The organism is Streptomyces sp. GQ60 (assembly GCF_059758875.1).
In genome coordinates this window covers 1,019,596-1,075,946 of the sequence record NZ_JCAXEG010000001.1, presented here as the reverse complement: position 1 = coordinate 1,075,946, position 56,351 = coordinate 1,019,596, and the positions used below count along the sequence as shown (strand labels likewise).

The window sequence follows — 56,351 nt, the reverse complement described above, 5'->3', positions numbered from 1 at the left end:
AACTGCTGCGCTTCGTGCACCGGCCGGGCGTCGTGGGCGTACGGGAGCATTTCGAGGGGCCGCCGATCCACCGGCCCGGGGAGTCCTCGACGCTGACCGGACGGGCCCTGGTCCTGGTCATGAACCACGTCGACGGACTCGACCTGCGCGACTGGCGTGCCGAGCGGACCCTCGCCACGGCCGCCGAGCGGCGCGAAGTGATGCGCACGCTGGAGCAGCTGGCCGACGTGCTGGACTGGCTGCACTCGGGGAAGGCCACCCCCTCCGGGCGTCAGGTGATCCACGGCGACCTGTCCCCCGGCAACGTCATGGTCGACGCGCACGGGCAGGCCACCCTGGTGGACTTCGGCCTCAGCAAGCTGACCGCCGACCACCAGACGGCGGAGGTGTGGTTCACCCAGGGCTACGCGGCGCCGGAGGTCTTCGAGGGGAAGCGGACCCCGGGCGCGGACCGGTACGCCTTCGGGGCCCTCGCGTACTTCCTGCTGAGCGGGGAATCCCCGCCCTCGACGCCCGAGCTGCTGTCCCAAGCCCTCCTACGGCTCCCGCAGTTCGCCGTGCTGGACGCGGAGCAGCGGGCGCGCATCGCCTCCATCTACGCGGCCGACCCGCTGAAGCGTCCGGTGAACCTGGCGGGCTGGATGAAGGACATCCGCCGCGCGGTGGTGTCCACCACCACGTCCACCTCCCAGCGGGTGGTCCAGGACGCGGTGCCGGTGCCGGCACCGGCACCGCCGTCGGCTCCCCCGGCCGCGGCTCCCGACCTGGCGGCGGCCCCGCCGAAACCGGTGGCCGCGCCCCAGCAGCCCTCGCAGCCGCCGGCTGCCCCAGTGGCGGCCCCGGCCGTTCCGGCGAGTGCCCCGGCCGGTCCCCCGACCCAGCCACCGCCCACCGAGCCGGCGTACACGCCACCGCCCACCGAGCCGGCGCCGGCGTACACACCGCCTCCCGCCCAGCCCGTGTACACCCCGCCGCCCGTCCAGGCGAGCGTGCCGCAGGGCTACGGCCCTGCGGCCGCGGCCGTGTTCCCCACGGAACCGGTACCGGCCCCGGCGCCGCCCCCGCGCAAGAAGCGGCGGACCGGGCAGGTGCTCGGGGCGGCGCTGACGGTCATGGTGGTCGGGACCGCGGCGGTGGTCGGCGTCAGGCTGTTCGGGGACACGAAGGAGGAGACCGGCGGGAACACGGCGGCCGGTGGGGACAAGGCGGCCTCGTCCTCCCCGGCACCCGTGAGCCCGACCCCCACCCCGACGCCGAGCCCGTCCGAGTCCGAGTCCGAGCCCGGTTCAGGCGGCCCGACGGCTCAGCCCACGGCGACGGGTTCCCAGGCCCCGTCCGGGGTCGCGCCGGGGGTCAATGCCGCCGATCTGACCGTCATGAGCCCGGTATCCGACCTGGGCGGGTTCGAGGTCCGGCCGGCCAAGATCGACACCAAGGAGTACGGGGCGGCGTTCGTCGCCGAACGCCGCTGCAACAGCGACACGTACACCGAGTTCGACCTCAACCGTGCGTGGAACAAGCTCGACTTCATCGTGGGCATCGACGACGGCTCGACCAACGAGAAGGGGCGGATCAGCGTCTCCCTCGACGGCCGGCCCGCCGCCTTCTCCGAACTCGTGCAACTGGGCAAGCCGATCACCCACACGGTCGACGTGAGCGGCGCCCTGCGGCTGCGGATCAAGGTGGACAAGGGCTGCGACAACGGCACCGTGGTCATCGCCGCCCCCGTACTCAAGCGCTGAGACCACGAAGGCCCCGTACCGGATCCCACCGGTACGGGGCCTTCGTCCATGCGCGGGCGACGCCGTCGCCTCCTGCGCCGGCAAACTGCGTCGACTACTCCGAGACGCCCAGGCGCTCCAGGATGAGTTCCTTGACGCGAGCCGCGTCGGCCTGGCCGCGGGTGGTCTTCATGACCGCTCCGACCAGTGCGCCGACGGCGGCGATCTTGCCGCCGCGGATCTTGTCGGCGATGCCCGCGTTGCCCGCGATGGCCTCGTCGACGGCCGCGCCCAGCGCGCCCTCGTCCGAGACGACCTTCAGGCCGCGCTTCTCGACGACCTCGTCCGGGGTGCCCTCGCCGGCGAGCACGCCTTCGAGGACCTGGCGGGCCAGCTTGTCGTTGAGCTCGCCGGCCGCCACCAGGGCCGCGACGCGCGCGACCTGGACGGGGGTGATCGGCAGCTCGTCGACGACGACGCCCTGCTCGTTGGCGTTGCGCGCCAGCTCGCCCATCCACCACTTGCGGGCGGCCGCAGCGTCGGCGCCGGCCTCGATGGTGGCGACGATGGAGTCCACCGCGCCCGCGTTGAGGATCGACTGCATGTCGTGCTCGGTGACGCCCCACTCCTGGAGGAGGCGGTTGCGGCGCACGCGCGGCATCTCCGGCAGACCGGAGCGCAGCTCCTCGACCCAGGTACGGGCCGGGGCGATCGGGACGAGGTCGGGCTCCGGGAAGTACCGGTAGTCCTCGGCGTTGTCCTTGATGCGGCCGGCCGTGGTGGAGCCGTCCTCCTCGTGGAAGTGCCGGGTCTCCTGCACGATCGAGCCGCCGGAGGAGAGCACCGCCGCGTGGCGCTGGATCTCGAAGCGGGCCGCGCGCTCGACGGAGCGCAGCGAGTTGACGTTCTTCGTCTCGCTGCGGGTGCCGAACTCGGACTCGGGGGTCGGGCGCAGCGACAGGTTGACGTCGCAGCGCATCTGGCCCTTGTCCATGCGGGCCTCGGAGACGCCGAGCGCCTTGATGACCTCGCGCAGCTCGGCGACGTACGCCTTGGCCACCTCGGGGGCGCGCTCGCCGGCGCCCTCGATCGGCTTGGTGACGATCTCGATGAGGGGGATGCCGGCGCGGTTGTAGTCCAGCAGCGAGTGGGACGCGCCGTGGATGCGGCCGGTGGCGCCGCCGACGTGCAGCGACTTGCCGGTGTCCTCCTCCATGTGGGCGCGCTCGATCTCCACGCGGAAGATCTCGCCGTCCTCCAGCTGGACGTCGAGGAAGCCGTTGAAGGCGATCGGCTCGTCGTACTGGGAGGTCTGGAAGTTCTTCGGCATGTCCGGGTAGAAGTAGTTCTTCCGGGCGAAGCGGCACCACTCGGCGATCTCGCAGTTCAGCGCGAGACCGATCTTGATGGCGGACTCGATGCCGATCTCGTTGACGACCGGCAGCGCGCCGGGCAGGCCGAGACAGACCGGGCAGGTCTGCGAGTTGGGCTCGGCGCCCAGCTCGGTCGAGCAGCCGCAGAACATCTTGGTCTTCGTGCCGAGCTCGACATGGACCTCGAGGCCCATGACGGGGTCGTACGACGCGAGGGCGTCCTCGTACGACAGCAGTTCAATGGCAGTCACAGTGGAAATTCCCTCTCAGCCCAGCAGGACGTCGTCGTCGCCGAGACGCTTCAGTTCGCGGTACAGGATCGCGAGGCCGGTGACGATGGCGGCGGCGGACACGACGGCGTCGATCAGCTTCAGCGTGTCGTGCTCGGTGCGGGCCTTCCTGGCCTGCTTGACGACGCTGAGGGCACCGAAGGCGGTGGTGCCGATGGACAGGTACGTACCGGACTTGGACTTCCTGAAGCCCTTGGCCTTGGACAGCGCACTCGTATTGGAACTCACAGCGACGGAGCCTCCTCAAGCAGCGGGTGACCCCAGCGCTCGACGAAGGCGGCCTCGACTGCGGCACCCACCTTGTACAGGCGGTCGTCCTTCATCGCCGGGGCGATGATCTGGAGCCCGACCGGCAGACCGTCCTCCGGGGCCAGGCCGCAGGGCAGCGACATGGCGGAGTTGCCGGCCAGGTTGGTCGGGATGGTGCACAGGTCCGCGAGGTACATCGCCAGCGGGTCGTCGGTGCGCTCACCGATCGCGAAGGCGGTGGTGGGCGTCGTCGGGGAGACGATCACGTCGACCTGCTCGAAGGCCTTCTCGAAGTCCCGCGTGATGAGCGTGCGGACCTTCTGGGCGGAGCCGTAGTACGCGTCGTAGTAGCCGGAGCTGAGCGCGTACGTACCCAGGATGATGCGGCGCTTGACCTCGTCGCCGAAACCGGCTTCGCGGGTCAGGGCGGTGACGTCCTCGGCGGACTTGGTGCCGTCGTCGCCGACGCGCAGGCCGTAGCGCATGGCGTCGAAGCGGGCCAGGTTCGAGGAGCACTCGGACGGCGCGATGAGGTAGTACGCGGCCATCGCGAGGTCGAAGGACGGGCAGTCCAGCTCCACGATCTCGGCGCCGAGCTCCCTGAGGAGGGCGACGGACTCGGTGAACCGCTGGACGACGCCCGCCTGGTAGCCCTCACCGGCGAACTGCTTGACGACACCGACGCGCATGCCGGCGACGGAGCCGTTGCGGGCCGCCTCGACGACCGGCGGGACCGGGGCGTCGATGGAGGTCGAGTCCATCGGGTCGTGGCCGGCGATGACCTCGTGGAGGAGCGCCGCGTCCAGGACCGTACGGGCGCAGGGACCGCCCTGGTCGAGGGAGGAGGAGAAGGCCACCATGCCGTAGCGGGAGACCCCGCCGTACGTGGGCTTCACGCCGACGGTGCCCGTGAGGGCGGCGGGCTGGCGGATGGAACCGCCGGTGTCCGTGCCGATGGCCAGCGGCGCCTGGAAGGCGGCCAGCGCGGCCGCGGAGCCGCCGCCGGAGCCGCCGGGGACCCGGGTGAGGTCCCAGGGGTTGCCGGTGGGGCCGTAGGCGCTGTTCTCGGTGGAGGACCCCATGGCGAACTCGTCCATGTTGGTCTTGCCGAGGATGACGACGTCGGCTTCCTTCAGCTTGCGCGTCAGGGTGGCGTCGTACGGCGGGATCCAGCCTTCGAGGATCTTCGAACCGACGGTGGTGGGGATCCCGACGGTGGTGAAGATGTCCTTGAGGGCGAGCGGTACGCCGGCCAGCGGGCCGAGCTGCTCGCCGCGCTCGCGCTTGGCGTCGACGGCGGCCGCCTGGGCCAGTGCGCCCTCGCGGTCGACGTGCAGGAAGGCGTTGACCTTCTCGTCGGTCGCCTCGATGCGGTCCAGGTGCGCCTCGGTGACCTCGACGGCCGTGAGCTCGCCGGAGGCGATCTTCTCGGCGGTCTGCGCGGCCGTGAGCCTGATGATGTCGATGTTGATGTCAGCCATGGTGATTAGTCCTCCCCCAGGATCTGCGGCACCTTGAAACGCTGCTGCTCCTGGGCGGGAGCGCCGGAAAGCGCCTGCTCGGGGGTGAGCGACGGACGGACCTCGTCCGCGCGCATGACGTTCGTCAGCGGCAGCGGGTGGGAGGTCGGCGGGACGTCTTGGTCGGCGACCTCGGAAACGCGGGCGACCGCGCCGATGATGTCGTCGAGCTGTCCAGCGAAGTGGTCGAGCTCTTCGCTCTTCAGCTCCAGACGTGCCAGCCGAGCGAGGTGGGCGACCTCCTCGCGCGTGATGCCAGGCATGCAGCGATCCTCTGGGGGTTCGAGTGTGTAGGTTCCGGCCCCAATCCTATGGGGCCCCGCCCCCGCCCGGCGCCCCGGTTTCCCCCCGGGGCGGTACGAAGCCCCCGCGCGGGGTGATTCCGCCGCGTGGCGGGGCCGCCGATGACGCGGGCCTCAAACGCCTGCGGGACTGGAAACTGTCCTGCGGGCCCTCACTGAGTCTGGGCCGCCGCCGCGGCGGCCGTCTCCGCCGCCAGCTCCGCCGTGATGTCCGCCGGCCGCCGCCAGCCGCGCTCGCCGCGGGCCAGCAGCCAGGCCGTCGCCTCCTGCGGAGGCATGGCGGCGGCGACCAGCCAGCCCTGGACGGCGTCGCAGCCCAGGTCGCGCAGCCGCTCCCACGTCTCGTCGTCCTCGACGCCCTCCGCGACGACGAGCAGGCCGAGGGAGTGGGCGAGGTCCACCGTGCAGCGGACGATCTCCGCGTCCTGGGCGTCCACCGCGAGCCGCGCCACGAACGACCGGTCGATCTTGAGTTCGCTGACCGGCAGCCGCCGCAGGTGGACGAGGGAGGAGTAGCCCGTGCCGAAATCGTCCAGGGACATCTTCACGCCGTGGCCGGTCAGCCCGGCCATGGTGTCGGCTGCCCGCTGCGGGTCCTCCAGGAGGACGTGTTCCGTTATCTCCAGCTGGAGACCGCTCGCCGGGACCCCGTGCCGGGCCAGGCGCGCGGCCACGGCGCCCGCGAAGCCGGGGGTGTGGACGTCGCGGGGCGACACGTTGACGGCGACCGGGACCTTGAGGCCCTGGGCCCGCCACCGGGCGACCTGCGCGAGCGCGGTCTCCAGTACGTACTCCGTCAGGTGCGGCATCAGCCCGGAGGTCTCCGCGATGGCGATGAACTCGTCCGGCGACACCCGGCCGCGTTCCGGGTGCACCCAGCGCACCAGCGCTTCCAGCCCGGCCACCTTGCCGTCGAAGCGGACCTTCGGCTGGTAGTGCAGTTCCACCTCGCCCGCGTCCAGCGCCCTGCGCAGGTCGCCCAGCAGGCCGAGCCGGTCGGGGGTGTTGCTGTCGCGCTTGGACTCGTAGACCTCGACTCCCGTCCGGTCCCGCTTCGCCTGGTACATGGCGACGTCGGCGCGGCGCAGCAGTCCCTCCGCGTCCAGCGCGTGGTCGGGGAAGACGGCGAGGCCGGCGCTGGCCTCCAGGACCAGGGTCAGGCCGTCCAGGTCGAGGGGGGAGCTGAGTTCGGCGACCAGGTTGCGGGCGACCCGCTGGGCGCTGGTGGTGGAGTCGGCGATGGGGAGCAGGACGGCGAACTCGTCGCCGCCGAGCCGGGCCGCCTCGGCGTCCGGGGGCAGGGCCTGGCGCAGCCGGTCCGCGATCTGCAGGAGCAGCCGGTCGCCCGCGAGGTGGCCGAGGGTGTCGTTGACCGCGCGGAAGCGGTCCAGGTCGATCAGCACCAGCGCCGAGCGGGTGCCCAGACGCTCGGCCTGGTCGAGGGCGCTCCAGGCGCGCTCCAGCAGCCACTGCCGGTTCGGCAGTCCGGTGAGCGGGTCCCGCAACTGCTCCTCGGCGCGGGCGCGGGCGATCCACAGGGTGGAGTCCAGGGCGATCAGCGGTACGGCGAACAGCGGCAGCAGCACCGGCTGCGATTCGGCGACCACGCAGATCAGCGGGGCGATGCCGAGGAGTGCGACGGCGACCAGGACCTGGCGCAGCAGCGCGGTACGGGCGACCGTGGGCAGTCCCCCGCCGCTCGGGGCCAGGGCGAGCCAGAGCAGGACGCGGGTGACGAGCAGGTAGGCGACGGCGACCAGGATGACCTCGGGGACCGCGTCGAGCTCCCAGCCGGTGGGCCGCCACGGGTGCTCGACGGAGGGGTCCTCGCCGAACGCGGCGAGGACGAGGGCGCCCGCACCGATGCCGAGGATGTCGGTGGCCCCGTGCAGCAGGCCCTGGCGCCAGCGGTGCCTGCGGGCGGCGCCGACGAGGGAGACCACGGCGAGCGAGACCAGGCCGGCGGGGACCCATCCGTAGAGGATGAGGACGCCGAGGGTCAGGGCCGCGCCCGATCCGGTGCCGCCCCACCAGCGGTCGCGGCCGAGGGCGACGAGGTGGCCGACGATGATGCCGGTGAGCAGGGCGAGCGCCCAGCCGACCGGGCCGCCGGGGAACAGGGCGTGACGGCTGGTCAGTGCGGCGACGACGCCGACGCCGAGCACGACGGCGGCGAGGCCCACGATGACGAAGGGCAGGGCGAGGCTCCGGCCCGCCGGGCCCGTCCCCGCTCCGGTGGCGAGCGGTCGCGATCGCGGTGTCCTGGAACCCAGGACACCGAGCCGGCCCGTCCGCATGGACGGGAACACCCCGCCGAAATCTGGTGACGGGTCGGCGCTTTCGGTGGGTTTCATGCCCGTCCCTCTCACAGCCGGCGATGCCGATGCCACGCGATGGCCCCGATGTCATGCCATCACGGCTGGAATCGCGTCAAGCAGCCGTGCACGACAGGCGCACCCCTCAACAGTAGGACGCGGGAGGCACCCAGGGGCAGCGGTCGGCGGCGGTTGCCCGAATACGACCCAGCCATCCTCATCAGTACGGTATCCGCCGAACGGGTGAGTTTGGACCAGGACCCCCGGCCACCCCTCCGATGATCCGACAGGTCACGGGCCCGCGACCAGCCTTGTACCGGCCTCGCGTGGGCCCGGTACCGGCCGTTCGCCGCCGCGTGCCACCGCCGCCCGCGCCCGGCGCGCGCCCGCTCGTACGGCCGCACGCCACGCATCCGTTCGCCTTCGCTACTCCGCTCCGGCGTCGCCGTCCACCGGGAGCGCGGCCGCGCGTGCCGCATCGGGGCCCTCCTCCAGCAGGACGGCGAATCCCGCGTCGTCCAGGATCGAGAGCTTCAACTGCACGGCCTTGTCGTACTTCGAGCCCGGGTTGTCGCCGACCACGACGAAGGAGGTCTTCTTCGAGACGGACCCCGTCACCTTGGCGCCGCGGCTCTGCAGGGCCTCCTTCGCTCCGTCCCGCGTGTGGCTCTGCAAAGTTCCGGTGACGACGACGGTCAGACCCTCCAGCGGGCGCGGCCCCTCGTCCTCGCCGGAACCTTCCTCCTCCATCCGGACTCCGGCCGCCCGCCACTTGCGCAGGATCTCCTGGTGCCATTCCTCGGCGAACCACTCCTTGACCGAGGTCGCGATGATCGCGCCGACGCCGTCGGTGGCGGCCAGCTCCTCCTCGGTCGCCTGCTCGATCCGCTCGATGGAACGGAACGCGCGGGCCAGTGCCGCCGCCGCGACCGGGCCGACGTGCCGGATCGACAGCCCGTTGATGATCCGGGCCAGCGGCTGGGTCTTGGCCGCCTCGATGTTCGCGAGCATGGCCAGCGTGTTGGCCTTGGCCTCGCCCTCCTTGTTCGCGAAGAAGGTGACGACCTTCGGCTCGCCGGTCTTCGGATCGATCTTGGGCTGACCCGAGTCCTGGTCCCGTACGTACGAGGTGATGGGGAGCAGCTGCTCCAGGGTGAGCCCGAAGAGGTCGCCCTCGTTCGCCATCGGGGGGACCGAGGGTTCGAGCGGCTGGGTGAGGGCGGCCGAGGCCACGTACCCGAAGTTCTTGATGTCCAGGCAGGCACGCCCGACCAGGTAGAACAGCCGCTCGCGCAACTGGGCGGGACACGTCTGCGCGTTGGGGCAGCGCAGGTCGATGTCCCCCTCCTTCATCGGCCGTAGCGGCGTCCCGCACTCGGGGCACTCGGCGGGCATGACGAACTCCCGCTCGGTGCCGTCCCGGAGGTCGACCACCGGCCCGAGGATCTCGGGGATGACGTCGCCGGCCTTGCGCAGGACGACGGTGTCGCCGATGAGCACGCCCTTGGCCTTGACGACCTCCTGGTTGTGCAGGGTCGCGAACTCGACCTCGGAGCCCGCCACCGTCACCGGCTCCACCTGGGCGTACGGGGTCACGCGCCCGGTGCGGCCGACGCCGACCTTGATGTCGATCAGCTTGGAGTTGACCTCTTCGGGCGCGTACTTCCAGGCGATGGCCCAGCGCGGTGCGCGCGCGGTGGAACCGAGCCGGCCCTGGAGGGCGATCTCGTCGAGCTTGACGACGACGCCGTCGATCTCGTGCTCCACCGAGTGGCGGTTCTCGCCGAAGTACGCGATGAACTCGCGGACGTCGGCGAGCGTGGAGACCACCTTGTTGTGCTGGGCGGTGGGCAGGCCCCACTCGTGGAGCAGCTCGTACGCCTGCGACTGGCACTCGATCTCGAAGCCCGCGCGGGCGCCGATGCCGTGGACGACCATGTGCAGCGGCCGGCTCGCGGTGATCTTCGGGTCCTTCTGGCGCAGCGAACCGGCCGCCGCGTTGCGCGGGTTGGCGAAGGGCTTGCCCTCGGCCTCGACGAGCCGGGCGTTGAGCTCCTCGAACTTCTCCATCGGGAAGTAGACCTCGCCGCGGATCTCCACCAGGGCCGGGATCCGGTCGCCCTTGAGGCGGTCGGGGATCTCGGCGATGGTGCGGACGTTGGGCGTGATGTCCTCGCCCGTGCGGCCGTCGCCGCGGGTGGCGGCGCGGGTCAGGCGGCCGTTCTCGTAGGTGAGGTTGACGGCGAGGCCGTCCACCTTGAGTTCGCACAGGTAGTGGTAGTCGGAGGTGTTGGCGTCCCGGGCCACGCGCTCGGCCCAGGCCGCCAGTTCCTCGTCGTCGAAGGCGTTGTCGAGGGAGAGCATCCGCTCGCGGTGCTCGACGGAGGCGAAGTCGGTCTCGTACGCCCCGGCCACCTTCTGGGTGGGCGAATCGGGCGTGCGCAGCTCCGGGTACTGCTCCTCCAGCGCCTCCAGCGAGCGCAGCAGCTTGTCGAACTCGGCGTCGCTGACGACCGGCTGGTCGTTCACGTAGTACCGGAAGCGGTGCTCCTCGACCTGCTCGGCGATCAGCGCGTGCTGCTCGCGCAGTTCCGCCGGTACGGTCGATTCGCTGCCCTGCTTCTGTTCGGCTGCCATGCCGTGTCCTCCCGTGACCCGTCTCGATCCATCACTCAGGGTTGTCGGCGAGCGACCTCGCCGCCCTGACGCAGTGCGCCTGAACCGCCCGCGCGTAGGCGGGCGAAGCGCCCGCCAGACCGCACGTCGGGGTGACCACCACGGACTCCGCCAGAGTCCCCGGGGTCAGCCCCAGCCTGCGCCAGAGCTTCCTGACACCCATGACGCTACCGCCCGCGTCCGACAACGGGCCGTCGGTCCCGGGCACCACTCCGGCGAAGAGTTTCGTACCGGCTTCGACGGCCTCCCCGATGGCGTCGTCCTCGCGCTCGGTGAGCAAGGAGAAATCGAACGACACGCCCGAGACTCCGGCGCGCCGCAGCAGCCCGAAGGGCACCTCGGGGGCGCAGGAGTGGACGATCACCTCCCCGTCGTGGACGGCGAACAGCTCGCGCAGCGTCCCCTCGACGACCTGCCGGTCGACGGCGCGGTACGTGCGGTAGCCGCTGGCGGACCGCACCCGGCCGAGCAGGACCGCGGTGAGCGAGGGCTCGTCGTACTGGAGGACGATCTCGGCGCCGGGGATGCGCTTGCGTACGTCGGCCAGGTGCTCGCGCACGCCCTCCGCGAGGGAGCCGGCCAGGTCCCGGCAGGCGCCCGGGTCCTGGAGGACGGCCTCGCCGCCGTGCAGCTCCAGGGAAGCGGCCAGCGTCCACGGCCCGACGGCCTGGACCTTGAGCCGGCCCTGGTAGCCCTGGGTGAACTCCTCCAGGGCGTCCAGGTCTTCCCCGAGCCAGGAGCGGGCCCGCTTGCTGTCGCGGCCGGGCCGGTCGCTGATCCGCCAGCCGCTGGGCTCGACGTGCGCGTACATGTCCACGAGCAGCCCGAGGGAACGGCCGATCATGTCCGAGCCGGGCCCCCGGGCGGGCAGCTCCGCGAGGTACGGGAACTCCTCGAAGGAGCCGGTGACGGTCTTGGCGGCCTCCCGGGCGTCGCCCCCGGGGAGCGAGCCGATTCCGGTGGCTCCGCCGGTACGGCCCGTGCTCATCGGCCGGGCCTGACGGTGAGGTCGCTGACCACGGCGTCGCGGGGCAGGTCGACGGCCATCACGATGGTGGTCGCGACGGACTCGGCGTCGATCCAGTCGCCGGCGTCGTAGGACTCGCCCTCCTGGGAGCGGACCTTGGCCTGCATCGGGGTGGCGGTGCGGCCGGGGTAGACGGAGGTGACGCGGATCCCGTTCTCCTTCTCCTCCGCCCGGAGCGAGTCGGCGAGGGCCTTGAGCCCGTGCTTGGAGGCGGCGTACGCGCTCCAGTCGGCGTGGGCGGCGAGCCCTGCGCCGGAGTTCACGAAGACGATGGTGGCGTGCGAGGCCCGCAGGGTCGGCAGCAGCAGCCGGGTCACCTCGGCGGGGGCGATGAGGTTGACGTTGAGCTGCTGGTGCCAGGTCTTGGGGCGCAGCTCCCCCACCGGGCCGAGGTCCACGATGCCGGCGATGTGCAGGAGCGAGTCGATCCGCTCCGGGATCGCCTGCTTGGAGAAGGCCCACGAGAGCCGGTCGGGGTCGGCGAGGTCCCCGACGAGGGCGCCGGATCCGGGGTACCGGTCGGTGAGCTGACGGGCGCGGGCGGCGTCGCGGGCGAGCAGGACGAGGTCGTCGCCGCGGGCGTGCAGGCGGTCCGCGACGGCTTTGCCGATGCCGGAGCCGGCGCCGGTGATCAGATGAGTGGCCATGCCGCCATGCTCGCATCCCGCCCGCACCCGCCGGTCCCACCGGTGTGCGGGCCCGTCCCGTCGGCCGCCGGGGGCAGCACGTCCCGCAGGACCGGCGGCAGGCCGGCGGCACGTCGGCGCCCGCCGCCGAGCCGGGTCAGCGGGTCGAGGCGTGGGCTCGGGTGATGGCCTCGCGGGCCTCTTCCGTGTGGATGTCCGGGAGCGGCGGGGACAGGTCCCGGCCGACGAGCGCCCGGGGGGCCGCGGAGCGGACCGCCGCGCGGACGTCGCGCCGGGGCCCGGCCCAGCGGGCCAGGGCCGCGTCGCGGACCTCCGCCAGGACCGCCGCCCGGTGCGGCTGCGGCGGGTCGAATGCCGGAGCCCGCCGCGTGTGCTCCGCCCAGCGGTCCTCCCAGAACTCCACGGTCCACCCCGGCCAGCGCTCGCCCACCTCCGCGAGCTCCGGATGCCGGGTCGTCTGCCACCACCCCACGCGCCGCAGCAGCGGGTCCACGTGGATCCCGCCCTCGCAGTCCCCCGCGTACTGCGCGTGCGCCGGCGCCCCCGCCAGCCGTTCCAGCAGGGCCGGGCCCTCGTCCACCGGCTGGTCGCCGATCATCGCCAGCACGTGGCAGCGCCCGTCCACCGTGACGACCACCACCGGCGGGTCGGGATCGGCGAGCTCCGGATGGCCCGGCTCCAGCACCGGGCTCGCGGACGTTCGGCTCCGGTACGCGCAGGGCTCCGCGCCCACGTACGCGCGCAGGCCGCGCTGGCCGTCGTAGAGCCACTGCACGCGCCAGCCCGGCCAGGCCAGCCGCAGCAGTTCGAACGCCGCCGCCCGGGTGCGCGTGGAGGCGAAGACGCCTTCCCACGCGAACAGCAGCAGGACCTTCCGCGCGACGTCCACGAGGGCGCCGGCCTCGCACATCTCGTCGTCGTACCAGGGGCCGGTGGCTTCCGTGTGGGCTTCGGCGAACGGGACGAACGCCCGGGGTCCGGCGAGGAGGTCGAGGTCGAGGCCTACGGCGCCGAAGGATGACTGGTAGCGCCGACGGCCGATGAGGAAGGTGGCGCGCTCCGACATCGTCAGAGGCCCGCGGCTTCGCGCAGGCTTGCCGCCGTCTTCGAGGCGTCGTAGTCCGCGGGGACGCCGTCGACGAGGATGATGTCCCCCGCGATGTGGTCGGCGCGCAGCGGGATCAGGGCCTGATAGGGGGCGGACACGTACCAGGCGCGGGCCCGCTCCAGGTCCGGGAAGGAGATCATGACGATCGTGCCGGGCCAGCTGCCCTCCACGACCTCGACCTCCTTGCCGTGGACGAGGAAGCGGCCCTCGAAGGGGTCCATGGTGGCCTGGATCTCCTCGATGTAGCGGAGGATGTCCTCGTTCATCGTCTCGGGGCGTATGTGGGCGATGGCGTAGGCGGTCATCTCGGGCCTCTTCTTCCCTGCGGGATCGGCTTGTTGGTCCGATCCTGCCCGCTTGTCGCTCCGAAGGCGATTACTTCCCAGGTCATTCGCGAGCGGGGGCGGGGCCGGGGAGCGGCATCAATGGTGCGCTGGCGCAGAGGAGTTGGGCTGGAAGGTGCGCCGGTAGGCGATCGGGGAGATGCCGAGAGCGGCACGCATGTGCTGGCGGAGCGAGTTCGCGGAGCCGAAGCCGGAGCGGTGGGCGACCAGGTCGACGGGGAGGTCGCTGGACTCCAGCAACTGGCGTGCCATTTCGAGGCGTTGGCCGGTGAGCCACTGCACCGGGGTCATGCCGACCTCGTCGCGGAAGCGGCGGGTGAAGGTGCGCAGGCTCATCCGGGCGTGGGCGGCCAGTTCGGCCAGGGCGATCGGTTCGGCGAGGCGTTCCAGGGCCCAGGACCGGGTGGCGGTGGTGGTGGCGACGGTGGGCTCGGGGACGGGCCGGACGATGTACTGGGCCTGCCCGCCGTCGCGCCACGGCGGGACCACGCACAGTCGCGCGGTCAGGTTGGCGACGGCGCTGCCGTGGTCGGCGCGGACGAGGTAGAGCAGGAGGTCGATGCCGGCGGCCACCCCGGCCGAGGTGAGGATGTCGCCGTCGTCGACGAAGAGGACGTCCTCGTCGAGCCGGACGCGCGGGAAGGCGCGCCGGAACTCGGGCGCGTGGACCCAGTGGGTGGTGGCGGGCCGTCCGTCGAGCAGCCCCGCGGCGGCGAGCACCTCGGAACCGGTGCAGATCGACACGACGCGGGTGCCGGGACGGATCCGGGCGAGGGCGTCGGCGAGGGCCTGCGGCAGCGGCTCGCCGCGCAGGAGCCCGGGCATGGAGTGGGTGGGCGGAACGATCACGGTGTCGGCCGCCGCGAGGGCCTCGGGCCCGGCACTGACGCCGATGGTGAATCCCGCATCGGTCGCCACGGGCCGGCCGTCCGCCGTGCAGACGGTGACCTCGTACAGGAAGCCGCCGTCCGAGGCCCGGGCGTTCCCGAAGACCCGCGAGGGCATTCCGAGCTCGAACGGGGCGACGCCCTCGAGGGCGAGTACGGCTACACGGTGCATGGCCAGATTCTGTCACATGGTGGCCATTCGGCCACCACCACGGCTGCCCGCGCCCGGCCAAGCTGGTGCCATCGGCCGGGGGAACCGGCAGGTGACAGCAGACCGAGCACGACCGAGCACTTACCGAGCACGATCAGGGAGACATTCATGCGCGCCATCGTCGTCAGCCAGTGGGGCGGACCCGAGGTACTGACCGAGACCGAGCTGGACCGCCCGGAGCCGGGTCTCGGCGAGATCCTGGTACGGGTCCACGCCGCCGGGGTGAACCCGGTGGACTGGAAGACCCGGGCCAGCGGCGCCCTCATCCCCTGGGGCGCGGTCCCGGCCGTCGGCTGGGACGTGTCGGGCACGGTCGCGGCCGTCGGACCCGGGGTGACGCTGTTCCAGCCGGGCGACGAGGTCTTCGGCATGCCCCGCTTCCCGCACCAGGCCGGCGGCTACGCCGAGTACGTGACGGCCACGGCCCGGCACTTCGCCCGCAAGCCCGAGACGCTCGACCACGTCCAGGCGGCGGCCCTGCCGCTGGCGGCGCTCACCGCGTGGCAGGCGCTGAACGACACCGCCGGCGTGCGGCCGGGGCAGCGGGTCCTGGTGCACGCGGCCGCGGGCGGCGTGGGGCACTTCGCCGTCCAGATCGCCAAGGCGCTCGGGGCGTACGTGATCGGCACCGCCAGCGCCGCCAAGCACGAGGTGCTCCGCTCGCTCGGGGCCGACGAGCTGGTCGACTACCGGACCACGGCCTTCGAAGACGTGGTCGCGGACGTGGACGTCGTGATCGACGCCATCGGCGGCGACTACGGGGCGCGTTCCCTGAAGGTGCTGCGCCCGGGCGGGCACCTGATCACTCTGAACGGTCCGGACGACGTGCCGGCCGGCGCCGAGGGCTACCGCACCGGCTGGACCCTCGTCGAGCCGGACCCGGCGGGCCTGAAGGCCATCGCCGCGCTCGTGGCGGAGGGGAAGCTCCGCCCGGTCATCGACACCGTGCTGCCCCTCGCGGAGGCCGCGAAGGCCCACGAGATCGGCGAGCAGGGCCGGACGACCGGCAAGATCGTCCTGACGGTGGTCCAGCCCGAGCAGCCCGACCAGCCCGTCTAGACGTGCAGGACGTGCAGGACGCCTAGGCCGAGGCGGCCGCGGTCGCCCGGGTGGTCGCGGCGATCGTGGCGGAGCCGACCACGCGGGTGCCGTCGTAGAGGACGATCGCCTGGCCGGGGGCCACACCGCGGACGGGCTCGGTGAAGCGGACGCGCAGTTCGCCGTCCACCAGTTCGGCGAAGACCTCGGTCTCGCCGCCGTGGGCGCGCAGCTGCGCGGTGTACGTGCCCGGGGCCGCTGCCGTGGAGCCGCACCAGCGGGGGCGGATCGCGGTGAGGGCGGTGACGTCGAGGGCCTCGACCGGGCCGACGGTGACGGTGTTGTTCACCGGGGAGATGTCGAGGACGTAGCGCGGCTTGCCGTCGGGGGCCGGGTGACCGATCCGCAGGCCCTTGCGCTGGCCGATGGTGAACCCGAAGGCTCCCTCGTGGGTGCCGACCTTCTCGCCGGTGGCCTCGTCGACGATGTCGCCCTCGGCCTTGCCCAGGCGGTTCGCCAGGAAGCCCTGCGTGTCGCCGTCGGCGATGAAGCAGATGTCGTGGCTGTCGGGCTTCTTCGCGACGGCCAGGCCCCGCTCCTCGGCCTCCGCGCGGATCTCTTCCTTGGTGGTGAGGGTGTCGCCGAGCGGGAACAGCGCGTGGGCGAGCTGCTTCTCGTCGAGCACGCCGAGGACGTACGACTGGTCCTTGGCCATGTCGGAGGCCCGGTGCAGCTCGCGCGTGCCGTCCCCGTTCAGGACGACGGTGGCGTAGTGACCGGTGCAGACGGCGTCGAAGCCGAGCGCGAGGGCCTTGTCGAGCAGCGCGGCGAACTTGATCTTCTCGTTGCAGCGCAGGCAGGGGTTCGGGGTGCGCCCGGCCTCGTACTCGGCGATGAAGTCCTCGACGACGTCCTCGCGGAAGCGCTCGGCGAGGTCCCAGACGTAGAACGGGATGCCGATGACGTCGGCGGCGCGGCGGGCGTCGCGGGAGTCCTCGATCGTGCAGCAGCCGCGGGCTCCGGTCCGGAAGGACTGCGGGTTCGCGGAGAGGGCGAGGTGGACGCCGGTCACGTCGTGCCCGGCTTCGACGGCGCGGGCGGCGGCGACGGCGGAGTCGACGCCGCCGGACATGGCGGCCAGGACGCGGAGGGGGCGGGGGCTGCTCGGCAGGTTCTCAGTCATAGCACCGTCCAGGGTACGGGGGAACCGCGCGGGCTCACAGCGCGTTCTCGGTGGCAGGGGGTGGATCACCATGGCGAGCAAGAGCGACAAGGGCGGTACGGGCAAGAAGGGGCGGCCCGGACGGACCCGCAGGGCGGTGCTGTTCGGCGGGCTCGGCGTGCTGACGGCCGCCGCGGTCGCCGGGCGCGACGAGATCGGGCGGGCCTGGTGGCTGGTGCCGGGGGTGTCCAAGCCGAGGCAGGACGGCGAGCTGGACCACGCGGGGGCCTCCTGGACGGCGGCCTCCCCGGCGAACTGGCGGATGGCGGACCGGCCCGCGGACTACCGGGTGGACCGGATCGTGGTGCATGTCACCCAGGGCGGCTTCAAGTCCTCGGTGGACGCCTTCAAGAATCCGTTCCACCGGGCCTCGGCGCACTACATCGTCGGCCAGGACGGCCACATCGAGCAGATGGTGCGCGAGCTCGACGTCGCCTTCCACTCGGGCAACCGCTCCATGAACGAGCGCAGCGTCGGCATCGAGCACGTCGGGTTCGTGGACCGGCCGAAGGACTTCACGGACGCGATGTACGGGGCTTCGGCGCGGCTCGCCGCCGACGTCTGCAGGCGGTACGGGATACCCGCCGACCGCAAGCACTTCGTCGGCCACTCCGAGGTGCCGGGAGCCGACCACACGGACCCCGGCCGCCACTGGGACTGGGACCGCTACCTCCGCATGGTCAACGAGGCCGGCGCGGCCGGCGCCTAGCGCGTCTCGGCCCAGGTCGTCGCGCCCTAGCTGAGGCCCGCCGTACGGGCGCGGGCCACGGCCGGGCCGATGGCGGCGGCGACGGCGTCCACGTCGGCCTGCGTGGAGGTGTGGCCGAGGGAGAAGCGCAGGGTCCCCCGGGCCAGGCGCGGGTCGGTGCCGGTGGCGAGCAGTACGTGGCTGGGCTGGGCCACCCCGGCCGTGCAGGCGGAGCCGGTGGAGCACTCGATGCCCTGGGCGTCGAGCAGGAGCAGCAGGGAGTCCCCCTCGCAGCCGGGGAAGCTGAAGTGGGCGTTGGCGGGGAGCCGGTCATCCGGGTCGCCGCCCAGGACCGCGTCGGGGACCTCGCGGAGCACGGCGGAGACGAGCCGGTCGCGCAGGCCGCCGATCTCGGTGGCGAACCGTTCGCGCCGCTCGGCGGCGAGTACGGCGGCCACCGCGAAGGCGGCGATGGCCGGGACGTCGAGGGTGCCGGAGCGGACGTGCCGCTCCTGGCCTCCGCCGTGCAGGACGGGTACGGGGCTCTGGTCACGGCCGAGCAGCAGCGCGCCGATCCCGTAGGGTCCGCCGACCTTGTGGCCGCTCACGGTCATGGCGGCGAGTCCGCTGTCGCCGAAGCGGACGTCGAGCTGGCCGAAGGCCTGGACGGCGTCGGAGTGCAGCGGGATGCCGGACTCACCGGCGACGGCGGCCAGTTCGGCGATCGGCATGACGGTGCCGATCTCGTTGTTGGCCCACATGACGGTGGCGAGGGCGACGTCCTGGGGGTCGCGCTCGATCGCCTCGCGGAAGGCATCGGGGTGCACCCGGCCGTAGCGGTCCACGGGCAGGTACTCGACCTGCGCCCCCTCGTGCTCGGCGAGCCAGTGCACGGCGTCGAGGACGGCGTGGTGCTCCACGGGGCTGGCCAGGACGCGGGTCCGGGCCGGATCGGCGTCGCGGCGGGCCCAGTAGAGCCCCTTGACGGCGAGGTTGTCGGCCTCCGTGCCGCCGGCGGTGAAGACCACCTCGCTCGGACGGGCCCCGAGCGCGTCGGCGAGGGCCTCGCGGGCCTCCTCGACGGTGCGGCGGGCACGGCGGCCGGCGGCGTGCAGGGAGGATGCGTTGCCCGTCACGGCGAACTGCGCGGTCATCGCCGCAGCGGCCTCCGGCAGCATCGGAGTGGTGGCGGCGTGGTCGAGGTAGGCCATGATCCCCCGATTCTACGAGTCCCCCGCGCCCCCGATCCCCCGCCGGTGCCTCGGGGCCGCGCCGGCGGGGCCCGGCGGCGTGCCGCCGCGCGGGGCGGAAGTCCCCTACCCGGGACCCCTGGGGCTCTGCCCCAGACCCCGCGCCTCAAACGCCGGCGAGGCTGGATTGTGCCGCGCAGCGGCATGTGCCAGCCCGTCCGGCGTGTGAGGACCGGGTTCGGCAGCGCCCGGGGAACGAAGAAGGCCCCGGTGCGTTAGGAGGCGGCGGCCGGGCGCGGGGCGCTCGCCAGTTGGCGGGACTGGGCCACCAGCCGGTCCGCGGAGTCCCAGATCTCCGCGTCCTCCTCCAGGAAGCCGCCCGCCAGGTTGCGCGTGGTGATCGCCACCCGGAGCGGACCGGGTGCCGGCCGGTGGCGGACGTGGGTGGTGAGTTCCACCGTCGGGGTCCAGCCGAGCAGGCCGAGGTCGAAGGAGGTCGGCGGGAGCGCGTCCACCGCCAGGAGCAGGGACAGCGGGTCCGCGTCGCGGCCGTCCGCGAGCTCGAACCAGGACCGCATCTCCCCCTTGCCCGAGGGCTGCCCGACGGCCCAGCCCGCCGTCGCCGGGTCCAGGCGCAGCCGGAGCCGGTCCACGATCGCCGAGCTGCCGGGGATCGGGGCCGGGCCGGCCTCGGGGCCGAGGCAGTCCTCGTAGGCGGGGATGACCGGCGGGAGGGCCGTGGTGTGGACGGAGTCCGGGAGCGCCGCGAGGTCCCCGTAGCGGGCCAGGACGCGGATCCGCTCGATCTCGGCGCCGTTCTCGTCGAACTGGAACAGGGAGGCCTGCCCGGTGGAGAGCGTACGGCCGACCCGTACGACCTCGGTGCGGATCACGGCGGGGCCCGGAACCGACGAGGTCAGGTAGTGCGCGGAGACCGTGAAGGGGTCCGGGTGCGGCAGGGCCGACGACAGGGCGCGGCCGACGAGGGCCAGGAGGTAGCCGCCGTTGACGGCGGTGATGATCGTCCACCCGGCGGAGAGGTCCGCGTCGTACACCCCGGGCTCGCCCGCACGGGCGGTGACGGCGGTGTCGCGGTCGAACTCGCTGTCGCCGATGGACGCCTTGGCAGCTGCGTGTGACATGGAACGACCGTACACCCGGACCCTACTAAGCGGTAGCTTTTCTTGGTGGGGCCGACTGCTACGGCGGCTCGGCGGGCCTACGGCTCCTCCGCCACCGACGAGCGGCGGTTCCACGCGAGCGGTGCGCGCCAGTGGTAGCGGATGGCCAGCAGCCGCAGCACGAAGGTGGTGACGATCGCCAGGCCCGTCGTGATGCCGTTCAGGTGGTCGAAGCTGATGAAGAGCGCCACCATCGAGGCGCCGATGACGGCCGGGACGGCGTACATCTCGCGGTCGCGCAGCAGCGAGGGCACCTCGTTGACGAGGACGTCGCGCAGCACGCCCCCGCCGACGGCGGTGGCCAGGCCGAGCGCGGCGGACGCGGTGAGGCCGAGGCCGTACTCGTACGCCTTGGTCGTGCCCGTCACGCAGAACAGCCCGAGGCCGGCCGCGTCGAAGACGTTGATGGCGCGGTTGATCCGCTGGACCTCGGGGTGCAGGAAGAAGACGAACGCGGCGGCGACCAGCGGCGTGACGAAGAATCCGAGATCGCTGAAGGCGGCGGCCGGGGTGGCGCCGATGACGATGTCGCGGAACAGGCCGCCGCCCAGGGCGGTGACGAGCGCGAGGACGACGATGCCGAAGACGTCGAAGTTCTTGCGCACGGCGAGCAGGGAGCCGGCCGTGGCGAAGACGAAGATGCCCGCGAGGTCCAGGGCGTGCTGGACTCCGGGCGGGAAGAGATCGTGGATCACGGCTTCATTCTGCCGGTCGCCCCGCGGCGGGCCGGAAGGGGTGGGGCGCGGCCCCGGCTCCGAGGCGGCGGCCGGCCCTGCCAGGTCGGGAGGGCGCCCCCGTGGGGCTGCGGACCGTGGTCGGGTGCGGCGCCGCCGTCAGGGGCTCCGCCCCCGAACCCCCGCGCCTCAAACGCCGGGGGGCTGATCTTTGCCCGTGGGCCCGAGCGGCGGGGCTGATTCTGCCCCGCCGCGTCCGTCCGTCAGTCCGTCGGCTTCGCCACGGCCTCCGCCGCGCCCGGCAGGGCGGGGTCGCCCGGGGCCTGGTCGGGGGCGTTCTCCGGGTGGTGGCAGGCCACCTGGTGGCCGGTCTTCAGCGCGATGAGCGGGGGCTCCTGCGTGGTGCAGACCTGGGTCGCCTTCCAGCACCGGGTGTGGAAGCGGCAGCCGCTCGGCGGCGAGATCGGCGAGGGCACGTCCCCCTTGAGCAGGATGCGGCCGCTCTTCACTCCGCGCCGGCGCGGGTCCGGCACCGGGACGGCCGACATCAGGGCCGTGGTGTACGGGTGCATGGGCGCCGTGTACAGGGACTTGTTGTCCGCGAGCTCGACGATCTTGCCGAGGTACATGACCGCGATGCGGTCCGACACGTGCCGGATGACCGACAGGTCGTGCGCGATGATCACGTACGTGAGGCCGAGCTCCTCCTGGAGGTCGTCCAGCAGGTTGACCACCTGGGCCTGGATGGACACGTCGAGGGCCGAGACCGGCTCGTCGGCCACGACCAGCTTCGGCTTCAGGGCCAGTGCGCGGGCGATGCCGATGCGCTGGCGCTGACCGCCGGAGAACTCGTGCGGGTAGCGGTTGTAGTGCTCCGGGTTCAGCCCCACCAGGGAGAGGAGGCGCTGGACCTCCGCCTTGAGGCCGCCCTCGGGCTGGACGCCCTGGAGCTTGAACGGGGCGCTGACGATGGTGCCCACCGTGTGCCGCGGGTTCAGCGAGCCGTACGGGTCCTGGAAGATCATCTGCACGTCGCGGCGCATCGGGCGCATGCCGGACACGCTCAGGTGCGTGATGTCCTTGCCCTCGAACTCGACCTTTCCGCCGGTCGGTTCGAGCAGCCGGGTGATCAGCCGGCCCATGGTCGACTTGCCGCAGCCGGACTCGCCGACGATGCCGAGGGTCTCACCGGGGTAGACCTCGAAGTCGATGCCGTCGACGGCCTTCACGGCGCCGGCCTGGCGGCGCAGCAGCCCCTTGGAGATGGGGAAGTGCTTGACCAGTCCGGTCACCCTGAGCAGCGGCTCCGGGGAGGCCACCGCTTGGGCCGGGACGGTGGCCCCGGCGGCCCTGTCGTTCTTGCTCATGTCGGTCACAGCTTCGGCGCAATCTCTTCGGTCCAGATCCGGTCCCGCTGCTCCGGGGAGAGGTGACAGGCGGCCCAATGCCGGCCGGCGCCCTCCGCGGAGCGGTCGACCAGGGCCAGCTCGGGCCGTACGGTCCGCGTGACGTCGTCCTTGGGCAGGTCGGCGTACGGGCACCGGGGGTTGAAGGCGCAGCCGCTCGGGATGTTGATCAGGCTGGGCGGCGAGCCCTTGACCGGGATGAGGCGCTCGGTCTGCTCCCGGTCGATGCGCGGCATCGAGCCGAGCAGGCCCCAGGTGTACGGGTGCCGGGGCTCGTAGAACACCTTCTCCGCGCTGCCCCGCTCCACGCACCGGCCGCCGTACATCACGAGGAGGTCGTCGGCCATCTCGGCGACCACGCCCAGGTCGTGCGTGATCATGATGACCGCGGAGCCGAACTCCTTCTGCAGGTCCCGGATCAGGTCGAGGATCTGCGCCTGGACGGTGACGTCCAGGGCGGTGGTCGGCTCGTCCGCGATGAGCAGTTCGGGGTTGTTGACCAGCGCCATCGCGATCATCGCGCGCTGGCGCATGCCGCCGGAGAACTCGTGCGGGTAGCTGTCGACCCGCTTGTGCGGCTCGGGGATGCCCACGCGGTCCAGGAGGTCGACGGCCCGTTTGCGGGCGGCCTTCTTGTCGACCTTGTTGTGGACCCGGTAGGCCTCGGCGATCTGCTTGCCCACGGTGAAGTAGGGGTGCATCGCCGACAGCGGGTCCTGGAAGATCATCGCGATCTCCCGGCCGCGCAGCTTGCGGACCTCGTCTTCGGGGCTGGACAGCAGTTCCTTGCCGTCGAGCCAGATCTCCCCGGAGATGCGGGCCCGCTGGCGGCCGTACTGGCCGACCCGGTGCAGGCCCATGATGCCCAGCGAGGTCACCGATTTGCCGGAGCCGGACTCGCCGACGATGCCGAGGGTCTTGCCCTTCTCCAGCGTGAAGGAGAGTCCGTCCACGGACTTGACCAGGCCGTCTTCCGTCGGGAAGTGCACCTTGAGGTCGCGTACGTCGAGGAACGCGGTGCCGGGCGCGCCGGGGGCGACGGGCTCGTTCAGTGCGCCCGTCACGGCGGGCGTCGTCGAATCGGTCATGACAGCCTCACTCGGGGGTCGATCACCGCGTACAAGAGGTCGACGACGAGGTTGGCCGCGACGACGAAGAAGGCGGAGATCAAGGTGATGCCGAGAATGACCGGCAGGTCGTGCTCGCTGATGGCGCGGACGGCGCTGTAGCCGAGGCCGTGCAGCGAGAAGGTGTACTCGGTGAGGACCGCGCCGCCCATCAGCGCGCCCAGGTCGAGACCCAGGACGGTCAGGATCGGCGTCATGGTCGAGCGCATCGCGTGCTTGCCGATGACGACGGGTTCCGTCAGCCCCTTGGCGCGCGCGGTGCGGATGTAGTCCTCGTTGAGCACTTCGAGCATGGTCGCGCGGGTGAGCCGCGCGTACATCGCCGCGTAGAGGAAGGCGAGCGAGATCCACGGCAGGACCATGCCGTTGAACCAGGTGCCCGGGTCCTCGGCGAAGGTCTTCTCCGGCCGTCCGAACCAGCCGAGCTGGTCGGAGAAGAGGGCGATGGCGAGCATGCCGGTGAAGTAGATCGGGAGGGAGACGCCGGCGAGGGCGAGGCCCATCGCCGAACGGTCCAGCACCGTACCGCGCTTGAGGGCGGAGATGACGCCGGCGGCGACACCGCCGATCACCCAGAGCACGACGGCGCCGGCGGCGAGCGAGAGGGTGACGGGCAGCCAGTCGGTCAGCAGCGGCCACACCTCCTGCTCGCTCTTGAAGGAGTAGCCGAAGCAGGGCGCGGCGCAGTGCGTGACGTCGTTGCCGTTGGCATACGTGCGACCCGCCACCAGCCCGACGACGAACTTGCCGAACTGGACGAGGATCGGGTCGTCGAGACCCATCTTCTGCCGGATGCCCTCGATGGCGGCGGGGTCGGACTGCTTGCCGACGAAGTACAGGGCAGGGTCCGTCCCGACCAGCTTCGGGAAGAGGAAGAAGATTCCGAAGGTCACCAGCGAGATGACCAACAGCATGACGATGACGGCGAATATCCGCCGGATGAGATATGCAAGCACTGCGCTCGGCCTGGCTGCGGCCCGGGGGCGCCCTCTTATGGAGAGCGCCCCCAAGCCGCCACCGCGGCCATCACCTGCCCTTCGTGCCTAGCGGGTGTGGCACTGGAACTGAATCGGACGGTTTGTTTACTGGACGCCGAGCGAGGCGTAGTCGTACCGGCCGTTGTACGCGTCCGAGGTGTAGACGTTGGTCAGACGGCTGCTGCGCCACGAGATCGTCTTGTCGTAGACGAAGGGCAGGTAGACCGCGGCCTCGGAGACCTTCTGGTTCATCTGCTTGTAGATGTCGCCGGCCTTGTTCGGGTCGGTCTCCGCGATGGCCTGGTCGAACAGCGAGTTGATCGCCGGGTCGTTCAGCTCGGAGAAGTTGTTGTTGCCGCTCTGCAGGATGAAGCGACCGTCGACCAGCGGCTGGGAGAAGCCCTGACCGGTCGGGAAGTCGGCGCCCCAGCCCATGATGATGATGCCGTAGCCCTTCTCCTTGACCACCTTCGGCGAACCGATGATGCCGGAGGTCTGGGCGCCGTCGAACTGGTCGATCTCGGCCTCGATGCCGACCTGCTTCAGGGCGTTCTGCAGGGAGACGGCCGTGGCGACCTCGACCGGCTTGTTGTTGCGGACCGCGATGGTGGTCTTGAAGCCGGTCTCCTTGCCACAGGCCTTCAGCGCGGCCTTGGCCTTCTCGACGTTGGGCTTGCCGTCGTTCTTCAGGACCTCGTACGGGTCGTACTTGCCGTCAGCGCCCTTGATGCCCAGCGGGAGCATGTTGGGGGCGATGTCGCCACCGGCCTGCGGGCCGCCGCGGGCGGTCTGCAGGGACTTCTTGTCGGCCGCGTGGATGACGGCCTTGCGGCACTCGATGTTGTCGAACGGCGCGACGGTCTGCGGCATGACGGCGTACCGGATGAAGCCGGTCTGGCCGTTGTCCAGGTTGTCCTTGTGGTCCTTCAGCGCGGTGGCGCGGGCCGCCTGGCCGATGCCGGTCGCGTTGATGTCCAGGTCGAACTCGCCGTTCATCAGGCGCTTGTCCATGTCGTCCGCGTTCGCCATGAACGTGACCGAGATGGTGTCCGGCAGCGCCTTGCGGATCGTGTCCGACTCGGGCTTCCAGTTCGTGTTGCGCGAGAGCTTCATGCTCTTGTTGGGCTCGTACGAGTCGATCTTGTACGGGCCGTTGGAGAAGGGCTTGAGGCCGTACTTGGCCGCGGTGTCCTTCTCCTGCTTGACCGGGCTGGCGGCCGGCATGGCCAGCATCTGCTCGAAGTCGCCGTTGGGCGCGGGGAGCTTGAAGATGATGGTCTTCGCGTCCGGGGTCTCGATCGCCTTGAGGCCGAGCTTGTCCGGGGCGGTGTCCTTGTACGGGCCCGGGTACTCGAGCTTCGGGTCGAGGACCTGCTGCAGGTAGACCGGGCCGCCGGAGATGACGTCCTGGGCCCAGGTGCGCTCGATGCCGTACTTGATGTCCTGGGCGGTGACGGGGGTGCCGTCCTCCCAGGTCACGTTGTCCTTGAGGGTGTACTTGTAGGACTTGCCGCCGTCGCCGATCTCCGCGTTCGCGGTGGCCAGGTCGGGGACGAGCTCGGTGCTCTTGGAGCCCGGCTCCGCCTTGAAGCTGACGAGCTGGCGGGTGTAGTAGCGGGAGAAGTCCCACATGAAGCCGTAGTAACCGCGCTGCGGGTCCCACGAGTCGGCTTCCTGCGTGCCGACGAACTTCAGCTCGCCGCCCGTCTTGGTGGAAGCGTTGGCGACCTTGCCGATGGCGGCGTTGAAGCCGCCCGCCGCTGCCGGCTTCTCGTCCTTGGCCTTGCCGTCGTCGCCGCCACAGGCGGTCGCGGCCAGCATCGTCGCGAGCACGACGGCCGTGCCGGCGACGAGCCTGCGCTTGGACATGCGATGGGTAGTCACGATGCTCGCAACCCTCCGTTGTGATTCCGGTACGAAGCCGGGTTCCGGTGTGCCCTGCGGTTCTGACCTGCGGGTGCCCTGCGGGATGACCTGCGGGGACGGCTAGCGGGAACCCTTCGGGTCGAGGGCGTCGCGGACGCCGTCGCCGAAGAGGTTGAAGGCCAGCACGGTGATGAAGATCGCCATGCCGGGGAAGATCATGAAGAGCGGATCGTCCTCATAGGTCCGCACGGCCGTCGAGAGGGTCTCGCCCCAGGACGGAGTGGGCGGCTTGACGCCGACACCGAGGAAGCTGAGCGCGGCCTCGGTCAGCACGTTGGTGGGGATCATCAGCGTCGCGTAGACGGTGATCGGCGCCACCAGGTTCGGGAGCAGCTCGCGGAAGAGGATGTACAGCCGTCCCGCGCCCAGGCTCCGGGCCGCTTCGACGTACTCCCGCTCGCGCAGCGACAGGGTCTGTCCGCGGACGATGCGGCCGATGTAGGGCCAGCCGAAGAAGCCGATCACCAGGATCAGTACGGCGATCCGCAGGCCCGATCCCTCGAAGCCCCAGAGCTTGGCCGGGATGACCGAGACCAGCGCGATGATGAAGAGCAGCTGCGGGAAGGCGAGCAGCAGGTCCATGACCCGGCTGATGGCCGCGTCGATCCAGCCGCCGAAGTAGCCGGCGACGATGCCGAAGAAGGTGCCCAGCGAGACCGCCACGAAGGCGGACAGGAAGGCGACCAGCAGCGAGATGCGGGCGCCGTAGACGATGCGGCTGAACACGTCGCGGCCGTTGACCGGCTCGACGCCCAGCAGGAAGTCGCTGCTGATGCCGCCGTAGTCGCCCGCCGGCAAGCCCAGCAGCGGGTCCAGCAGGTCTTCGTGCAGCTCCTCCGGAGGGTGGCCGAACGCGCTGACGATCAGCGGCGCGAAGAGTGCGACGAGGATCAGCAGGAGCACGACGAATCCGCCGGCCAGCGCGACCTTGTCGCGCTTGAGCCGCATCCAGGCGATGCGGCCGGGCGAGCGGCCTTGGATGGCCTTGGCGGGGACGTCGGCTACGGACACGGGTGCGGGTGTCTCCGCGCTCATGTCGTGCAGTGGTGCCGTCATCGTGGTGGGGACCCCTCTCGGCCGACGGGTGGGCCGGCCCATGCCCGCCGCTGTGGCGGCGTTGGTGCGGAGTGGCGCTCGGAGTGCGAGTACGAATTTCCTGCGGCGGGAAAGCCTTTGGAGGACTGACCCGCTCTTGGGTGGGGAGTCTTCATCGGGCGCTCGATCAGCCGCCAGACCCGCAGGTGAATGGATGCGCAACCGTGATCTGAGGGTCTGGTTCCCGTTATCCGGACTTCACTGTCGTCTCAGCGGAGCAAGACATCCTGTTCGGTACGGAATCGGACATCGCACCCAACTCAGCCTACGAGCATGCCTATTGGGCGTACATCAGCGTTGAAATCAGGACAACGCAAAGGCCGCACGGAACGACTGTTCCGTGCGGCCTCGGGCGGCTTGGCCGCTATGTCTCAACGAGCGGGACGTCTCGAGGGCGGACGCCTCAGTAGGCGGGCGCCTGCCCCTCGCGGTCGTAGAACGGGCGGGTCTGCGCCCGCAGCCACATCGCCACCGGATCGTGTTCGTCCGCGAGCGCGACCGTGCACACGGGCACCCCCTCGGGGACCGCGCCGACCGACTGGCGCATCATCTCCCGTACGGATTCCAGCGCGTGCGCGGAGGCGTCGTACAGGTCGAGCCCGACGGCGAGGTACGGGGACCCCAGCGCGGGCTGCACCCAGGCGCGGCGCAGCGAGCGGACGGCGGGGGTGCGGTGCGCGTGCTGCGTGAGCAGCCCGTAGAACTGCGGCAGCTCGATGGCGGGCTCGGACAGCCGCAGCGGGCCGGCCGGCATCCGGTCCAGCCCGGTGGCGATCCGGCGCAGGTCGGCCCAGGGGATGCCGACGCCGCCGCCCTGGGCGTGCGGGTTGAGCCACAGCCCCCAGCGGTCGGGGTACAGGGCGCGGGCGATGTCCCGGCCGGTGACGACCTCGTACCCGCGGTTCCAGCCGCTGGCGGCCAGTTCCTGCGGGGAGGTCACGCAGGGCGCGTACCCGAGGCCCTCGACCTCCATGCCGCCGTACTGGGCCTCGGGGGAGCCGGGCTGCCCCTGCCACAGGAGCATCCACAGCCGCCCCTCGGCCAGGGCGTGCAGGAGGGCCTCGTAGCTCTCGTAGCGCCCGGGAGTCACCTGGCGCAGCATGTGCTCGACCTGCCCGACCGCGGCCGTGCCTGACGCACTCACCCGGTACCCCTCTTCGTCTGTTCGTCCGCCCGTCGTCCACGCGTGTCGGCCACCAGCTTAAGCGTCACTACGGCAGGTAGAAGGGGCGTACGCGCGTGGTGATGAAGTCCACGACCGGGTCTTCCGCGGCGTCGAGCAGGATCAACTGCACCGGCCAGGGCGCTGGTACGCGGGTCAGGGCGCGGCCCAGGGCCTCCATCGGGGCGTTTCGCATGTCGGGCTCCCATCCCACCAGGTGGACTCCGATGTAGAGCTCCGGCTCGCCGCCCTCCACGCTGGCGAGGCAGCGGTGCGCGGACGCGACGACTCCGGTGGCCCGGAACTCCTCCGCGGCGGCGGTCAGGAACTCGACCGGGTCCTCCTGCCAGTCGGGCTCGAAGAGCCGGACCCGGCCGCCGGTGGCGGGGCCGTCGAGCGGACCGCGGCCAATCCGGCAGAGCTCCGCGACGGCCGGCGGGGGCAGGGGCACGCCGACGGAGCCCTCGGGGTTGACCGCGAGGCCCAGCTGCGGCGGCAGGCCCCGGGCGAAGTCCACGGCGGGAGCGACGGCGAAGTCCATGGCGGGTCCGGCGCAGGCGCGGAACTGCTCCTCGGAGCTGTAGACGGGCACGTACGCGGCGCCGTCGATCTCCATGGTGGGCAGGCTCAGGCTGTTCACGCCGCCGGGCAGCGGGATCCACAGGTGGCTCCGCCCGAGGACCTCGAGGATCCGCCCCCCGGCGTCCGCCTGTCCGAGCGCCGCCCCGAGCACCTGCTCCAGCTCGTTACCCGGCCACATGTACGTCTCCGCTCGCTTGCCCTTGGTCTCGCCCAGAGATTAACGGGCGCCCGCGACGCCCCGACCGGGGGCCGCCCGCGCCGGGTCCACCTCCGTCGGTCCGCCCGCGCCGGGTCCGCCTCCGCCGGGTCAGCCACCCCGGCCGCCGGGTCCGCCTCCGCGGGCCGCCGCCGCTAGCGGAAGCCGATCGACGTCAGCCGGGACGCCGCCGGGCGGTCCAGGAGGGTCACGGAGGCGCAGCCGGCCGGCGGGCGGCCCGCCTCGGCCTCGCGCAGCAGCCGGGCCACCGCGCCCCGGTGCCGGGCGAAGGCGTACGCCGACACGCCCCGGCCCCGCGCCGCCTGCCCGGCCCGCGCCTCCTCGGGGGTGGTGTCCAGCAGCACCAGGTGCAGCGCGCGGCCGCGCCGCCGGGCGGCCGAGGCCAGCAGCGACCGTACCCAGCTCTGCGTACCGCAGTCGTGGACGACGGCCGGGGCCCCGGAGCGGAGCACCCGCCACAGGCCCCAGTAGTGCGCGATGCGGACCGCGGGGCGGTACACCGCGTAGGGCAGGGCGGCCGGCATCCGGCGCTCCCACCGCTCGCGGGCGTCCTGGGAGTCGATGCCGCCGCCCTCCGCGGCCCGCTTGATCAGGGTGCTCTTGCCGCCGCCGGGCAGTCCGGAGACCACCACCACGTCCCCGTCGGCGAAGCGGAGCCGCCGCGGGCCCTCGACCCCGCGCAGGTCCCGTACGGCTCCGGGCTCCCCGCCCGCCGCCGGATCCCGGACGACGCCGCGCTGCGACGGCACGCCGGCCATCGCGCCCCCGACGGTGCCGGTGCCGGTGCTCATCGCCGCCAGTACTCCGAATCTCCGCACTGTGATCGCCTCCCCCGCGACGGGTCGCCTGGACCCGGTCCCCCTGAGTGTAAAGAGACGGTAATCCGGGGTGCCCGGTTCCGCTCCGCTTGCGGACCCCCTCCCCCATTCGGCCGCGCCTCGTGCAATGATGTGCGCCATCTGGACACCTAACTGCATACCGGCCGCTTGAATCCGCGCGGGAGAGTCCCGGCACGCCGCGAGGCGGTGCCCGGGCGCCGAAGGAGCAAGTACCTCCCTTGAATCTCTCAGGCCCCGTACCGCGTGGATGAGGCAGATCTGAAAAGCGAGCCGCGCCAGCGCCCGTAAGGGCTCGGGCGACGGCTCCACCCAAGGTGCAAGTCGACGACCTTCCCCTGGTAGGGGAACTCTCGGCGAACCTCTCAGGTTCCGATGACAGATGGGGAGGAACTCCTCCTCGTCATGTCATGCCCTGGGACCCGGGAGCCACACCCATGAGCACTGCCCCCCGCCTGACCGCCCTCGATGCGCTGCACCGTTCCCTCGGTGCGACCATGACCGACTTCGCGGGCTGGGACATGCCCCTGCGGTACGCCAGCGAGCGCGACGAGCACAACGCCGTCCGCACCAAGGCCGGCCTGTTCGACCTGTCCCACATGGGCGAGATCACCCTGACCGGCCCCGAGGCCGTCAAGGTCCTGGACTACGCCCTGGTCGGCAACATCTCCACCGTCGGCGTCGGCCGCGCCCGATACACGCACATCTGCCAGGAAGACGGCGGGATCCTCGACGACCTGATCGTCTACCGCCTCGGCGAGACCGAGTTCATGGTCGTCGCGAACGCCTCCAACGCCCAGGTCGTCCTGGACGCGATCACCGAGCGCGCCGCCGGCTTCGACGCCGAGGTCCGCGACGACCGCGACGCGTACGCGCTGCTCGCCGTGCAGGGTCCGGAGTCCCCGGGCATCCTCGCCTCCCTCACCGACGCCGACCTGGACGGGCTGAAGTACTACGCCGGCCTGCCCGGCACGGTCGCCGGGGTGCCCGCGCTGATCGCGCGTACCGGCTACACCGGCGAGGACGGCTTCGAGCTGTTCGTCTCCCCCGAGCACGCCGTGGAGCTGTGGCAGGCGCTGACCAAGGCGGGCGAGGGCGTCGGCCTGGTCCCGGCCGGCCTGTCCTGCCGCGACACCCTGCGCCTGGAAGCGGGCATGCCGCTGTACGGGCACGAGCTGACCACCTCCCTCACCCCGTTCGACGCGGGGCTGGGCCGGGTCGTGAAGTTCGAGAAGGAGGGCGACTTCGTCGGCCGCGCCGCCCTGGAGGCCGCCGCCGAGCGCGCCGCCTCCAACCCGCCGCGCAAGCTGGTCGGCCTGATCGCCGAGGGCCGCCGCGTTCCGCGCGCCGGCTTCTCCGTGACCTTCGACGGCCAGGTCGTCGGCGAGGTCACCTCGGGCGCCCCGTCCCCGACGCTCGGCAAGCCGATCGCGATGGCCTATGTCGACGCGGCGCACGCCGCGCCCGGCACCTCCGGCGTCGGCGTGGACATTCGCGGTACGCATGAGGCGTACGAGGTCGTGGCCCTGCCGTTCTACAAGCGGCAGAAGTAACTCTCACCGCTGTTCCCGGGGAGCCCCGGCCGCCCGGGTCTCCCGTACGGCCGCTCCCCCGCGCCCCGTCTCGGTACGCAAGACACACCGTTCGTATCCACTCCCCCGCATCCAGGAGAATCAGGTCATGAGCAACCCCCAGCAGAAGCTGCGTTACACCAAGGAGCACGAGTGGCTGTCGGACGCCGAGGACGGCGTCGCGACGGTCGGCATCACGGAGTTCGCGGCCAACGCGCTCGGTGACGTCGTCTACGCCCAGCTTCCCGAGGTCGGCGACACCGTGACCGAGGGTGAGACCTGTGGCGAGCTGGAGTCGACCAAGTCGGTCAGCGACCTGTACTCCCCCGTCTCCGGTGAGATCGTCGAGTTCAACCAGGACGTCGTCGACGACCCGGCGCTGGTGAACTCCGCCCCCTTCGAGGGCGGCTGGCTGTTCAAGGTGCGCATCTCCGAGGAGCCCAAGGACGTGCTCTCCTTCGGCGAGTACACCGCTCTCACCTCCGGCAACTGACCCCAGGGGATCCTGATGTCCGTACTGAACACCCCCCTCCACGAGCTCGACCCCGACGTCGCCGCCGCCGTCGACGCCGAACTCGTGCGCCAGCAGTCCACCCTGGAAATGATCGCGTCGGAGAACTTCGCTCCGGTCGCCGTCATGGAGGCCCAGGGCTCGGTCCTGACCAACAAGTACGCCGAGGGCTACCCCGGCCGCCGCTACTACGGCGGCTGCGAGCACGTCGACGTGGTCGAGCAGATCGCGATCGACCGCATCAAGGCGCTCTTCGGCGCCGAGCACGCGAACGTCCAGCCGCACTCGGGTGCGCAGGCGAACGCGGCCGCGATGTTCGCGCTGCTGAAGCCGGGCGACACGATCATGGGCCTGAACCTGGCCCACGGCGGTCACCTGACCCACGGCATGAAGATCAACTTCTCCGGCAAGCTCTACAACGTGGTCCCGTACCACGTCGACGAGACCGGCGAGGTCGACATGGCCGAGGTCGAGCGCCTCGCCAAGGAGTCCAAGCCGCAGCTGATCGTCGCGGGCTGGTCCGCCTACCCGCGCCAGCTGGACTTCGCCGCCTTCCGCCGCATCGCGGACGAGGTCGGCGCGTACCTGATGGTCGACATGGCGCACTTCGCCGGCCTGGTCGCCGCGGGTCTGCACCCGAACCCGGTGCCGCACGCCCACGTCGTGACCACCACCACGCACAAGACCCTCGGCGGTCCGCGCGGCGGTGTCATCCTGTCGACGCAGGAGCTGGCCAAGAAGATCAACTCCGCGGTCTTCCCGGGTCAGCAGGGCGGCCCGCTGGAGCACGTGATCGCGGCCAAGGCCGTCTCCTTCCTGGTCGCGGCCTCGCCCGCGTTCAAGGAGCGTCAGGAGCGCACCCTGGAGGGTGCGAAGATCCTCGCCGCCCGCCTGGTCCAGGACGACGTCAAGGCCGTGGGCGTGGACGTCCTCACCGGCGGCACCGACGTGCACCTGGTCCTGGTCGACCTGCGCAACTCCGAGCTGGACGGCCAGCAGGCCGAGGACCGCCTCCACGAGGTCGGCATCACGGTCAACCGCAACGCCATCCCGAACGACCCGCGGCCGCCGATGGTCACCTCGGGTCTGCGGATCGGCACGCCGGCGCTGGCCACCCGCGGTTTCGACGCCGAGGCCTTCACCGAGGTCGCCGAGATCATCGCGCAGGCGCTGAAGCCCGCCTACGACGCCGAGGACCTGAAGGCGCGCGTCTCGGCGCTCGCCGCGAAGTTCCCGCTGTACCCGACGCTCTAGGCACCGGCTTGGGAGGGCCCGGCCTTGTTGTGCACAGGGCCGGGCCCCTTTCATGACCAAAGCCCCAGGCGGATGCGACCTATTGCCGCTGATTCTTCCAATAAATGGCAAATAGGCTCCGAATAAGGAACGGAACGACCGCACCCCTGGCAGGACGGACAGCACACCCCATGGACATGAGCGCAGCGAACAAGAAGGGACTCAGTCTCTTCGCCCTGATCATGATCGGGCTCGGCTCGATCTTCGGATCGGGATGGCTCTTCGGGGCGGGCCAGGCGGCCGCGGTCGCGGGGCCCGCGGCGATCATCGCCTGGGTCATCGGTGCCGTCTTCATCGGCATGATCGCCATGTCCTACGCGGAGGTGGGCGCCGCCTACCCGCTGCCCGGCTCGATGGCCCGCTTCGGCACCATCTCGCACGGGCCGGTGCTGGGCTTCATCACCGGCTGGGCGGTCTGGATCGCCATCGCCGCACTGATCCCGATCGAGTCCATCGCCGGTACGCAGTACATGTCCTCCTGGAACTTCGGCTGGGCCAAGGGCCTGGTCGAGAACGGCGGCCTGACGACCTCCGGCATGGCGATGGCACTGTTCCTGACCGTGGCGCTGTGGCTGGCCTGCTACTGGTCGGTCGCGCTGCTCGCCAAGGCGAACAACCTCCTCACCCTGGTCAAGTTCGCCATCCCGGTGCTCGCCGTGATCGCCCTGATCGCCTCCGGCTTCCACACCGGCAACTTCACCGACCACGGCGGCTTCGCGCCCAACGGCTGGTCCGCGGTGATGACCGCCGTCACCACCTCCGGGGTGGTCTTCGCCTTCAACGGCTTCCAGGCCGTCGTCAACCTCGGCGGCGCCGCCAAGAACCCGGGCCGCGCCATTCCGCTGGCCCTGGTCGGCGCGCTCTCCCTCGGCCTGGTGATCTACCTGGCCCTGCAGATCGCCTTCATCGGCGGTGTGCCGCCGGAGAAGCTGGCCGAGGCCGGCGGCTGGAGCGGCGTCAACTTCTCCTCGCCGTTCGCCGACCTCGCCAAGATGCTGATGCTGCACTGGGTCGTCACGATGCTCCAGTTCGGCGCCTTCATCTCCCCGTCCGGAGCCAACATCGGCAACGTCGCCTCGGCCTCGTACATGGCGCAGAACCTCGCGGACACCGGCTTCTTCCCGAAGAAGATCCGCGAGGTCCACCCGAAGTACGGCACCGCGCGTCCCGCGATGTGGCTGAACCTCGGCTTCTCGGTCCTGCTGCTGGTCACCGTCGGCCACAGCTGGGAGGCCCTGGCCAGCGTGGTCTCCGCCGCGATGGTGGTCTCGTACCTCATCGGCCCGATCGCGGTCGGCGTCTTCCGCACGACCAAGCCCGAGCTGCCGCGCCCGTTCCGACTGCCGGCGGCCGGGATCCTCTGCCCGATCACCTTCGCCTTCGCCGCCTGCGCCCTGTACTGGTCCAAGTGGCCGGACACCGGCAAGGTGGTGCTGCTCACCCTGGTCGCCGCCCCGATCGCGGCCGTCGTGCTCAAGCGCAAGGGCGAGAAGGACCTGGCCAGGCAGTTCGCCCCGGCCTGGTGGATGATCGCCTTCCTGCTGTGGCTGGGCACGCTGTCCGCGCTCGGCAGCACCGAGTTCGGCGGCTACGGGTTCATCCCGGGCGGCGTGGACATCGCCCTCGTGGGCCTCTCGGCCCTGGGCTTCTACTTCTGGGCCGTACGGTCCGGGGTCAAGGCCCACCGCGCGGGCCTGCCGGGCCCCGACCCGGTCCTGGACGCCCCCGCCGAGGCGGCCGACGCGGCCGGCACACGGGAGCGCGAACTGACCCACGCCTGAGCGCCCCCTTCCCGACCCGTCCGGCGGCCGAGCCGTTCACCTCACCGCGTTAAGCTCGGCTGCCGGACAAAATCCGCAGATCACCCCGATCATCACCCCGATCAACCCCTCCTGCCCACGCTTCCCACCCACGAGCAGACATAGGAGTCCGCAACCGTGGCCATCTCCGTCTTCGATCTCTTCTCGATCGGCATCGGTCCCTCTTCCTCCCACACCGTCGGACCGATGCGCGCCGCGCGCATGTTCGTGACCAGGCTCAAGAAGGACGGCGTCCTCGCCCAGACCGCCTCGGTCCGCGCCGAGCTCTTCGGCTCGCTCGGTGCCACCGGGCACGGCCACGGCACCCCCAAGGCGGTCCTGCTGGGCCTGGAGGGCCACTCCCCCCGCACCGTGAACGTGGAGACCGCCGACGCCGAGGTCGAGCGCATCCGCCAGACGGGCCGCCTGCGCCTGCTGGGCACGGAGATAGGCGATGGCCACGAGATCGCCTTCGACGAGCCGAACCAGCTGATCCTGCACCGCCGGCGCTCGCTCCCGTACCACGCGAACGGCATGACGCTCTTCGCGTACGACGAGGCGGGCACCCCGCTGCTGGAGAAGACCTACTACTCGGTCGGCGGCGGCTTCGTCGTGGACGAGGACGCGGTCGGCGAGGACCGGATCAAGCTCGACGACACCCCGCTGAAGTACCCCTTCCGCAGCGGCGACGAGATGCTCCGCCTCGCGAACGAGACCGGCCTGTCGATCTCCTCGATGATGCTGGAGAACGAGAAGGCCTGGCGCACCGAGGACGAGATCCGCGAGGGCCTGCTGGAGATCTGGCGCGTCATGCAGTCCTGCGTCTCGCGCGGCATGTCCCGCGAGGGCATCCTCCCCGGCGGCCTGCGGGTCAAGCGCCGGGCCGCCTCCACGGCGCGCCAGCTGCGCACCGAGGGCGACCCGATGATGCACCGCAGCGAGTGGGCGACCATCTACGCGATGGCGGTCAACGAGGAGAACGCGGCCGGCGGCCGCGTCGTCACCGCGCCCACCAACGGCGCGGCCGGGGTGCTGCCCGCCGTCCTGCACTACTACATGAACTTCGTGCCGGGTGCCGACGAGGACGGCGTGGTCCGCTTCCTCCTCGCCGCGGGCGCGATCGGCATGCTCTTCAAGGAGAACGCCTCCATCTCCGGCGCCGAGGTCGGCTGCCAGGGCGAGGTCGGCTCGGCCTGCTCGATGGCGGCCGGCGCGCTGGCCGAGGTCCTGGGCGGCACCCCGGAGCAGGTCGAGAACGCGGCCGAGATCGGCATGGAGCACAACCTCGGCCTGACCTGCGACCCGGTCGGCGGGCTCGTCCAGATCCCGTGCATCGAGCGCAACGGCATGGCGGCGGTCAAGGCCGTCACCGCGGCCAAGATGGCGATGCGCGGCGACGGCACCCACAAGGTCTCCCTCGACAAGGTCATCAAGACCATGAAGGAGACGGGCGCCGACATGAAGGTCAAGTACAAGGAGACCGCCCGCGGCGGCCTGGCGGTCAACGTCATCGAGTGCTGACCCCCGCCCTCTGAACCGTCCGACCGATTCGGGCCCCGGCGCATTGCGCCGGGGCCCTTGTCGTTCCCGCGTCGGGCAGGTGGGTTACGCCAGTAACTTCGTTCGGGATTGGGGGGTATATGAGGTTTGGCGGGAAGTTGATCACGCTTGAGGGGGAACAAGGCGGTCTGAGCTGGTTTCTTGATGATCACCTGCGCCAAGGTGGGGGCACGACGTCACGTCCACACCCCCGGCGGTTCGGCCAACCGTCGTGGACCACAGCCGTTTTGCTCAACTGGAGGACTTGAATCATGGCAAGCACCCGCAGCATCCGCGTGATGGCGGCCGTCGCATCGCTCCCCTTCGCCTTCGCGCTCCTGTCGGGCGTCGCCCAGGCCGACAACGGGGCCGGTGCGGCCGGGACCGCGTCGAACGCGGCCCTCGCCGGCATCCTCGGCAGCGGGGTCGGCGGCAGCAACCTCGGGAACTCCTCCACCGCCCAGCAGGTCGCCTCGGGCTTCGGCGCCTCCAACCAGAACAACGGCGCCCAGGCCAACGGCTCGGGCTTCACCGCGATCGGCCAGTCCAACGCGCACGAGTCCTTCATCTACAACCCCCTGCCGTAGTTCCGGCCGGGGCCCCCGCCCCGGTCGCGCACGTCCGCCGAGCCCCGCCCTCCCCCCCGGAGGGCGGGGCTCGGCGCGTCGGGCGAAGTCGGGCCGAGCGGCCCGGTCGGACGGGACCTTTGGCGGCGGGAAAGCGGCCCGCGGGTGGGCTAGCTTGCCCGAGGGGGCATGCCGCGCGTGCGCGGCCGAGCCCCCACCCCGAGAGAGAGGCGCCCGCATGGCCGGCACCGAACACCGCGTCCTCGCACTCCGTCTGGAGACCGCGCCCGCGCCCGTCCCGGTGCGGGGCGTCTTCGTGTACCGCACCGCGCGGCCCTACGAGATCTCCCTCGACTTCGAGGGGGCCGGGATGCACCTCGCGCACTGGGTCTTCTCCCGGGAGCTGCTGCTCGACGGCCAGATCTGCGCCACCGGCGAGGGCGACATACAGGTGTGGCCGCGCTGGAGGGGGACCGAGCCGCGGATCTTCCTCGCCTTCAGCAACGGCGAGCAGTCGTGCGTGGTGTCCGCCCGGGCCAAGGACGTACGGGAGCTGTGCCGCCGGTTGACCGAGCTGGTGCCGCGCGGCCAGGAACACCGGCACTACGACCTCGACGCCGAACTGAGCGCCCTCCTGCCCAGCTGAACCCGGTGCAACCACGGCCGTACCGGACGCGTCTCCACGGATGACACCGTTCCCCGTCTCTCGGAATCGAGGGGACGCCATGATCCGTCCACGCCGCCGGCAGGCCATCGCACTGGGGTTGGGCGCACTGCTCACCGCCATGCTCGCCTTCGCCGCACCGGCCTCCGCCGCACCAACGACCGCCACCGCCGTCCCGCCCACTCCGCTCGTCGTCAATGCCCGCTGGGGCGGGCACTGCACGTACGACCGCGTGGTCATCGACCTGCAGGGATACGTACCCGAGGTCACCGTCACCCCCGTCCCGTCCCTGGTCTACGACGGGTCCGGCAAGCCCGTCCCGCTGGCCGGGCGGTACTTCCTGGAGATCCGCCTGAACCCCGCCGCCGGACACGACGACGCGGGCAACAACGTCTACCTCGGGCCCAAGCTCCTCAAGATCTACCTGCCCAAGCTGAAGGGCCTCGCCCTGACCGGCGACTACGAGGGGTACGTCACCTTCGGCGCCGCCTTCGACACCAAGCCCGCCTACACCTCGTTCGCGCTGCACTCCCCGGAGCGCTTCGTCCTGGACATCGCGCACCCGAACGTCTGCTGAGCACCCCGGCGGGACCGGGGCCTACCGGTGCTCGGGGTTCGGGAAGTCGAAGCGGCAGCCCGCGTCCCACAGGGAGCGCTGGTTGCCGTGCGCCGGCATCCCGCCGGACCGCTTGAGCAGGGCCGCCAGGTGCATGAGGTTCCAGCTCATGAAGGCCGTGTTCCGGTTGGTGAAATCGTTCTCGGGTCCGCCGGATCCGGGGTCCAGGTACGACGGCCCCGGTCCGGCTTCGCCGATCCATCCGGCGTCGGCCTGCGGGGGGATCGCGTAGCCGAGGTGCTGGAGGCTGTAGAGGACGTTCATGGCGCAGTGCTTGACGCCGTCCTCGTTGCCGGTGATCAGCGCCCCGCCCACGCGCCCGTAATAGGCGTACTGGCCCCGCTCGTTCAGGATCGAGGAGCAGGCGTAGAGCCGCTCGACGACCTGCTTCATCACCGAGCTGTTGTCCCCGAGCCAGATCGGGCCGCACAGCACGAGGATGTCGGCGTCCATGATCTGGCTGTAGAGCACCGGCCACTGATCGCTCTCCCAGCCGTGGTCGGTCATATCGGGCCAGACACCGGTGGCGATGTCGTGGTCGACGGCCCGGATGAGCGAGGTCCGGACCCCGGCGGCCTCCATCACCGCGCGGCTCTTGTCGATCAGGCCCTCGGTGTTGCTGGGCTCGGGCGATCGCTTGAGCGTGCAGTTGACGTACACGGCGGTGAGGTCGGAGTAATCGAAGGCGTGCGCGGTGTCGGTAGCCACGCGCCCAGCCTCGCCGGGGCCCGGTGGGACCGCCACCGGGCCGCGCCCGTCCGGGCTCCCGATCGGCCGTCCGGGCGAGCGGGCCCGCCGCCGGCCTCCGCGTCCGGCCTCCGCGTCCGGATCGCACCGGTGAGACAGCACGGCCGGAACAGCGCGGCGGCGCGGGGCAGCTGCTCCCCGCGGTCACGGAGGCGCGGAACTCCCCTCTCGGTCGGGGTCATTGAGGCTGATCGCAGCGTCACGGACACAGGGAGTGACGCCCAAGCGGAATCCGGTCGACGTGCGGCGCGATCGGGGCGGGTTGTTACCGGTCCGCGCGGCCGACTAGGGTCAGCGGGCCTTGGTGTTCGGGAAACCGGTGGGAAACCGGTGCGGCCCTCGCCACTGTGATCGGGAAGTCCGGCTCCACTCCTGCGGGAAAGCCACTGGGCTGCGCGGGAGGTTCCGCGCTGCCCGGGAAGGCGGAGCATGGACGTCAACCCGTGAGCCAGGAGACCGGCCGGGGCGCGTTGTCCATCCACGAGGTGCTGGAGAGGTCTCCCTACCCATGCATATAGCCGAGGGGTTCCTGCCCCCTTTGCACGCGGTCGCCTGGGGCGCCGCGTCCGCCCCCTTCGTCGTCCACGGCGTCCGCTCGCTCACCCGCGAAGTGAAGGCCAACCCCGAGAGCACGCTGCTGCTCGGTGCGGCCGGAGCCTTCACCTTCGTCCTGTCCGCCCTGAAGATTCCGTCGGTGACGGGCAGTTGCTCACACCCCACGGGCACCGGGCTCGGGGCGATCCTGTTCCGGCCGCCGATCATGGCGGTGCTCGGCACGATCACCCTGCTGTTCCAGGCCCTGCTGCTGGCCCACGGCGGGCTCACCACCCTCGGCGCCAACGTCTTCTCGATGGCCGTCGCCGGCCCGTGGGCGGGCTACGCCGTCTACCGCCTGCTGCGGAAGTTCGAACTCCCGCTGATGGTGACCGTGTTCTTCGGCGCCTTCTTCGCCGACCTGGTCACCTACTGCTCACCAGCCTGCAGCTCGCCATGGCCTTCCCGGACCCGGCCTCCGGATTCGCGGGCGCGCTCGCGAAGTTCGGGGGGATCTTCGCGGTCACCCAGATACCGCTGGCCGTGAGCGAGGGGCTGCTGACCGTCCTGGTGATGCGGCTGCTGATGGCGTCGAGCAAGTCGGACCTGATCCGGCTGGGCGTCGCGAAGCTGACCCCCGGCCGTACCGAAGAGAAGGCGGCGGCCCGATGAGCGGGATGTCCAAGAGCGCGAAGATCAACACCCTGCTGCTGCTCCTGGTCGCGGCGCTGGCCGTCCTGCCGATCGCCCTGGGGCTGGGCGAGGGCAAGGAGGAGCCCTTCACCGGCGCCGACGCGCAGGCGGAAGCGGCGATCACCGAGCTGAAGCCGGATTACGAGCCCTGGTTCTCCCCCCTCTACGAACCCCCCTCAGCCGAGATCGAGTCCGCACTGTTCGCCTTGCAGGCGGCCCTGGGCGCGGGCGTGCTCGCGTACTACTTCGGCGTCCGCAAGGGCCGCCGCCAGGGGGCGGCCGCCGCTGCCGCCGCCGCCCCGGAGGCGTAGGCGGGTGCTGCCGATCGACGTGGCCGCGCACAGCAGTCGCTGGCGCGGCCGGCACCCGCTGGAGAAGGCCCTGCTCGGGATCGGGCTGACGGTCACCGCCGTGTGCCTGCCGCCCTGGCCGGGCGGGCCGCTGGTGGCCGCCGCCACCCTCGCCGTACTGCTCGGTCCGGCGGGGGTGGCCGGCCGGCAGCTCTGGCGGGCCTTCCGGATCCCGCTCGGCTTCTGCTTCACGGGGGCGGTGCCGCTGCTGTTCGCGGTCGGCGGCCCGGCCGGGCCGGTGTCCCTGGCCCCCGACGGCCCCCGGCTCGCCGCCGAACTGCTGCTGCGCACCTCGGCGGCCTCGCTCGGACTGCTGCTGTTCGCCTTCACCACCCCGGTCTCCGACGTGCTGCCCCGGCTGGTGCGGGCCGGGGTGCCGGCCCCGGTGGTGGACGTGGCCCTGGTCATGTACCGGATCGGCTTCCTGCTGCTCGACTCCATGGCCCAGGTCCGCCGGGCCCAGGCGGCCCGGCTCGGGCACACCGGCCGGGCGGCGGTGTGGCGTTCCCTGGCCGGGCTCGCCGCCACCTCCTTCGTACGGGCCTTCGACCGCGCGGCCAAGCTCCAGGCGGGGCTGGCCGGACGCGGCTACGACGGGGCGCTGCGGGTCCTCGTACCGGAGGCGGCCCTGTCGTGGCGCTTCCTGACGGCCACCGCCGGGCTGCTGGCGGCCCTGATCACCCTGACCCTCACCCTGAAGGGGCTCTCCTCGTGAACCCGTCGCTGAATCCGTCGCTGAACCCGTCGATGAACCCGGTGGTGGAACTGTCCGGCGCGGGCTACGCCTACGAGGACGGCCCGGCGGTCCTGACCGGCGTCGACTTCGCCATCGCGCCGGGCCGGGCGCTGGCCCTGCTGGGCCGCAACGGCAGCGGCAAGACCACGCTGATGCGGCTGCTGAGCGGCGGGCTGCGGCCCGGTCCGGGATCGCTGTGGCTGGACGGCACGGAGGTCTCGTACGACCGGGCCGGCCTGACCCGGCTGCGCACGTCCGTCCAGTTGGTGGTGCAGGATCCCGACGACCAGTTGTTCGCGGCCTCGGTCGAACAGGACGTGTCCTTCGGCCCGATGAACCTGGGGCTCCCCGCTCCGGACGTCCGCGCCCGCGTGGACGCCGCCCTCGCCGCGCTGGACATCACACCTCTCCGGGACCGCCCCACGCACCTGCTCTCCTACGGCCAGCGCAAGCGCGCGGCGATCGCGGGGGCGGTGGCGATGGCTCCGCGGGTGCTGATCCTGGACGAGCCGACGGCCGGCCTGGACCCGGACGGCCAGGAACGGCTCCTCGACGTCCTCGCGGGGCTCCGCGCCTCCGGCACGACGGTGGTCATGGCCACCCACGACGTGGACCTGGCGGTCCGCTGGGCCGACGACGCGGCGGTCCTGACCCCGGCGGGCATCCGCTTCGGTCCGGCCGAGCCCCTCCTCTCGGACCCGCCCCTCCTCACCTCGGCGGGCCTGCGGCCGGCCTGGTCCCCGGCGGTGACGGCCTTCCTGCGGGCGCGGGGGCTGCTCGACGCGGATGCCCCGGGACCCCGTAATCCGCAGGCGCTGGCCGACTGGGGGTCGGCCACTGTTGGCCCTTTGGTTAACTCTTGTGAGTGATGGTGCATTTGGGTGAATGTCGTTACGGTCGGGTGGTATGAACCTCAAGGAGTGGGCGAAGGCGCAGGGTGTGCATCCGCAGACCGCGTATCGCTGGTTCCGTGAGGGCACGTTGCCGGTCGCGTCGTCTGCTGGCCGACCCCGCGGTGACCACTGTGGTGGTCGAGCACAAAGACCGCCTCGGCCGGATGAACGTCGAACTCGTCGAAGCCGCCCTGTCCGCGACCGGCCGCCGCCTGGTGGTCCTGAACCAAATCGAAGTCGAAGACGACCTGGTGCAGGACACGGTTGAGGTTCTGACCTCGTTCTGTGCCCGCCTGTACGGTCGCCGATCTGCGAAGAACCGGGCGACGAAGGCTCTGGAAGCGGCGGCTGCCGATGACTGAGCAGCCGAAGAACAAGCAGTTACGCACCATCGATCCTCCGTTCGTGGCGTTGGGCCCGTCTGGTGTCGCGATACGTGATCGTCTCAAGAACCTCAGCGCTGAGGACGGGAAGGTGTTGCGATTGATCGGCGAACACCTGGGGCGTCCGGCCTCCCTCGACCTGGCGGCCCGCTGCGCGGATGGCAACGACCACGACGCGCAGAGGTGGGCGGTGCGTAAGCAGGGCCTGACCGCCGCATCGTCGTCCCGCTGGGCCGGGTCGATCACGAAGGCCACCCACGATCAGTGGGCGCTCTCCCGGCGTTGTCAGCTCGCTTACATCCAAAACCTTGAGGCCGGTGTCCGCACACTGGTGCACCGCCTGTCCCAGCCCATCGGGGAGAAGGGCACCAAGCGGGCGGCAGGCGGATACCACTCGAAGGGCGAGTGGTTCCACAAGACACGGCGTCTGCACATCCTGGAGCACCGTCTCGACACGGCCCGCGCCGACCGTGAGAACGGTGTCGTGCACGTCGTGCGCGGCGGCCGGCGCCTCCTCAACACCCGGCACCATCTGGCCAAGGCGCAGCTCACCGTAGACGAGTGGCGACAGCGCTGGGAGGCGGAGCGCTGGTTCCTGGCCGCTGACGGCGAGTCGGGCAAGCGGTACGGCAACGAGACCATTCGCATCTCGCCCGACGGCGAAGTGTCGATCAAGCTGCCCGCGCCGCTCGCGTCCCTGGCCAACGCCCGCCATGGCCGGTACGTCCTGACCTCCCGCATCGCGTTCGCGCACCGGGGCGCCGCATGGCGGGACCGTATCGAGGGGAATCGGGCCGTCGCCTACCGCATCCACTACGACGTACCCCGCAGGCGCTGGTACCTGACCGCCTCCTGGCAGCGCCCCGTCATCCAGACGATCCCGCTCGCTGTCGCCCGCGCGACCGGCACGATCGGCGTGGATACGAACGCCGATCACTTCGCCGCCTACCGTCTCGATGCTGACGGCAATCCGATGGGCGAGCCACACCGCTTCTCCTACGACCTCAGCGGGTCGGCTGACCACCGGGACGCGCAGATCCGGCACGCCATCACCCAAGTCCTGCACTGGGCCAAGCGCTGCGGTGTCGCCGCCATCGCGATCGAGGACCTCGACTTCACCACCGAGAAGACCCGCGAGAAACGCGGCCGCAAGAAACGGTTCCCGCAGGTCATCTCCGGTATCCCCACCGGCAAGTTGAAAGCCCGGCTCGTCTCCATGGCCGCCGACGCCGGTCTGTCGATCGTCGCGGTCGATCCGGCCTACACCTCCCAGTGGGGCGCCCAGCACTGGCAAAAGCCACTGGCCACCCCGCGCCGCAAGATGTCCCGTCACGATGCCGCCGGTATCGCGATCGGGCGACGCGCCCTCGGGCACCCGATCCGGCGACGGACGGCACCGCCCCCACAGCACCGGAGTGATGCTGCGGGGCATCGGACCGTCCAGGCCGACCCTGGTACCCGAGGCCGTGAGGAAACCCGCCCACCCGTCACGGAACGTGCACACGATGCACGTGCCCGAACGGGGACCACACGAGGAACGCGGGCGACCAGTGCATCCAAAACCGTTCGGAATGCGCGCAGTGCCAGGACGTGGGTCCAAGGCCCACTCCTGCTCACTGATTAGGAACGGTAGGTAGGTTCATCCGGGTGCGCATACTCGCGGCGACGTCCGAGGTGAATTCCCTCTTCTGGGACGGCGACGACCGGGTCGCCCCCGTCGGCGGCCTGCGCCGGTGGGCCCCCGACGGCCGGGAGCACGAGGTCCACCCCCCGCTGGCCTACCGCTTCGACCGCGCCGTCTGCTCCCCTTCGGGGCGCTGGACCGTGGTCTACGTCGAGCGCGGCACCAAGGCCCTCCTGCTGAGGAGGACCCGGTGGCCCTCGGCCCGCAGGGGATCGGTGTGTGGTCCGCCGCCGGGGAACGGTGGCTGTGCCGGAGCCGGCTCGGGTTCACCGCCGGGACACTGCTCACCCACGTGCCGACGCCGGTCGCGGCCCTGCATCCCGACGGAACCCGTCTGGCGGTCGCCGTGCGGAACGGGATAGCGGTCCTGGCGCTCCCGCAAACCTAGGATGGCGGCATGTCGCTCCCGCACGCCATCCTCACCGCACTGCTCGAGAAGCCCTCGTCGGGGCTGGAGTTGACGCGGCGGTTCGACAAGTCGATCGGGTACTTCTGGTCCGCGACGCACCAGCAGATCTACCGCGAGCTGGGCCGGCTGGAGGAGGCCGGGCTGATCCGGGCGCTGCCCAGCGAGGGGCCCGTACGGGGACAGAAGAAGGAGTACGAGGTGCTGCCCGCCGGCAGCGGCGAGCTGGCGCGGTGGGTCGGGGAGCGTCAGGATCCCAAGCCGGCGCGGGATCCCCTGCTGCTGCGCATCCGGGCGGCCGCGGTGGTGGGGCCGCAGGGGCTGGCCGCGGAGCTCCGGCGCCATCTGGAGCTGCACCGGGCCCAGTTGGCCGTGTACGAGGGGATCGAGGAGAAGGACTTCCCGGCCGGGCGGGACTCCGACGAGGACCGGCTGCGGCGGGTCGTGCTGCACGCGGGAACCGGCCTGGAGACCTTCTGGCTGCGCTGGCTGGAGGAGGCCCTCGCCGAGGTGGAGGCCATGGCCTCCGGGCCGCGGCAGGCCTGACGCGCACCACCCCCGGCCCGGCAGCGGGCCAGGGGGCGGCGCGGGGGCTTACTTCTTCAGGGAGTCCCAGAACTCGTCGAAGCTGAGCAGGCCGTCGTCGTTCGAGTCCTTGGCGGCGATCACGGCCTCCGCGACGGGGCCGGTGACGAACGGGTCGCCCATCTCCGCCATCGCCGAACGGAACTCGTCGGCCGTCACGAAGCCGTCACCGTTCACGTCGAACTTGCCGAACGTCGTCCGTGCGCTCTCGATGTCCGCCACTGGGTCCACCCCTTCTTGGTGCTTGTTGACCGGCTCAGGGTAGCGGCACGCCCGGCCCCCTCACTCCCCGGGTCCCGTTCGAGCGGCAGATAGATATTCAATTACTCTTCCGTAGTGCGGAAGCGATAATTCCAGCCAACAATTCAAGCCCCGACTTGTCACGCTCCGGCATCACGGCATAACGTTGCGACATTGCCGCCACACCGGGAGCGCAGGGCTCCCAGGGACAAGCGGCAACAAGGGCGATCACACAGGTGACGATCACAGCTGACGCATCATTCGAAGTTCTGCCCTTCACCCGTACTTGCCACCACATCTGGGAAGACGGCGACCATGTGCTCATCGGAGTGAGTCCTGGAAACAGCTACTTCAGCTCCGAGCGCATATCCAGCCTCACCCGATGGGCCACGACCCGCTTCGCACAGGTCGACTTCGTCTACGCAGACCTCCACGTGGACAGGATGTTCGCCGCCTTCGGCTACACCCGGGAACACGCGGAGAAGCGTGCGACGAAGGAAATCAAGGCAGTCCGGCGACGGATTCTCAAGGGTGTGGAGGAATCAGGACCTCCGCACACCGAGATTCGAGTGAGGGCACTTTCGGAGTTCCAGACGAACCCCGTCTACCAACTTCTGCACCGGCGCGTACTTCATTTCCTGGAGACCGACGACGGATTCCGCAAGGGCTGCGAGGAAATGGCCCTGCATTTTGTCGGCTCCAAGTTGCCGGAAGGTGAATCCATCACCGACGCGCAGTTGCAGGTCTGTTTCGATTACATGTCGGCGGAGCTGCCGTTCTTCATCGACACCCCGAGCATTCTCGACGTGCCGTCCTCCGTGGCGGCCTACCACGTCAAGATGCCGATGACCGATCTCCTCTTCGCGCGCGGTGGGGGACTGCGCGCGACGAGGAACCAGGCATACGCCGTGGTACGGCCCGAGCCGGCCGAGAGCGCGCAGAGCAACCCGAACGACCCGAACGCGCACGCGAACACCGCACCAACCGAAGGGACCGTCGATGAGCGTCGAGCAGCTTGAGGGCACCGGACAGACCGCCGAGCCCCTCATCGACTTCCCCCTCTCGCGGCGCGGTGACGTGCTCCCCGAGGAGTGCACCTGGCTGCGCGAGAAGGCGCCGGTCGCGAAGGTCCGCACCCTCACCGGGGACCCGGCCTGGCTGGTGAGCAGCTACGCGCTGGCCAAGCAGGTGCTGGAGGACGAGCGCTTCAGCCTCAAGGACACCGCCAACGCCGGGGTCCCGCGCCAGTACGCGCTGACGATCCCGCCCGAGGTCGTCAACAACATGGGCAACATCAACAGCGCCGGACTGCGCAACGCGGTCATGAAGGCGCTCAACCCGCGCCAGAAGGGGCTCCAGGACCGGCTGCGCGCGCAGGCCGGCGAGCTCGTCGACCAGCTCGTCGCCGAAGGGGGGCCCGCCGACCTGCGGGCCGGGTTCGCCGACCCCTTCTCGGCGGCGATGCACTGCCAGGTGCTGGGCGTGCCGTTCGAGGACTGGCGGCGGCTGATGTCGGGGCTGGACGTCGCGTTCATGACCGCGCGCGAGCCGTTCGCCGACTCCGCGCTCAACTGGTACAAGGACGTCGGCTACTTCGAGGAGCAGCTGAAGCTCCAGCTCGCCCTGCCTGCCGAGGAGCGTACGGGGCTCCTCGGCAAGTTCGCCGAGCTCAAGGAGGCCGACCCGGAGTCGGCGCACCTCACCGACGACATGTTCGCGACCGTCGCCGTCTCGCTCTTCGGAGCCGGCGCCGTCTCCACCTCCGCGTTCCTGACCCTGGCGGTCCTGGCACTGCTCCAGAAGCCCGAGCTCATCGGGTACCTGCGCGAGCACCCGGAGCGCATGGGCAAGGCCGTGGACGAACTGCTCCGCTGGAACCTGTCCGTGGGCGACGGCCTGCCGCGGCTGGCGATGGCGGACATCCAGGTCGGCGACGTGCTGGTCAAGGAGGGCGAGCTGGTCCTGGTCCTGCTGGAGGGGGCCAACTTCGACCCGGAGGCCTTCGAGAACCCCGACGAGCTGGACCTGGGGCGCGAGAGCTCCAACGCCAACCTCGCCTTCGGCGCCGGCCGGCACTTCTGCCCGGCTTCCGCGCTGGGCCGGGCGCACGCCGAGATCGCGCTGGAGGTGCTGGTCGAGCGGCTGCCCGAGCTGCGTCTCGCGGCGCCGGCGGAGAACCTCGTCTGGCGGACCGGCTTCATCAAGCGGCTTCCCGAGCGGCTCCCCGTCGCCTGGTGAGGAGGCGTCGGTGAGCGGTCGACCGTGCCCCGGGAGCTGTGCGAGTTCCCGGGGCACGGTCGTTTCCCGTTCGCGTCCTACCGGAAGATGCCGGTGTGGCCGAGCGAGTAGCGGCCGGGCTGCGGGTAGACGGCGAGGCCGTGCGGTCCGCCGCCCACCGGGATCTTGGCGAGCTGCTTGCCGGTGGTGGTGTCGATGGCGTACACCTCGGAGTTGTAGCGGCCCGAGAGCCACAGCACCTTGCCGTCGGCGGACACCCCGCCCATGTCGGGGCTGCCGCCTTCGGGCAGTTCCCACTTCTTCGTCAGCTTGTTCTGCGTGAAGTCGAAGACGGAGACGGAGCCTTCGCCCCGGTTGGAGACGTACATCTCCTTGGAGTCCCGGCTGACGTACAGGCCGTGGCAGCCCTTTCCGGTGGGCAGCAGCTTGGGGGTCTCGAACTTGTCGCCGCCGAGCACCCACATGCCGTGCGCCATCATGTCCGCGACGTAGAAGGTCTTTCCGTCCGGCGAGACCTTGACGTCCTGCGGCATCGCGCCCTCGAAGGGCAGCTTCTGCTGGGCGACGACCTCCATCTTCTCGGTGTCGACCTTGAGCAGTTCACCGGAGAACTCGCAGCTCACGATGAAGTAGCGGCCGTCCGCGGAGAAGTCCGCGTGATTGACGCCGAAACAGGTCACCGGGACGGTTTTCACGCGGTCCATCGTGTGCGGATCGCGGAAGACCAGTTCCTTGTCCATCGAGGCCATGACCACCGCGTACTTGCCGTTGGGCGTGAAGTACAGGTTGTACGGGTCGTGCACCTCGACGGGCTTGCCGGCCTCGCCGGTGGCGGGGTTGATCGGGGTGAGCGTGTGGCCCCGGTTGTTGTTGACCCAGAGGGTCTTCATGTCCCAGGAGGGGACCACGTGCTGGGGCTGGATGCCGACGGGGATGGTGTCGATGACCTTGTACGTCACCGGGTCGATGACGGACACCGTGTTGGAGGTGGTGTTCGGCACGTAGACGCGGGACGGGAAGTCCTTGACCACCGGGGAGAGCTTGTTCGGCCGGTCGGCAGCGTACACGTCGTTGGGATCGAGGAGCGGCGGCATTCCGGCCAGGCCCGGGGGTGCGGCCGGTACGGCCTTGACGGGCGCGGCGGGCCCCTTCGTGCCGAGGGCCTCGGCGGGTCCCTTGTCGGTCGATCCGCAGCCGGCCAGGGCGGCGAGGACCAGACCGGCCAGCAACGCGGTGGCCTTCCGGGGAAGGCGGGTGGTCGTCATGGGGTCAGCAGCTCCGTGGTGGTCACCGCGCGCAGTTTGAGGCGTGCGAGTTCTTCGAGGAGGGGTGGCATCGCGTCGACCGTGTCCGCGTAGCCGAAGTGCAGGCTCACCACTGATCCGCCTTGGATCGTGCCGGTGACGGTGCGGATGACGGCCGCCGCACCGGGCGAGGTGAAGTCGAGGGAGTCCACGTCGTACGACAGGACGTGCGGGTAGCCCGCCCGCTGGGCCAGTTTTCGTACCAGCGGGGTGGCGTACTGGGTCTGGGACGGGCGGAACCAGGTCCCGATGGACCCGGTCAGCCGCTTGAGCCGGTCGGCGCATCCGGTGATCTCGGCGTACGCCTGCGCCTCGGGCATGGCGTTGATCGCGAGGTGGCGCTGGGTGTGGTTGCCGAGCTCGTGGCCTCCGTCGAGGATCCGGCGGGCCATCTCCGGGTGGGCGTCGAGCCAGGCGCCGATGGCCAGTACGGTGACCCGCGCGCCCGCCCGCTCCGCCTCGGCGAGCACCGCCCTGGCGATGGCGGGGTCGCCGTTGCCGTGGAAGGTGAGCGCGACGCCGGGCCGGCCGCGGGGGCCGTGCCCGATCTCCACGGGCTGGCCGGCGAACCGGCGCGGGGCGGGGGCCGCCTTGGCCGGGGCCGCCGGTTTGTCCGGGGCGGCCTTCGCCGGGCCCGCGGGGCCTGCGGGGGCCGTCCCGGAAGCGGAAGGCCCGGGCGCGGAAGGCCCGGGCGCGGAAGGCCCGGGGGCGGAAGGCCCGGGGGCGGTGCGGGCGTCCGTGCCGCAGGCGGCGGTGAGGGCGCCGGCGGCGACCGCCGCGCCGGCACGGAGAGCGGATCGGCGGTCCGGGTAGCAGAGCACCAGCCCATTTAAGGGGTGGATGCCCGTGTAGGTATTGATTGACCCAATTCAGGCCCTTCGGCCGAACCAGTGCCACCCGACCACTGTCCGTTATGTGATCAACGATTCACTCACAGCGGTGGATATTCATTCACTGTTTACGAGGCCCGTGGCCCATCTCACCTAAGATTTAGGTAGAAAGTCTTAGGATATGCACACTTATGTCCAACTTGGGACTTTTGGCATTTGGTCCCTCGTCTGCCATAGTCGGAACCACGGCTTCCCGTTGACCCGAGCGAAGTCCCTGCCGAGGATCACACCCCCTTCGATCCTCGGCACACCCATGAAACCCCCGCAGCGCCCCACAACGGCGACAGGGGGTTTCTGGCGTTCGGGGGGCCGCGCTCAGCGGTCGGCCACCCGCATCTCGAACCAGGTGATCTTTCCGCGCGGGAGCAGGTCCGCGCCCCAGCGGTCCGAGAGCTTGTCGACGAGGAACAGCCCCCGGCCGGTGGTGTCCATCTCGTGGACCGGCATCAGGCAGGGCAGCCCGCGCGAGGGATCGCGCACCTCCACCCGGATCCAGCCGCGCCGCCTGAGCATCCGTAAACCGAAGGAGCGCGCCCCCGTGTGACGGACGGCGTTGCCCACCAGCTCCGAGACCAGCAGGACCGTGTGCTCGGCGATCTGCGGCGAGAGCCCCCACAGGCGTACGACCACGCACTGCGTGAGCCGCCGGGCGGTGCTCGCCGACTCCGGCATCGACGGCAAGGTCACTTCCGCCTCGGCCGGATTCCCGTACAACTCCAGTGCCTTGAGGCCCAGTTCGTCCTCCAGGGCCGCCGTGAGCCGTACGGCGGAAGCGCTGCTGCGCTGCCGCGGCTGTTCCACACCCTCCAGACCCGCCATGCACCCATCATGGAGGGCCGGTACGGCCGTTCGGGCCGTTCCGCAGGAAAAGACCCCCCGGGATCGTGGATTCCGAGGGGCCGTCTTGGCATATGCAATCGGCAACCCGGGGATCGCCGCACCCACCCTGACCTGGGGTGACGCACCGCGAAACCTTCGTCACCCAGAGTGGATCACGGGCAGTCCTTAAGGCTGCCTTAAGGCCTGGCTAATCCACCCACAGGGAGGACTCGCAGGGTCGCCCTAAAGGAACTTGGCCTTCCCCGGCCCCTCCTCGACGAAGCTGCGCATCCCGCGCTCGCGGTCCTCGGTGGCGAACAGGCCCGCGAACCAGCCCCGTTCGATGGTCAGCCCGGTGTCGATGTCGGCCTCCAGCCCCGCGTCCACGCACTCCTTGGCGGCGCGCAGCGCGAGGGCCGGGCCCTGCGCCAGCTTCGCGGCCCACGCGTACGCCTGCTCGTACACCTCGGCCGCCGGTACGACGCGGTCCACGAGGCCGAGGGCCAGCGCCTCGTCGGCCTTGACCATGCGGCCGGTGAAGATGAGGTCCTTGGCCTTCGAGGGGCCGATCAGCCGGGACAGCCGCTGGGTACCGCCCGCGCCGGGGATCAGGCCGAGCAGGATCTCGGGCTGGCCGAGCTTCGCGTTGTCGCCGGCGATCCGGTAGTCCGCGCACAGGGCCAGCTCGCAGCCGCCGCCCAGGGCGTAGCCGGTGACGGCCGCGACCACGGGCTTGGGGATCCGGGCCACGGCGGTGAAGGCGTCCTGCAGTCCGCGGGACCGCGCGACCATGGCCGCGTGGTCCATCGTCTGCATCTCCTTGATGTCCGCGCCGGCCGCGAACACCTTCTCGCCGCCGTAGATGACGACGGTGCGGACGTCGGCCCGGTCGGTCGCCTCCACGGCGAGCTCGCGCAGCCGGTCCTGGGTGGCGATGTCCAGGGCGTTCATGGGCGGCCGGTCCAGCCGGATGACGCCGACGCCTTCGGAGACTTCGAGAGAGATGGTCATACGGGAAGGTTAGCGCCGGTTAACGCCGGGTGGCCCGGTGCTGTGGGTCACAGCACCGGGCCACCGGCACGGGTCTCCGTGCACGCGATGAACTACGCAGGGAACGGGTCTACTTGATCCACTCGGCCCAGTCCATGTTCCAGCCGTTGAGGCCGTTGTCGGGGGCGACGATCTTGTCCTTGGAGTTCTTCACGATGACCACGTCGCCGATCAGCGACTCGTTGAAGAACCAGGCGGCCGGCTGACCGCCGTCACCGGCGCCGCGGACGTCCTTCAGGCCGACGCAGCCGTGGCTGACGTTCTCGGAGCCGAACGTGCCGGACGAGGCCCAGTAGTTGCCGTGGACGAAGGTGCCGGAGGTGGTCAGACGCATCGCGTGCGGGACGTCGGAGATGTCGTACTCCCCGCCGAAGCCGACGGTGGCGCCGTTCATCCGGGTCACCTTGTACTTCTCGCTGATGACCATCTGACCGTTGTACGTGGTCGTCGACGGGGCGCCCGCGGTGATCGGGACGTTCTTGAGCACCTGGCCGTCACGGACCACCTGCATCTGCTTGCTGCCGGCGTCGACCGTGGTGACCTGGGAGCGGCCGATCTTGAAGCTGACCGTACGGGTCTGCTTGCCGTAGACGCCCGGGCGTCCTTCGACCCCGTCGAGTTCGAGCTTCAGGGTGACCTTGGTGCCGGCGGCCCAGTACTTCTCGGGGCGGAAGTCCAGGCGGTCGTTGCCGAACCAGTGGCCCTCGATCGGGACGGCCGGCTCGGCCGTCACCGTGATGGCCTTCTCGACGGCCTCGGGGTTGGTGATGCCCCGGGAGAAGTTGATCGAGACCGGCATGCCCACGCCGACCGTCGATCCGTCCTCGGGGGTGTACTGGCCGATGAAGGTGTTGGCGGGCGTCAGCGTGGTGAAGGTGGTGTCCTTCGCGGACTCGCGCCCGGCCTCGTCCTTGGCGACCGCGTGCACCTTGTACTCGGTGGCGGAGGCGAGGTTGCGGGCGGGCTCCCAGCTCGCGCCGTCCTCGGCGAGCTTGCCCTCCACCGCGTTGCCCTTGGTGTCGGCGACCGTCACCGTGGTGAGCTTGCCGCCGGTGCTGGTTATCTTGAGGATGCCGCTGGTCGCGACCTCCTTGGCCCCGTCGTCCGGCTTGACGCTCACGACGGCCTTCGACGCCTCGGTACCGGTCGTGCCGGTACCTCCGTCTCCGCCACCGCTCCCGCCGGCACCGCCCCCGTTTCCGCCACCGCTGCACGCGCTGGTGAACAGCAGGGCCGCGCCCAGCAGAAGGGCCGGCAGGCCGGTGCGGGCGCGCCCGCGTATCGGCTGCAGGTTCACGATCGTTCTCCCCATGTCCCCCGCGCACGGACAGTCGCGCGCTTATCGCCAGGAAATCACATGGGGGATCACGAGACAGTACGGTCGTGTCACCGTTCCGTCCCAAGAGTGGTCGGCCCGCCGGGAGTCAGCCCTCCGTGCCGGGCTTGGTGCCCCAGACGTAGACGGCGTCGCCCTCGGTGAGCAGGTCCCACAGCCGCCGCGCGTCGGGGACGGAGAGGTTGACGCAGCCGGCCGAGCCGCCGTGGGCGTACAGGTCGCCGTGGCGGCCGTGGAGGGCCTGGCCCCCGTCGAAGAACTGGGCGTACGGCATCGGGGAGTTGTCGTAGAGCGTGGACTCGTGGTCCACGCTGCGCCAGTAGACCTCGTGCATGCCGGTACGGGTCTCGTCGTCGTCGCGTCCGGTACGGACGGGGACGGGCGCGAAGACCACCTTGCGGTCGCGCTGCACCCACAGGAGCTGGCGCTCCAGGTCCACACAGGTCACCCGGTGCGGACGGACCGGGCAGTCGCCGTCGGCGTTGGGGTTCGCCCGCGCGGCGACCGCGACCATGGTCCGGAAGGTGACCAGCCCGGCGTAGCCGCCGGCGGGCCGGATCCCGTAGGCCCGCTGGAAGGTGCGGATCGCCTCGCAGTCCCCGGCGTCCTGCGTTCCGTCGGCCGTCCGGCCCACGTGGTCTTCCAGCTCGCGCTGGTAGGGCCCGGTCCCGGCGGTACACGCCTCCGCCTCCGCGGCCGGGGCCGGGGATGCGGCCGGGGCCGCCGCTGCCGCGGGCGGCGGGGCGAGGGCGGCCGCCGCGAGGATCGCGGCCGTTGCGGCCGCCCTGCCGATCGCGCCTATCGCGCCTGCCGCGTCCCCTGTGCGCATGCGGTCCTCCTCGCGCCCGCCGGCCGGGCCGTCGGCTCCGAGCCAACCGGACCCGCCCGGCCCCGGCGCGCCGGGTGGGCCGGCAGGGTCACCGGCCCACCCGGGCGGCCTACGCGGCGGCCGCTTCGCCCGGCCTATGCGCCCGGCCGCGGCTTCGGGCCCTTGCCCTTGTCCTTGCCGCCCTTACCGCCCTTGCCGTGGTCGTCGCGCTTGTTCTCCAGGCTGACCACCAGGCGGTGGTCCGGGGTGGTTCCGTCCAGGTGGAGCGGACCCGTGACCCGGTTGCGCGGGAGGACGTAGCCCTCCGGCACGGCCGTTTCGACCACGTAGTACCAGCCCTCGTCCAGGCCCGGGAACGAGCACACCCCGGCCCGGTCGGTCGCGCAGCCCGTCGTCACCTTGCGGTCCGGGTTGATGCCGCGCGTCTGGAGGCCGCGGGTGCTGTTGGTCTCCTTCCACACCTCGAAGACCGCCCCGCGCAGCGGGCGCTTCGTCTTCGCGTCCTTCTTCAGGACCTCGATCGACCCCTCGTAGTCGGGCTCCTCGGTCCGCTCGTCCGTGACGCCGACGACGAGGCCCGTCGCCACGTGGCCCTCGTCGAGGTCGAACGGTGTGACCGGGTCCGCCGGCAGGTCGTAGCCGGCCGGTGCCTGCGTCTCCCGCCAGTAGTACCGCTCACCGACCGGAAGCTGGACCGTGCAGCTTCCCTGCGCGTCGGTGGTGCAGGACCCGGCGAGCTGCTCGTCGGGGACCGTTCCGTCGGTCTGCAGGCCCGTACGGTCGTTGTCCTCGCGCCACAGCTCGAAGCGGGCGCCCGCCAGCAGCGCCCCGCCGTCCGCGTCGGACTTGCGCAGCACCACCTCGGCGCTGCCCGGAAGCTTCGCGTTGCTCATGTTCGCGCTCGCGCCCGCGGCGGCGTTCCGCTCGGTCAGCGTCAGTTCGACGACGGGGTTCTCCGCGAGCTGGTAGCCGTCCGGAGCCTGCGTCTCGCGCCAGTAGTACGTGCCGAGCGGGACGGTGCGGGAGCAGATGCCGCTCGCCGGGGTCACGCAGTCGGCGACCTTGGTGTCCCCGCCGGGGCTCGCGAACTGGGCTCCGGGGGTGCCGTTGGTCTCCTGCCACAGCTCGTACGCGGCTCCGGCCAGCGGGTTGTCCGCGTCGTCCCGCTTGACGACGGAGACGGCGCCCGTGACCGGGCCCGTGTTCCCGCAGTCGGGCAGGTCCCCGTCGAAGGGGTACGCGTGGAACTCCTGGCCGCCGCCCCGGCCGCTGGTGTGGACGAGCTCGCCGGTGGTGAAGAAGCGGCCGTTGGTCCCGGGCAGGGTGACGGTGGTGCGCGAGGCCTGCTCGCCGACCAGCACGCTGCCCTGGAACTGCCCGCTGCCGGTGAGCTGGACCTCGGTGGCGTCCGGGAAGTTCCACAGCAGCCGGGTGCGGTAGCCGTTCCACGCGTCGGCGCCCGGGCCGGTGTCGACGATGCTGCCGCTGAAGGTGTTGAGCGTGCGGGCGGCGCCCAGGACGTTGACGAGGACGGTGGCGCCGGCCGGGATCCGGTCGAAGCGGATGCCGATGGCGCCGCCGGTCGCGCCCGCCATGTCGAAGTCCACGTTGAAGACCTGGAGCCGGGAGGTGTCGTCCCCGGTGAAGACGGTGAAGCCGTCCCGGTTGACGGCGGTGCCCGTCGCCGGGCGCGGGCTGCCGTCGACCCGGGCGTAGCACCGGCTGGCCGAGGTGAGCTGGTCGCGCAGGCCGGCGTACGGGGTGACCGCGGCCGGGTCGGCCACCAGGGGGCCGGTGACCGTGCCGGGGCCGGGTGCGGTGCCCGCGTGGCGGACGACGCCGCCGTCGGAGATCAGCCGCTGGTTCGCGGCGACGATGACGTCGCGGCCGGTGGTGAGGAAGTCCGACCCGGCCGGGGGGCGTACCAGCGATCCCGCCCCGACGATGCCGATGTTGTACCCGGCTCCCGCCCCGGCCGCCAGGTTCTTGTTCTGGTCGAAGCTGCCGAGGACGACGACCTTGCCCTCGGCCTCGGCGGCGCGCTCGCGGACGAGGAAGTCGGCACCGACGAAGATGTTGATGCC

Annotated in this window: 51 protein-coding genes, 2 pseudogenes and 2 riboswitches (2 of these 55 only partly in view); of the genes and pseudogenes, 21 read left to right on the top strand and 32 right to left on the bottom strand. The window is 71.2% G+C overall.

Translation table 11 applies throughout. The features are described 5' to 3' along the window. Positions 1 to 1,742, top strand: partial view of a protein kinase domain-containing protein gene (locus AC6CKD_RS04920; protein ID WP_498325328.1) — the 3' portion only. 217 nt of this gene lie to the left of the window's left edge; 1,742 of the gene's 1,959 nt are visible here — the last part of the coding sequence; the start codon falls outside the window, past its left edge; its stop codon occupies positions 1,740 to 1,742. 94 nt (positions 1,743 to 1,836) lie between these two features. Here the strand turns inward: AC6CKD_RS04920 and gatB are convergent, their stop codons facing one another. From gatB to AC6CKD_RS04865, 11 genes are all read right to left on the bottom strand, one after another. Next, positions 1,837 to 3,345 (bottom strand): Asp-tRNA(Asn)/Glu-tRNA(Gln) amidotransferase subunit GatB, encoded by a 1,509-nt coding sequence (gene gatB / locus AC6CKD_RS04915; RefSeq protein WP_498325326.1) that lies wholly within the window; start codon positions 3,343 to 3,345, stop codon positions 1,837 to 1,839. A 15-nt stretch (positions 3,346 to 3,360) separates the two neighbouring features. After that, positions 3,361 to 3,612 (bottom strand): hypothetical protein, encoded by a 252-nt coding sequence (locus AC6CKD_RS04910; protein ID WP_356509652.1) that lies wholly within the window; start codon positions 3,610 to 3,612, stop codon positions 3,361 to 3,363. Beyond that, positions 3,609 to 5,114: an Asp-tRNA(Asn)/Glu-tRNA(Gln) amidotransferase subunit GatA gene (gatA, locus tag AC6CKD_RS04905; RefSeq protein WP_498325324.1), complete on the bottom strand. Its 1,506-nt coding sequence runs from the start codon at positions 5,112 to 5,114 to the stop codon at positions 3,609 to 3,611. The genes AC6CKD_RS04910 and gatA overlap by 4 nt, the downstream gene beginning before the upstream one ends. Positions 5,115 to 5,119: 5 nt before the next feature. After that, positions 5,120 to 5,416: an Asp-tRNA(Asn)/Glu-tRNA(Gln) amidotransferase subunit GatC gene (gene gatC, locus AC6CKD_RS04900; RefSeq protein WP_007266718.1), complete on the bottom strand. Its 297-nt coding sequence runs from the start codon at positions 5,414 to 5,416 to the stop codon at positions 5,120 to 5,122. Between the two features lie 191 nt (positions 5,417 to 5,607). Then, positions 5,608 to 7,809 (bottom strand): putative bifunctional diguanylate cyclase/phosphodiesterase, encoded by a 2,202-nt coding sequence (locus AC6CKD_RS04895; RefSeq protein WP_498325322.1) that lies wholly within the window; start codon positions 7,807 to 7,809, stop codon positions 5,608 to 5,610. A 387-nt stretch (positions 7,810 to 8,196) separates the two neighbouring features. Next, positions 8,197 to 10,407 carry an NAD-dependent DNA ligase LigA gene (ligA, locus tag AC6CKD_RS04890; protein WP_498325321.1) on the bottom strand — a complete coding sequence of 737 codons (2,211 nt, stop codon included), beginning with the start codon at positions 10,405 to 10,407 and terminating at the stop codon, positions 8,197 to 8,199. Positions 10,408 to 10,438: 31 nt separating this feature from the next. Next, positions 10,439 to 11,434, bottom strand: a complete 996-nt coding sequence (locus AC6CKD_RS04885; protein ID WP_498325320.1) for a methionine synthase — start codon at positions 11,432 to 11,434, stop codon at positions 10,439 to 10,441. Continuing rightward, positions 11,431 to 12,120, bottom strand: a complete 690-nt coding sequence (locus AC6CKD_RS04880; RefSeq protein ID WP_498325318.1) for an SDR family oxidoreductase — start codon at positions 12,118 to 12,120, stop codon at positions 11,431 to 11,433. The genes AC6CKD_RS04885 and AC6CKD_RS04880 overlap by 4 nt, the downstream gene beginning before the upstream one ends. A gap of 136 nt (positions 12,121 to 12,256) precedes the next feature. Beyond that, complete coding sequence (locus tag AC6CKD_RS04875) at positions 12,257 to 13,186, bottom strand: hypothetical protein (protein WP_498325317.1); 930 nt, start codon at positions 13,184 to 13,186, stop codon at positions 12,257 to 12,259. A 2-nt stretch (positions 13,187 to 13,188) separates the two neighbouring features. Next, on the bottom strand, positions 13,189 to 13,533 hold the full coding sequence (locus AC6CKD_RS04870; RefSeq protein WP_498325316.1) for a DUF1330 domain-containing protein: 345 nt from the start codon (positions 13,531 to 13,533) through the stop codon (positions 13,189 to 13,191). A gap of 117 nt (positions 13,534 to 13,650) precedes the next feature. After that, positions 13,651 to 14,631: a GlxA family transcriptional regulator gene (locus AC6CKD_RS04865; RefSeq protein ID WP_498325315.1), complete on the bottom strand. Its 981-nt coding sequence runs from the start codon at positions 14,629 to 14,631 to the stop codon at positions 13,651 to 13,653. 147 nt (positions 14,632 to 14,778) lie between these two features. On the opposite strand from AC6CKD_RS04865, the gene AC6CKD_RS04860 reads away from it, so the two are divergent. Further along, positions 14,779 to 15,729, top strand: a complete 951-nt coding sequence (locus AC6CKD_RS04860; protein WP_498325314.1) for an NADP-dependent oxidoreductase — start codon at positions 14,779 to 14,781, stop codon at positions 15,727 to 15,729. Between the two features lie 22 nt (positions 15,730 to 15,751). Here AC6CKD_RS04860 and mnmA read toward each other — a convergent pair whose 3' ends face one another. Beyond that, complete coding sequence (gene mnmA / locus AC6CKD_RS04855) at positions 15,752 to 16,891, bottom strand: tRNA 2-thiouridine(34) synthase MnmA (protein WP_498325313.1); 1,140 nt, start codon at positions 16,889 to 16,891, stop codon at positions 15,752 to 15,754. A 70-nt stretch (positions 16,892 to 16,961) separates the two neighbouring features. Between mnmA and AC6CKD_RS04850 the strand changes: the two genes are divergently transcribed. Next, positions 16,962 to 17,639 (top strand): N-acetylmuramoyl-L-alanine amidase, encoded by a 678-nt coding sequence (locus AC6CKD_RS04850; protein ID WP_498325312.1) that lies wholly within the window; start codon positions 16,962 to 16,964, stop codon positions 17,637 to 17,639. Positions 17,640 to 17,665: 26 nt separating this feature from the next. On the opposite strand, the gene AC6CKD_RS04845 is transcribed toward AC6CKD_RS04850, so the two are convergent. From AC6CKD_RS04845 to AC6CKD_RS04795, 11 genes are all read right to left on the bottom strand, one after another. Continuing rightward, the gene (locus AC6CKD_RS04845; RefSeq protein ID WP_498325310.1) at positions 17,666 to 18,829 is read right to left on the bottom strand and encodes a cysteine desulfurase family protein; all 1,164 of its coding nucleotides are present in this window, start codon (positions 18,827 to 18,829) and stop codon (positions 17,666 to 17,668) included. Positions 18,830 to 19,083: 254 nt separating this feature from the next. Next, positions 19,084 to 19,950 carry a thioesterase family protein gene (locus AC6CKD_RS04840; RefSeq protein WP_498325309.1) on the bottom strand — a complete coding sequence of 289 codons (867 nt, stop codon included), beginning with the start codon at positions 19,948 to 19,950 and terminating at the stop codon, positions 19,084 to 19,086. Between the two features lie 77 nt (positions 19,951 to 20,027). Next, complete coding sequence (locus AC6CKD_RS04835; protein WP_498325308.1) at positions 20,028 to 20,684, bottom strand: trimeric intracellular cation channel family protein; 657 nt, start codon at positions 20,682 to 20,684, stop codon at positions 20,028 to 20,030. Between the two features lie 242 nt (positions 20,685 to 20,926). Then, on the bottom strand, positions 20,927 to 22,030 hold the full coding sequence (locus AC6CKD_RS04830) for an ABC transporter ATP-binding protein (protein WP_498325307.1): 1,104 nt from the start codon (positions 22,028 to 22,030) through the stop codon (positions 20,927 to 20,929). A gap of 5 nt (positions 22,031 to 22,035) precedes the next feature. After that, the gene (locus AC6CKD_RS04825) at positions 22,036 to 23,157 is read right to left on the bottom strand and encodes an ABC transporter ATP-binding protein (protein ID WP_498325306.1); all 1,122 of its coding nucleotides are present in this window, start codon (positions 23,155 to 23,157) and stop codon (positions 22,036 to 22,038) included. Further along, positions 23,154 to 24,152, bottom strand: a complete 999-nt coding sequence (locus tag AC6CKD_RS04820; protein WP_498325305.1) for an ABC transporter permease — start codon at positions 24,150 to 24,152, stop codon at positions 23,154 to 23,156. Before AC6CKD_RS04820 ends, AC6CKD_RS04825 begins: the two co-directional genes overlap by 4 nt. A 126-nt stretch (positions 24,153 to 24,278) precedes the next feature. Next, positions 24,279 to 26,057 (bottom strand): ABC transporter substrate-binding protein, encoded by a 1,779-nt coding sequence (locus tag AC6CKD_RS04815; protein ID WP_498325304.1) that lies wholly within the window; start codon positions 26,055 to 26,057, stop codon positions 24,279 to 24,281. A gap of 102 nt (positions 26,058 to 26,159) precedes the next feature. Then, positions 26,160 to 27,155 (bottom strand): ABC transporter permease, encoded by a 996-nt coding sequence (locus tag AC6CKD_RS04810; protein WP_498325303.1) that lies wholly within the window; start codon positions 27,153 to 27,155, stop codon positions 26,160 to 26,162. 442 nt (positions 27,156 to 27,597) lie between these two features. Beyond that, entirely contained in the window at positions 27,598 to 28,338 is a 741-nt protein-coding gene (locus AC6CKD_RS04805; protein ID WP_498325302.1) for an enhanced serine sensitivity protein SseB C-terminal domain-containing protein, read from the bottom strand. 67 nt (positions 28,339 to 28,405) lie between these two features. Continuing rightward, a complete protein-coding gene (locus AC6CKD_RS04800) occupies positions 28,406 to 29,116 on the bottom strand; it encodes an enhanced serine sensitivity protein SseB (protein WP_498325300.1) in 711 nt (236 codons plus the stop codon). Positions 29,117 to 29,289: 173 nt separating this feature from the next. Then, the gene (locus AC6CKD_RS04795) at positions 29,290 to 29,946 is read right to left on the bottom strand and encodes an AAA family ATPase (protein ID WP_498325299.1); all 657 of its coding nucleotides are present in this window, start codon (positions 29,944 to 29,946) and stop codon (positions 29,290 to 29,292) included. 196 nt (positions 29,947 to 30,142) lie between these two features. After that, positions 30,143 to 30,246: riboswitch (glycine riboswitch) on the top strand. Positions 30,247 to 30,428: 182 nt separating this feature from the next. Between AC6CKD_RS04795 and gcvT the strand changes: the two genes are divergently transcribed. The 8 genes from gcvT to AC6CKD_RS04755 all read left to right on the top strand — a co-directional run bounded on the left by gcvT (position 30,429) and on the right by AC6CKD_RS04755 (position 38,511). Next, positions 30,429 to 31,544, top strand: coding sequence for a glycine cleavage system aminomethyltransferase GcvT (gene gcvT / locus AC6CKD_RS04790; RefSeq protein WP_498325297.1), 1,116 nt, complete (start codon positions 30,429 to 30,431; stop codon positions 31,542 to 31,544). 127 nt (positions 31,545 to 31,671) lie between these two features. Then, positions 31,672 to 32,055 (top strand): glycine cleavage system protein GcvH, encoded by a 384-nt coding sequence (gene gcvH, locus AC6CKD_RS04785; protein WP_498325295.1) that lies wholly within the window; start codon positions 31,672 to 31,674, stop codon positions 32,053 to 32,055. A gap of 15 nt (positions 32,056 to 32,070) precedes the next feature. Continuing rightward, entirely contained in the window at positions 32,071 to 33,327 is a 1,257-nt protein-coding gene (gene glyA / locus AC6CKD_RS04780) for a serine hydroxymethyltransferase (RefSeq protein ID WP_498325294.1), read from the top strand. 170 nt (positions 33,328 to 33,497) lie between these two features. Next, a complete protein-coding gene (locus AC6CKD_RS04775; RefSeq protein ID WP_498325293.1) occupies positions 33,498 to 35,147 on the top strand; it encodes an APC family permease in 1,650 nt (549 codons plus the stop codon). A gap of 156 nt (positions 35,148 to 35,303) precedes the next feature. Beyond that, a complete protein-coding gene (locus AC6CKD_RS04770) occupies positions 35,304 to 36,686 on the top strand; it encodes an L-serine ammonia-lyase (protein ID WP_498325292.1) in 1,383 nt (460 codons plus the stop codon). A gap of 290 nt (positions 36,687 to 36,976) precedes the next feature. Then, the gene (locus AC6CKD_RS04765; RefSeq protein ID WP_498325291.1) at positions 36,977 to 37,291 is read left to right on the top strand and encodes a hypothetical protein; all 315 of its coding nucleotides are present in this window, start codon (positions 36,977 to 36,979) and stop codon (positions 37,289 to 37,291) included. Positions 37,292 to 37,508: 217 nt separating this feature from the next. Next, on the top strand, positions 37,509 to 37,916 hold the full coding sequence (locus AC6CKD_RS04760) for an SsgA family sporulation/cell division regulator (protein ID WP_498325289.1): 408 nt from the start codon (positions 37,509 to 37,511) through the stop codon (positions 37,914 to 37,916). A 79-nt stretch (positions 37,917 to 37,995) separates the two neighbouring features. Continuing rightward, positions 37,996 to 38,511, top strand: coding sequence for an AMIN-like domain-containing (lipo)protein (locus AC6CKD_RS04755; RefSeq protein ID WP_498325288.1), 516 nt, complete (start codon positions 37,996 to 37,998; stop codon positions 38,509 to 38,511). Between the two features lie 21 nt (positions 38,512 to 38,532). Here AC6CKD_RS04755 and AC6CKD_RS04750 read toward each other — a convergent pair whose 3' ends face one another. Continuing rightward, positions 38,533 to 39,258 (bottom strand): flavodoxin family protein, encoded by a 726-nt coding sequence (locus AC6CKD_RS04750; protein WP_498325287.1) that lies wholly within the window; start codon positions 39,256 to 39,258, stop codon positions 38,533 to 38,535. A 324-nt stretch (positions 39,259 to 39,582) separates the two neighbouring features. Continuing rightward, positions 39,583 to 39,776, top strand: a riboswitch (cobalamin riboswitch). A gap of 29 nt (positions 39,777 to 39,805) precedes the next feature. Here AC6CKD_RS04750 and AC6CKD_RS04745 point away from each other — a divergent pair. The 8 genes and pseudogenes from AC6CKD_RS04745 (at position 39,806) to AC6CKD_RS04710 (ending at position 45,522) form a co-directional block, all read left to right on the top strand. Further along, a pseudogene (locus tag AC6CKD_RS04745) lies at positions 39,806 to 40,503 on the top strand (energy-coupling factor ABC transporter permease). Beyond that, positions 40,500 to 40,835: an energy-coupling factor ABC transporter substrate-binding protein gene (locus AC6CKD_RS04740; RefSeq protein WP_498325286.1), complete on the top strand. Its 336-nt coding sequence runs from the start codon at positions 40,500 to 40,502 to the stop codon at positions 40,833 to 40,835. Before AC6CKD_RS04745 ends, AC6CKD_RS04740 begins: the two are co-directional and overlap by 4 nt. A 4-nt stretch (positions 40,836 to 40,839) precedes the next feature. After that, positions 40,840 to 41,589: a cobalt ECF transporter T component CbiQ gene (gene cbiQ, locus AC6CKD_RS04735; protein WP_498325285.1), complete on the top strand. Its 750-nt coding sequence runs from the start codon at positions 40,840 to 40,842 to the stop codon at positions 41,587 to 41,589. A 32-nt stretch (positions 41,590 to 41,621) separates the two neighbouring features. Continuing rightward, positions 41,622 to 42,479, top strand: coding sequence for an energy-coupling factor ABC transporter ATP-binding protein (locus AC6CKD_RS04730; protein ID WP_498325446.1), 858 nt, complete (start codon positions 41,622 to 41,624; stop codon positions 42,477 to 42,479). Positions 42,480 to 42,589: 110 nt separating this feature from the next. After that, a pseudogene (locus AC6CKD_RS04725) lies at positions 42,590 to 42,865 on the top strand (recombinase family protein); the annotation flags it as partial. Next, positions 42,858 to 44,510, top strand: a complete 1,653-nt coding sequence (locus AC6CKD_RS04720; protein WP_498325284.1) for a nuclease/transposase family protein — start codon at positions 42,858 to 42,860, stop codon at positions 44,508 to 44,510. The pseudogene AC6CKD_RS04725 and the gene AC6CKD_RS04720, both read left to right, overlap by 8 nt. Positions 44,511 to 44,760: 250 nt before the next feature. Next, complete coding sequence (locus AC6CKD_RS04715) at positions 44,761 to 44,958, top strand: hypothetical protein (protein WP_498325283.1); 198 nt, start codon at positions 44,761 to 44,763, stop codon at positions 44,956 to 44,958. 9 nt (positions 44,959 to 44,967) lie between these two features. Further along, a complete protein-coding gene (locus AC6CKD_RS04710; protein WP_498325281.1) occupies positions 44,968 to 45,522 on the top strand; it encodes a PadR family transcriptional regulator in 555 nt (184 codons plus the stop codon). Between the two features lie 48 nt (positions 45,523 to 45,570). On the opposite strand, the gene AC6CKD_RS04705 is transcribed toward AC6CKD_RS04710, so the two are convergent. After that, the gene (locus AC6CKD_RS04705) at positions 45,571 to 45,783 is read right to left on the bottom strand and encodes an EF-hand domain-containing protein (RefSeq protein ID WP_478686002.1); all 213 of its coding nucleotides are present in this window, start codon (positions 45,781 to 45,783) and stop codon (positions 45,571 to 45,573) included. Positions 45,784 to 46,037: 254 nt separating this feature from the next. On the opposite strand from AC6CKD_RS04705, the gene AC6CKD_RS04700 reads away from it, so the two are divergent. Together AC6CKD_RS04700 and AC6CKD_RS04695 are read left to right on the top strand one after the other, a co-directional pair. Further along, positions 46,038 to 46,820: a tRNA-dependent cyclodipeptide synthase gene (locus AC6CKD_RS04700; protein ID WP_498325279.1), complete on the top strand. Its 783-nt coding sequence runs from the start codon at positions 46,038 to 46,040 to the stop codon at positions 46,818 to 46,820. Further along, on the top strand, positions 46,801 to 48,039 hold the full coding sequence (locus AC6CKD_RS04695) for a cytochrome P450 (protein ID WP_498325277.1): 1,239 nt from the start codon (positions 46,801 to 46,803) through the stop codon (positions 48,037 to 48,039). The genes AC6CKD_RS04700 and AC6CKD_RS04695 overlap by 20 nt, the downstream gene beginning before the upstream one ends. Before the next feature lie 77 nt (positions 48,040 to 48,116). Here AC6CKD_RS04695 and AC6CKD_RS04690 read toward each other — a convergent pair whose 3' ends face one another. From AC6CKD_RS04690 to AC6CKD_RS04660, 7 genes are all read right to left on the bottom strand, one after another. Further along, on the bottom strand, positions 48,117 to 49,304 hold the full coding sequence (locus tag AC6CKD_RS04690; protein WP_498325276.1) for a YncE family protein: 1,188 nt from the start codon (positions 49,302 to 49,304) through the stop codon (positions 48,117 to 48,119). Next, entirely contained in the window at positions 49,301 to 50,164 is an 864-nt protein-coding gene (locus tag AC6CKD_RS04685) for a polysaccharide deacetylase family protein (protein ID WP_498325275.1), read from the bottom strand. Before AC6CKD_RS04685 ends, AC6CKD_RS04690 begins: the two co-directional genes overlap by 4 nt. 384 nt (positions 50,165 to 50,548) lie before the next feature. Continuing rightward, complete coding sequence (locus tag AC6CKD_RS04680; RefSeq protein WP_254384318.1) at positions 50,549 to 51,052, bottom strand: ATP-binding protein; 504 nt, start codon at positions 51,050 to 51,052, stop codon at positions 50,549 to 50,551. 243 nt (positions 51,053 to 51,295) lie between these two features. Continuing rightward, positions 51,296 to 52,063, bottom strand: a complete 768-nt coding sequence (locus tag AC6CKD_RS04675; protein WP_478685996.1) for an enoyl-CoA hydratase/isomerase family protein — start codon at positions 52,061 to 52,063, stop codon at positions 51,296 to 51,298. A 109-nt stretch (positions 52,064 to 52,172) separates the two neighbouring features. After that, positions 52,173 to 53,414: a L,D-transpeptidase gene (locus AC6CKD_RS04670; protein ID WP_498325274.1), complete on the bottom strand. Its 1,242-nt coding sequence runs from the start codon at positions 53,412 to 53,414 to the stop codon at positions 52,173 to 52,175. A 112-nt stretch (positions 53,415 to 53,526) separates the two neighbouring features. Continuing rightward, a complete protein-coding gene (locus AC6CKD_RS04665; RefSeq protein WP_498325273.1) occupies positions 53,527 to 54,267 on the bottom strand; it encodes a L,D-transpeptidase in 741 nt (246 codons plus the stop codon). Between the two features lie 134 nt (positions 54,268 to 54,401). Then, a protein-coding gene (locus tag AC6CKD_RS04660; protein WP_498325272.1) for a choice-of-anchor A family protein crosses the window boundary here: on the bottom strand, positions 54,402 to 56,351 show its 3' portion. Its footprint extends 249 nt past the window's final position; 1,950 of the gene's 2,199 nt are visible here — the last part of the coding sequence; its start codon lies beyond the right edge, outside the window — the gene reads right to left on this strand; its stop codon occupies positions 54,402 to 54,404.

Bases quoted from the DNA above. Each gene is read 5' to 3' on its own strand.
- AC6CKD_RS04710 (WP_498325281.1), top strand. From the start codon at position 44,968: ATGTCGCTCCCGCACGCCATCCTCACCGCACTGCTCGAGAAGCCCTCG.
- AC6CKD_RS04875 (WP_498325317.1), bottom strand. From the start codon at position 13,186: ATGTCGGAGCGCGCCACCTTCCTCATCGGCCGTCGGCGCTACCAGTCA.
- AC6CKD_RS04730 (WP_498325446.1), top strand. From the start codon at position 41,622: ATGAACCCGGTGGTGGAACTGTCCGGCGCGGGCTACGCCTACGAGGAC.
- AC6CKD_RS04695 (WP_498325277.1), top strand. From the start codon at position 46,801: ATGAGCGTCGAGCAGCTTGAGGGCACCGGACAGACCGCCGAGCCCCTC.
- AC6CKD_RS04800 (WP_498325300.1), bottom strand. From the start codon at position 29,116: ATGTGGCCGGGTAACGAGCTGGAGCAGGTGCTCGGGGCGGCGCTCGGA.
- AC6CKD_RS04865 (WP_498325315.1), bottom strand. From the start codon at position 14,631: ATGCACCGTGTAGCCGTACTCGCCCTCGAGGGCGTCGCCCCGTTCGAG.
- AC6CKD_RS04870 (WP_498325316.1), bottom strand. From the start codon at position 13,533: ATGACCGCCTACGCCATCGCCCACATACGCCCCGAGACGATGAACGAG.
- AC6CKD_RS04765 (WP_498325291.1), top strand. From the start codon at position 36,977: ATGGCAAGCACCCGCAGCATCCGCGTGATGGCGGCCGTCGCATCGCTC.
- AC6CKD_RS04740 (WP_498325286.1), top strand. From the start codon at position 40,500: ATGAGCGGGATGTCCAAGAGCGCGAAGATCAACACCCTGCTGCTGCTC.
- AC6CKD_RS04880 (WP_498325318.1), bottom strand. From the start codon at position 12,120: ATGGCCACTCATCTGATCACCGGCGCCGGCTCCGGCATCGGCAAAGCC.
- AC6CKD_RS04775 (WP_498325293.1), top strand. From the start codon at position 33,498: ATGGACATGAGCGCAGCGAACAAGAAGGGACTCAGTCTCTTCGCCCTG.
- AC6CKD_RS04810 (WP_498325303.1), bottom strand. From the start codon at position 27,155: ATGACGGCACCACTGCACGACATGAGCGCGGAGACACCCGCACCCGTG.
- glyA (WP_498325294.1), top strand. From the start codon at position 32,071: ATGTCCGTACTGAACACCCCCCTCCACGAGCTCGACCCCGACGTCGCC.
- ligA (WP_498325321.1), bottom strand. From the start codon at position 10,407: ATGGCAGCCGAACAGAAGCAGGGCAGCGAATCGACCGTACCGGCGGAA.
- AC6CKD_RS04895 (WP_498325322.1), bottom strand. From the start codon at position 7,809: ATGAAACCCACCGAAAGCGCCGACCCGTCACCAGATTTCGGCGGGGTG.
- AC6CKD_RS04825 (WP_498325306.1), bottom strand. From the start codon at position 23,157: ATGACCGATTCGACGACGCCCGCCGTGACGGGCGCACTGAACGAGCCC.
- gcvT (WP_498325297.1), top strand. From the start codon at position 30,429: ATGAGCACTGCCCCCCGCCTGACCGCCCTCGATGCGCTGCACCGTTCC.
- AC6CKD_RS04840 (WP_498325309.1), bottom strand. From the start codon at position 19,950: ATGTCACACGCAGCTGCCAAGGCGTCCATCGGCGACAGCGAGTTCGAC.
- AC6CKD_RS04860 (WP_498325314.1), top strand. From the start codon at position 14,779: ATGCGCGCCATCGTCGTCAGCCAGTGGGGCGGACCCGAGGTACTGACC.
- AC6CKD_RS04845 (WP_498325310.1), bottom strand. From the start codon at position 18,829: ATGGCCTACCTCGACCACGCCGCCACCACTCCGATGCTGCCGGAGGCC.
- AC6CKD_RS04720 (WP_498325284.1), top strand. From the start codon at position 42,858: ATGACTGAGCAGCCGAAGAACAAGCAGTTACGCACCATCGATCCTCCG.
- AC6CKD_RS04795 (WP_498325299.1), bottom strand. From the start codon at position 29,946: ATGAGCACCGGCACCGGCACCGTCGGGGGCGCGATGGCCGGCGTGCCG.
- AC6CKD_RS04675 (WP_478685996.1), bottom strand. From the start codon at position 52,063: ATGACCATCTCTCTCGAAGTCTCCGAAGGCGTCGGCGTCATCCGGCTG.
- AC6CKD_RS04690 (WP_498325276.1), bottom strand. From the start codon at position 49,304: ATGACGACCACCCGCCTTCCCCGGAAGGCCACCGCGTTGCTGGCCGGT.
- AC6CKD_RS04680 (WP_254384318.1), bottom strand. From the start codon at position 51,052: ATGGCGGGTCTGGAGGGTGTGGAACAGCCGCGGCAGCGCAGCAGCGCT.
- gcvH (WP_498325295.1), top strand. From the start codon at position 31,672: ATGAGCAACCCCCAGCAGAAGCTGCGTTACACCAAGGAGCACGAGTGG.
- AC6CKD_RS04665 (WP_498325273.1), bottom strand. From the start codon at position 54,267: ATGCGCACAGGGGACGCGGCAGGCGCGATAGGCGCGATCGGCAGGGCG.
- AC6CKD_RS04885 (WP_498325320.1), bottom strand. From the start codon at position 11,434: ATGAGCACGGGCCGTACCGGCGGAGCCACCGGAATCGGCTCGCTCCCC.
- gatC (WP_007266718.1), bottom strand. From the start codon at position 5,416: ATGCCTGGCATCACGCGCGAGGAGGTCGCCCACCTCGCTCGGCTGGCA.
- AC6CKD_RS04830 (WP_498325307.1), bottom strand. From the start codon at position 22,030: ATGAGCAAGAACGACAGGGCCGCCGGGGCCACCGTCCCGGCCCAAGCG.
- AC6CKD_RS04850 (WP_498325312.1), top strand. From the start codon at position 16,962: ATGGCGAGCAAGAGCGACAAGGGCGGTACGGGCAAGAAGGGGCGGCCC.
- AC6CKD_RS04760 (WP_498325289.1), top strand. From the start codon at position 37,509: ATGGCCGGCACCGAACACCGCGTCCTCGCACTCCGTCTGGAGACCGCG.
- mnmA (WP_498325313.1), bottom strand. From the start codon at position 16,891: ATGACTGAGAACCTGCCGAGCAGCCCCCGCCCCCTCCGCGTCCTGGCC.
- AC6CKD_RS04670 (WP_498325274.1), bottom strand. From the start codon at position 53,414: ATGGGGAGAACGATCGTGAACCTGCAGCCGATACGCGGGCGCGCCCGC.
- gatA (WP_498325324.1), bottom strand. From the start codon at position 5,114: ATGGCTGACATCAACATCGACATCATCAGGCTCACGGCCGCGCAGACC.
- AC6CKD_RS04755 (WP_498325288.1), top strand. From the start codon at position 37,996: ATGATCCGTCCACGCCGCCGGCAGGCCATCGCACTGGGGTTGGGCGCA.